Origin of the sequence: Mesorhizobium sp. M0678 (assembly GCF_040320505.1) — a bacterium.
In the GTDB taxonomy this organism is placed as follows: Bacteria; Pseudomonadota; Alphaproteobacteria; order Rhizobiales; family Rhizobiaceae; genus Mesorhizobium.
In genome coordinates this window covers 55789-113459 of the sequence record NZ_JAMYPT010000016.1, presented here as the reverse complement: position 1 = coordinate 113459, position 57671 = coordinate 55789, and the positions used below count along the sequence as shown (strand labels likewise).

Sequence of the window (57671 nt, the reverse complement as noted above, 5' to 3'; positions counted from 1 at the left end):
GCCTGCCAATATCACTCAAGTTCGACCTCATGGATGCCAAGTTTCCTGCTATGCCGTTGCATCCTGGTCATCCTGGAGTTTGCGGACCTGGATCATCTCGATATCCTCCGGCTCGTGGATCCAGCTCGGACATGGTTGAGCAGCGCGGCGTTTGGCTTGATCGGAGAGGCGGTCGGCGGAAGAAGACCGTGATTCGCTGCAGCGGCCTTGTGCAAAATAGTGTGTCTCCTGCCAAGCCGGCTTCGTCCAAGGTGGCCGGCGGCCTCAAATGCTGTTCGGCGACCGGCAGGTCGCCGGTTGCGGTGAACGTCCGGGCTAACATTTCTCAGTTACTGCAACTCCTCCATCTTGAGCGTGTCACTATGCTTGTCCATTGCGCCGTCGGACTCCGTCAAGGACGTGCGGTTATCTGCCGATGGGACTGTGCATGATCCACCCTTTGGCGGCGGCGGCCGAACAGCTGAACGAGGCTCGCACCAGGATGGGCTGCGCCGCCACGTCTTCCCAGTTGACCCTCGCCGCCGCGGATTTGCGCCTTCGAGCCAGCTTCACGGACGAGCTCGCGTCTCAAGCAATGATCTGAGTGTGCAGGGCCGCGCATGGCTGCTCTTTAAGGACCGGCAGCATACCGGCAAAGTTGGGCCGCTTTATCGCCTTAGTCGATTCCCCACGGTGATCCCGAGCCTGAACAAGCCCGCCAAGCTCCCCATTTTGTCCTTGGCTTGGCGCTGACAGAAGTACCATCCATGACGCCAAAGTCGCGGCCCACACTCCAGGAGCAACGGACGGCCGGGACGAGCAATCCTGTACAGGAGTCATTGTACCAAGATGCTCCGGATGTCGCTGGCTGATCGGGCCCGCGCCACCCACGCATGCGCAAGATGCTCACCCACGCTGATACGAACACGGTCTTTGCTTCAATTGAAACCGAAAAGCTGAACTTGAACATCACACAGTAACAAACCTCCCCGATAAGCGCGTGCCGGACAGGGCCAGAACCCGTCCGGCGGCTTGGAAAGGTAGGTGATAGGGAATGTTTATTGCAGCTTGGCCGCTGGCCATCGTCCTGATGACATCCATGTCACTCCCAGCCGAGCCCGCGCCACTTTCTCCGCGTGAGTTCCGCAGCCTGTCGCGCAAATGCGCCCCCTGGGTTGCGCCGTCCACCCTCGCCGCGATTGCCAAGATTGAAAGTGGCTTTGAAACGCTGGTGGCTCATGACAACACCACAGGTGAGCAGCTTCGCTGGATAGACCACCTGGAAGCCACGCGGGGCATCAAGGAACGCCTCGAAGCACAACATTCTGTCGATGTTGGATTGATGCAGATAAACAGCAAGAACTTTGCCATGCTCAATCTCACGCCGGAAAGGGCTTTCGAGCCCTGCGCCTCGCTTTCGGCTGCCGCCCACTTGCTTGAAAGCCGGTATGCCGGCGGCACCACTGCTGTGGCACAGCAACTGGCGCTTCGCCGTGCCATCTCGGCCTATAACACGGGCGACGTCACGCATGGCTTCGCCAACGGTTATGTACGCAAGGTCGAGTCGGCCGCAAAGGACATCTCAAGTCTCCTTGAGAGAACGCTGGAGCCGACTGCTCGAGATGTGCCGCACCTTGAGGCACCCGGTCGGAAAGCCGTGCCGCCTCTGCTCCAGCAGAGCCAACAGGCCAATAGAAAGAAGCAGCCCAACCAAGATTCTTGGGACATCTGGGGCTCGTATCAGCCAGACCGCTCCGGGGCCGATCCCTCCGATCCGACAGGTAGCCAGGCTGCGAAAGCACGGGAACCCTCGAACCCGAACAAACTCGTATTCGATTGAAACATGGAGATGCAATGATGACGCCACTCAAGATACTTCGTGCGCTTAAAACGCGTGTTCCTTCGCCTTTTTCCATGCTGCGCATAGCGGCTGAATATGTACCGGCCGCTGCTGCAGGCGCGGCGTGGACGGTCTTCTACAGCGGGCCAGCCGCGGCTCAGGTGACCGGAGGGACGGATCCTGCCAAGATGGTCCAGAATATCTGCACGTTCATACTTGGCCCCTTTGGACAATCACTGGCCGTGCTCGGGCTCGTAGCCATCGGTATCTCTTGGATGTTCGGTCGTGCTTCACTTGGCCTGGTTGCGGGTGTCGTTGGAGGGATCGTCATCATGTTCGGGGCCAGCTTCCTGGGCAAGGCGCTCATAGGCGGTGGCTGATGAGCGACCGGTTGGAAGTGAGCACCCTCTATGTGGCGGCGACGCGCCCCGCACTGTTTCTGGGGGTGCCGCTGACGCTGGCCGGATTGCTCATGATGTTGGCTGGGCTTGTTATCATTATCCTTCAGAACCCGCTTTACGAAATCGTTCTCGCGCCACTCTGGTTCGGAGCACGGCTGGTTGTTGAGCGTGACTATAACGCGGCAAGCGTCGTGCTGCTCTATTTGCAGACGGCCGGCAGAAGCGTGGACGGGCCGGTCTGGGGAGGCGCAAGCGTCAGCGCCAATCCGATCAGAGTGCCGAAACGCGGAAGAGGAATGGTGTAATGTTCGGCGCCAGCGGCCGGACCGAGAGGTCTGGCGAGATCTACCTTCCGTATGTTGGTCACGTAAGCGATCAGGTTGTCATTCTGGAAGACGGATCGATCATGGCCATGGCACATGTGAACGGTCTGCCCTTTGATTTGGAAGACACTGAGATGCGCAACTCGCGCTGCCGCGCGTTCAACACTCTCTTGCGCAACATCGCCGACGACAATGTCTCGATATACGCTCATCTTGTGAGACACAACGATGTGCCGGCGCCGGCGCCGCGCCAGTTTCAAAGTGCATTCGCTGGCAGTCTGAGCGAGGCCTACGAGCGTCGTGTGCTGTCGGGAAAGCTCTTTCGCAACGATCACTTCCTCACTTTGATCGTGTCCCCCCGCACCGCAATCGGCAAGATCGGCTTGCGGATTGCCAAGTCCCGCAGACGGAATGAGCACGATCTAGCCACCCAAATGCGGAGCCTGGAAGACCTCTGGCACATCATTGCTGGCGCACTCGGCGGTTACGGTCTGCGCCGGTTGGGCATTCGAGAGAAAGGCAACGTGCTCTTCACGGAAATCGGCGAGGCGCTTCGGCTCATGATGACTTGCCGGTTTCTTCCGGTTCCGATGGTTACCGGCTCACTTGGCGCCTCGATCTACACTGACCAGGTCATCTGCGGGAAGCGGGCGCTTGAGATTCGAAGGCCCGGGGATAGCTCCGTCGGATCATTGTTTTCGTTCCGTGAATATCCGGCGACGACGCGGCCGGGCATGCTAAATTCCTTGCTGTCCGCCAACTTCCCGCTTGTCCTGAGCCAGAGCTTTTCCTTCCTCACTCGCCCACAAGCTCATGCCAAACTAAGCCTTAAGTCCAGCCAGATGACGAGTGCCGGCGACAAGGCCCTCACCCAGATCAATGAACTTGCCGAGGCAGAGGACGCACTGGCAAGCAACGAATTCGTGATGGGTTCGCATCATCTGAGCCTGTGCGTCTATGCCGACAGCCTCAATACCCTTGCAGATCGCGCAGCAAGTGCCCGCGCACGGCTGGCCGACGCGGGCGCCGTTATCGTCCAAGAGGGCATCGGCATGGAGGCCGCATATTGGTCCCAACTTCCGGGGAACAACAGGTGGCGCACGCGCCCGGGGGCGATCACCTCACACAATTTTGCCGGGCTCGTCTCATTTGAGAACTTCCCAAGCGGTTCCAGTTCCGGCCACTGGGGCAATGCTGTTGCGCGCTTTCGCACAAACGGTGGAACTTCTTTCGACTACATCCCCCATGAGAATGACGTCGGCATGACGGCAATATTCGGGCCCGTTGGCAAAGGCAAGACGACGCTGATGACCTTTGTCCTCGCGATGCTTGAGCAAAGCCTGGTCGATCGCAATGGTGCGATCGTCTTCTTCGACAAGGATCGGGGTGGTGAACTGCTGGTGCGAGCCACGGGAGGGACATATCTTGCGTTGCGCAGAGGCGCTCCGAGCGGCTTGGCCCCTCTGCGTGGACTGGACAACACCTCCGCCTCGCGAGACTTTCTACGCGAGTGGTTGATGGCCCTGATCGAGAGTGACGGCCGTGGTCCGATCTCGCCGGAGGAAAGCCGTCGGCTGGAACGCGGCATTGTTCGTCAGCTTTCGTTCGAACCCCCTATGCGCTCACTTGCGGGCCTGCGCGAATTCCTATTGCACAGCCCCTCCGAGGGCGCAGGAGCACGGCTGCAGCGGTGGTGTAGAGGGGGGGCGCTTGGATGGGCTTTTGACGGCGACGTGGACGAAGTAAGGCTGGATGCCTCCATTACGGGCTTCGACATGACGCAGCTCCTGGAATATGAGGAGGTCTGTGCACCGGCCGCCGCATACCTTCTGCATCGAGTGGGCGCTATCGTCGATGGTCGTCGGTTCGTCATGAGCTGCGACGAATTTCGATTCTATCTACTAAACCCCCAATTCTCGGCCGTTATCGACAAGTTCTTGCTCACGGTCCGCAAAAACAACGGCATGTTGATACTCGCAACGCAGCAGCCTGAACACGTTCTGGAATCGCCTCTCGGAGCTAGTCTCGTTGCGCAATGTATGACGAAAATTTTCTACCCATCACCGACGGCGGACCGCTCTGCGTATGTCGATGGCTTGAAGTGCACTGCGCAGGAGTTCGAGGCAATCCGCCAGGGAATGGCAATCGGCAGCCGCAAGTTTTTGCTCAAGCGCGATAGCGGGAGTATTGTTTGCGAATTCGATCTTGGGCAGATGCGCGAGTACGTAGCCGTACTCTCGGGGCGGGCCAACACAGTGCGCTTTGCCGACCAGCTTCGTAACCAGCACGGAGACGCCCCAAGTGGGTGGCTCGACAAGTTCATGGCCCGGTACCACGAAGTTCAAGACTGACGGAGGAATATTCATGAAATTTGCCAAACTTGCAGTAACGACCCTTGCTGCTTCCCTTCTGCTTCACGGACAGGCCCGTTCGCAATTTATCGTCAGCGACCCTGTAACAGAAACACAAGCGACCTTAACAGCGCTTTCCAATGCGGCGATCCTTGAGAGGTCAATCGAGACGCTCGCTACCACGATTGAAATGGTGACAATTCTAACGTCGTCATTCGCTGTCACGGGACTGCTAAGCTCACTGAACCAAGGAAATCACTACCCGTCGAGCAATAAGCTGGAGGAGCAGATGTTTGATGCTCGGGCGCCAGCTTCGATTATGGCCCGTAACATTGCGAAGGACCCAAATCGGATAGTCAACGGCACCGATTCAGAAGCGAAACTGTTACAGGGACAAATCGCCGGGGCCGCCAATGCCGCAGCTATTGCAGCCGACACTTTGGGCATGATGGACAAGCGCCTTAAGGATAACGCCGGCACGCTTGGTCAGCTTTCCCGCTCGGGAAATATTATGCAGGCCACCGTGACCAACGGTCTGGTCCTCAAGCAGATTCACGATGCGATGATCCAAAATGTCCAGGCCACGAGTCTGCTGACAATGGCCACTGCACAAGGGAGCCTTCACGCCGTGGAGGAGGCCGCCACGCAGCGTCGCGAACATCAGGACACCGCTAATATGTTTAGCATCCTCCCGTAAACCACACAGAGTTCATCCTGCTAAGCTGCGCTGATCAGGGACACATCAGGCTCACGCCATGAATTTCAAAATTCCCGCGCCATTCACGACTATACACACGATCTTTCATGGGGCCTTCACGTCCGGGCTGCACAAAGTGCTTGAAAACATCCAAGAGGCGGTCAGTGCGCCTCTGGTTGCGTGTGTCACGCTCTGGATAATAATCCAAGGCTGTCTGGTCATGCGTGGTCAAGTCGATGCGCGCGGGGGTATCTCGCGCGTAATCATGGTGTCGATTGTCGTTGCCCTTATCTTAGGGCAGGCCAACTATCAGCAGTACATTGAAGCGCTCTTCGACGACACGATTCCGAGGTTGGCTCACGACATCAGTGGCAGCGACTTGCCCTTCATCGGAATCCCCCAGAAGCTCGATCTCATGTTTGCTTCAAGCCAGTATGTCTTTCAGCTGATTGCTTCCGAAATTGGGCCTATGAACGGCCAGGACATACTTGCTTTCGAGGGAGCGCAATGGATTTTCTACGGCGCGCTGTGGACAGCGTTCGAGATCTACGATGCCGTTGGAATTCTGACGAAGGTGCTCTTGACGATCGGCCCCCTGGTCCTTGTAGGCTACCTTTTTGATCACACTCGAGACATAGCCACCAGATGGATCGGCCAACTGCTCTCGTACGGGCTGCTGCTTCTCCTCCTCAACATCGTTGCAACGATAGTAATCGCTGCCGAAGCAGTCTCGCTGGCAGCCATGCTTTTGATGATCAAATTCTCGGGCACGACAGCAGCCAAGATCATCGGGCTTTACGAGCTCGACATGCTTTTCCTAGCTGGTGACGCTCTGATCGTCGCGCTTCCGACGATCGCCAGCAGCATCGCCGGCGGCTCTTGGGGAGGTGCGAACCGACCTCTTAACAGCCTCAATCGCCACTTTGCCAAAACGGCGGGTGGTTAATCAATCGACAAGCTCGGTGCCAAAAACATGAAATATTGCCTACTTCTGTCAATCCTCGCTTTGGCCGCCTGCAAGACGAGCCATGGGCTTGCGACATGCGCGGGTGCCCCATTCCAACTGAACGTGGGACAATGGGAAACCACCCCTGAGGATCTTCAGGTCGAATGCGCGGAAGAGCCAAAGTGAAAGTTCCTGAACATGCCCTTCTGGTGGAGAGAGAAACGCTAGCCGCCCACTATAAGAAGGTGGAAGCGTTTCAAACTTCACGAGCGAAGTCTGCGCGGCGCCTGTCAAAGGCCCTGATAGCCTTTGCCGCAGCGGCGGTCCTAGGAAATGTTGCCCAGGCATTTACCATTGCTGCCATGGTCCCGTTGGCCAAGCTCGTACCTGTGTTCCTCTGGGTCCGGCCGGATGGGACCGTCGACAGCGAAGTGTCAGTCTCTCGACTGCCGGCAACCCAAGACCGAGCCGTCATAAATGCTTCGCTGTGGGAATATGTACGCCTGCGCGAGGGGTACACAGCAGATACAGCCCAATACGCCTATGACCTCGTATCCAGTTTCAGCGCGCCGGCTGTGCGACAGCAATATCAAGATTTCTTCAACTATCCGAATCCCACCTCGCCGCAAGTCACGGTCGGCAAACGCGGCAAGCTCGAGGTCGGGCATATTTCTTCAAACGACATCAGTCCGGACGTTCAACAGATCCGTTACAAACGTACGCTTGTTGTCGATGGGCAGATGCCGATAGTGACCACCTGGACAGCTACCATCCGCTACGAGCGCTTGACGGGTCTGCCTGGGCAATCGAGGCTCACCAATCCGGGAGGTCTACTCGTCACTTCCTATCAAAGCTCGGAAGATAGCGTATCGAACCTGGGCTATGTGCAGCCATGACAAAAAGAGCGTTTCTCGCGCTGGTCTGTTCACTCTTCTTAACGATGGAAGCGTCCGCGGAAGACACACCACTTGCCGGCAAGCATGATGCGCGCATGCGCTACCTGGCTTACCGTCCTGACGAAGTGGTGCGCCTGTCTACCGCAGTGGGGGCAACGCTGGTTGTCACATTCGCGGCCAACGAGACAGTCGCAGCCGTGGCCGTTTCCAATAGCAAAGACCTGGCTGCGCTCCCGCGCGCCAACTATCTCTTTTTTAAGGCTAGCCGGATGCTCCCGCCGCAGCCGGTCATCGTGCTGGCCGAGAGTGAGTCCGGTACACGGAGATACGTCTTCAGTATTTCAACGAGAGCGATGCCAAAACTCGATGAGCAGCAACCTGACCTATACTACAGTGTGCAGTTCACCTATCCTGCTGATCAGGCTGCTGCTCAGAGAAAGGACGCAGAAAGGCGCTCGATTCTTGGTCAGGCCCGGGCGAAAGTGCTGCGCGACGAGAGAGTTCAGGATTTGTTGAATCGGCCCGCCGCAACTACCAGTCCGGACGAAAGCAATTTTCACTACGTCGCAAAGGGCGATCGATCGCTGGCGCCGCTGGAAGTTTTCGATAATGGCTTTACCACCGTATTTGGCTTCGCAAGCAATTCCCGCATACCCTCCCTCTACATTATCAATCCCGACGGCAAGGAAGCCGCTGCCAATTACACGGTCAAAGGAGACTATGTTGAAGTATCCGCAGTCGCCCGGGAATGGCGTCTGAGAGATGGCAATACGGTCTTGTCCATTTTCAACAGGGCTTATGACCCTGTGGGACGAGCGCCAGGGACCGGTACAGTGACACCCGACGTGTGGCGCGTTTTGAAAGGCCCGGCCGATGAATGAAACCGGCCCACAGTCGGGACATGATGTCCATGCCTCAGGATCGATGGTCTCGGAGCCGGCCCGCCGGCATGTTTCGGGATTGCAGAAGTTGGCCGTCGCTGCTCTTGTTCTCATCTCATCTCTATCGCTCATCTGGCTCGGCGGTCGTCCCAGCACACAAGACGAGCCAACTCAGCCAAAACCTCCAATTGTCGCCGACGCCGAGCCATTCCGCCCCGTGCCGATTGAGATTGCTCCCGAAGCTCCAGCACCCGTACAGGCGGCGCAGGCAGGAGATCCTGCGCCATCCACGCCGCCTCCGGCGCCAGCTGATCCGCCGCCGGAGGAAACACCAATTTTCGCCTACAGTGGCAGCGGTCAAATGCCCAACGACGGTCAGCGGAGCGAAGACAACCATAGGGATGCTCCCGCGACCTCGCATGAGATTTCAGACGCTGGCGATCTGACGGGGCGATTGAAGCCAGATATACAGGAGCCAAGCCGGGCCACACTTTTGCCGCACCCTGATCTCGTGATTACCCAAGGAACGATAATTCCCTGCATTTTGCAAACGGCAGTCGACACAAATTTACCGGGTTATGTGAAGTGCGTCTTACCTAAAGACGTCCGCGGCGCCACCAACAACGTGGTGCTTTTGGATCGCGGGACGACCGTGATTGGCGAGATCCAGCGTGGTCTCCAACAGGGGGATGCGCGTGTCTTCGTGCTGTGGACGCGCATCGAAACGCCTGACCATGCCCTCGTTTCGCTAGCGTCGCCGGGCGCTGACGAGCTCGGCCGCTCCGGAATGCCTGGCACGGTGGATAATCACTTCTGGCAGCGCTTTGGCGGAGCAATGCTCATGAGCGTCATTCAAGGCGCGTTTCAGGCCGCCGGTCAATACGCTGGCAGCTCAGGTGGAGGAAGCGGCATCAACAGCTTCCAGAGCAACGCCGGACAAGCCGTTGACACGACCCTTAGAGCAACGATCAACGTTCCGCCAACTCTGAAGAAAAACCAGGGAGATGCTGTATCGATCTTTGTGGCTCGGGACCTCGATTTCTCAGATGTATACGATCTTAGACCGATCGCCGTGGCGCCAGCCCCCCAACATCGCCAACGCCGGAGAGACAACAATGCGACCGGAGGCTGACCCTCAATTGCGTTTGCTTCTCAACCCTGTTTTGAAATGGCTTGAGGAGCCAAGGACCGAAGAGGTCGCTATCAACCGGCCTGGGGAAGCCTTTGTCCGACAGGCCGGCGTTTTCACGAAACATCCGCTACCGCTATCTTATGACGATCTGGAGGACATCGCGATCCTCGCTGGAGCGCTGCGCAAGCAAGATGTCGGACCGCAAAGCCCCCTCTGTGCGACTGAGCTGCCGAACGGAGAGCGGCTGCAGATCTGTTTGCCGCCCGCTGTTCCCTCAGGAACAATAAGCCTGACGATACGGCGTCCCTCAAGTCGTGTGACCGAACTCAAGGAAGTTTCTTCTCGCTACGAATACTCGCGTTGGAATCAATGGCGGTCACGAAAGGAGCGCCAAGAGCGGCAGGACGAAACGATTCTTCAGCACTACGACCATGGTGACTTGGAGCAATTTTTGCGAGCATGCGTTTGCGGGCGGCTCACGATGCTGCTTTGCGGACCTACTGGAAGCGGCAAAACGACAATGAGCAAGACTTTGATCAACGCTATACCCCCGCAAGAGAGGCTGATAAGTATCGAGGACACGCTCGAACTTGCAATCCCGCACGAGAACCATGTCCGGTTACTCTATCCGAAGGACCGAGCAAGCGTAGGTGCGGTGACAGCCGAGCAACTGTTGCAAGCCAGCTTGCGCATGCGCCCTGATCGAATATTGCTTGGCGAGATGCGCGATGATGCTGCTTGGGCCTACCTTAGCGAAGTCGTCTCCGGCCATGCGGGATCAATATCAACGATTCATGGGGCGGATCCGGTCCAAGGCTTTAAAAAGCTCTTTTCACTCGTCAAGAGCAGCCCGCAAGGAGCTGCTGTGGAAGACCACACGCTTCTTGACCTGCTGTCGGCTGCCATTGACGTCATTGTGCCGTTCAGTACCCACGGCGACGTGTATGAGGTGGGGGAGGTGTGGCTCGCCGCCGATGCCCGGCGACGCGGAGAGACAGTAGCCGACCTTCTTAACAAGCACTAAGGCTAGAGCACGTCGGGGATCGGTAAGTCGTTTGTGATACGATGGCGTAATTTGTTCAGATTGAACGTCCACTTTGATTTGAGGGAGGTGGATAATGGGAGGAGGACTGGGCGTAGACCTTCGGTCACAAGTCTGAAGTCTTCGGGCGCCCTGTCGGCGCGGCAAGTTGCGGCACGATTCGACTGGTGTATCGAGCGCGTCCGCTGAATTGCGCGGGCGACGCTCACCGAGCTGGTGCCGATGCCTGCTTCAAAAGCGGCATCGACACCCGGCAGGTCGTACCCTTGATTTACCTAGCCGCGCTCAATGAGTGTCTTCAAAGCCGCCGAACGTGGTTCGGAATGACCGGTGGTAAATCGGGAAGTGCCATATAGGGAATCCTCCTGGTATTGCCTCCAGGGGGTCCTCTCAATGAACAAAGCCGCAACCTGCCTTGCGACCTCAGCTGGAGTTTGCGACGCAACTCATAGGAGGATCGATGCGCAGAGAAATCGCAGGCAGAGTCGGTGGCATTGTGGGCTGGCCGACCGACGGTTTCAGCCCGTCAACAGGTCTTCACGTGTTCCATCCCCGACTATTGCAGGCGTGCGGCTTGCATGCTCCCGCGATCACCCATCGGAAAGAGCGTTACGAACACTACGAAGAGTTGCGCGACTTCCGCTGTCGCCCCGGTCTTACAGCGGACGGTGACCTGTCCGACCTTGATAGGACGTGAAATGCGAACGCTGCTCATTGATCATCATGTGGATCTTACGCGCGCTGTGCGAGTTGCGCTCGGGGATAGCGGTTTTGCCGTTGATGTAGTTGGCAACCTGGAACAGGCGTCGAGGGCATTTTGTTGCGCAACCTATGAAATTCTCCTGCTGGAGTTGGCTCTGCCAGATGGCGATGGCTTGGGCTGGCTGAGACAGCTAAGGAGCAACGGGCATTCAGTTCCAACCCTCATTATGAGTAGCATCAACGATCTCGAGAAGCGGATTGCAATTTTCAACGGTGGCGCGGACGACTTTCTGCTCAAGCCCGTCTCTTTCGATGAGCTCATCGCCAGAATGAGAGCCATTCTGCGCCGGTCGACACAGGTGACCGACCCCATCGTTGTATTTGGCAATCTCAATTTCGATCCGATCGGCCGACAGGTTTCCGTCTCGGGTCATCCTCTGAAGATCGCACGCCGCGAACTATGTATTTTAGAGCATCTGCTTATCCGTGCAGGCCGCATCGTGCCTCGTGCGCAGTTGGAAGATCACCTCTATTCGTTCAACGACGAGGTATCTGCCAACGCGCTTGAAGTCGGAATCTATCGCTTACGTGGACACCTGAGTAGGTCAGGTGCAACGCCACGTATCACGACCATGCGCGGCATTGGTTACATTCTTGAATTGACTGAGGCGGCATCCGCATAGTTGGTCTAAATTGAAAGAACAGACTGCCTGCCCGTCGTCAGGTTGAGCTTGTGGCCATAATGGACATCGCGGCCGCCCTTGACGATGGTGTCGGCATGCGGTTCGAACGGCTCTGTCGCAAACCTTTTTGTAAGCGAGCATGGCAAGAAAAACGCCTCAGCTGTGGAGGAGCATGTGATGTTCAAGGGCCGCCATTTCGACCAGTCGGTGATCCTGCTGTGCGTGCGCTGGTACCTGGCCTACACTCTGAGCCTGCGCGATCTGGAAGAGATGATGGCCGAACGCGTTGAAGGTCGACCACTCCACTGTGCATCGCTGGGTCGCCCACTTCTCGCCGCAGCTGCTGGAGCGCTTCAACCGGCGCAAGCGTGTGGTCGGCAGCAAGTGGCATTGGACGAGACGTACATCAAGGTCCGCGGCATGGATGTATCTCTACCGCGCTATCGACATCCTCGGCGATACGGTCGAGTTCTTCTTTAGCGAAAACCGTAACCTGGTGGCGGCCCAACGCTTCCTCCGCAAGGCGCTGACGCGCCATGGCCGGCCGGAGCGCATCGTCATCGACGGCAGCCAGACCAATTACGAAGCAATCCTTTCCTGCGACGCTGAAAGCCGGCTGCGGCAGCGATCGCGGCGACCGCTGAAGCCGATCCGCTCCGCAATAGCCGGCATCTCAACAATCGGATCGAACAGGATCACCGGCGTATCAAGCCGCATTCGATCCATGCTCGGCTTCAAGTCGCATGCGAACGACGTGTTATCCTCTCCGGCATCGAGATGATCCACATGATGGGCAAGCGACAGGCGAGGTATGCCTACAAGTCTGTCGATCGCTGTTTCGATCTCCTCGCTGCCTGACGGACAGGCCGAAATGGCCGTTCACAACCCCATTTCCAGGTTTGCGACAGAGCCTTTTGTCGGCGTTGCCGGCTTCGAAGGGCCGGTGCGCGCCGAGCGGATCAAGATCACCCCCGGCCACCTTGCTGCGGCCACTCGCCGAGTACGAAGCGGTGGCCGGAGGGAGCTGGTGATGACGACCCTAGATCATGACCTGCTGATCGCAATCCTGGATCGGCTGAAGTTGACGGCGATCCGCGACCAGCTCGACACGCTCATGTCGAGCAAGATCGCGCAGTTCCCGTTTGTCCGCGAACTCGACGGCTTCGGCTTCGACGCGCAGCCATCGGTCTGCTTCAGCCAAACGTATTCATAGGTATGGGACAGGCTGCTATGTCCGCCACCCACGCCTGCTCCGAGGCCCTCCAGGGCAATGGTCTGAGACCTGGGCTCAAGCCCTTCGGCGAGGAGGATGAGACGCCGCTGGAGCTCGGGTGCAAGCGCTGCCACGCCCGCTCCGAGGCCCCACAAGGCCGAAGCGCAGTCGTCGGGGTCACGAGGCCCCTCGGCCACGACGACGAGACGCTGCTGGAGCCCGGTTGCAAGGGCTGCCACAGATGGCCTGAACCTGAATCCGCCTTTCTTGAGGCGTTGCGACTATCATCGCGGCGACACGCAGCTCTTGATTTGTGTGCGAAATCCTCAGCAGATCCATCGGGCTGAGCCGCTCAGCAATATCAACGAGAATGTCCAGCGGCAGATCAAGGATACTCAGAGGAGGAAACGCTTGATCTTGAGGCTCAGAGCGCGTCTGCTCCACTATAGAACAGGATGATTCACCGGGTCCTTCAACGCCAGCCGCCGGTTCCGATGAGAGAATTGTCCCTGATATCACGCTCGATGGAGTTAAATGCCGAGATGGGCGCCTTGCCACGCTCCTCAATGCCCCTCATGATTCACCGCCTATAGCTACCAACTGAATGAATCATCGTGATTGTCGCGCAGCGGAATCCTCAAGGATCGGGCAGTTCGTAGGGGGCGCCGGTTTGACCAGGTTGAGCCCGCGAATTGCTCGATCGGACAAGATCCTAATTCTCGACCATGCGGTGAGGCTCGAACGAGATCCTCGGGACGCACTCCAAGGTTTCGATCATGTTCGGCACACAAGGAAAGGGCGGCATTGCTGCCGCCCTGTCCGCTGTAAGTTGATAGGGGCTGGATTAAAAATCCATACCGCCCATGCCGCCCATACCGCCGCCGCCCATGCCGCCAGGCATGCCGCCGCCAGCTGACTCCTTCTTCGGAGCCTCCGCGATCATGGCTTCGGTGGTGACGAGCAGGCCGGCGACCGAGGCCGCGTCCTGGAGGGCAGTGCGCACGACCTTGACCGGATCGACGATACCCATGGCGATCATGTCGCCATATTCGCCGGTCTGGGCGTTGTAGCCGTAGGTCGCGCCCTTGTTGTCGAGGATCTTGCCGGCAACGATCGAAGCTTCCGCACCTGCGTTCGAAGCGATCTGACGGGCCGGAGCCTGCAGCGCGCGACGCACGATGGCGATGCCCGCGGTCTGGTCGGAGTTGGCACCGGTTGCCTTGATGGTCAGCGAAGCGCGCAGCAGTGCGACGCCGCCGCCGGGAACGATGCCTTCTTCGACGGCCGCGCGGGTCGCGTTGAGGGCGTCATCGACGCGATCCTTCTTTTCCTTGACTTCCACTTCGGTCGCACCGCCGACGCGGATGACGGCAACGCCGCCCGTGAGCTTCGCCAGACGTTCCTGCAGCTTCTCCTTGTCGTAGTCCGAGGTGGTCTCTTCGATCTGCTGCTTGATCTGGGCAACGCGGCCCTGGATCTCGTCCTTCTTGCCGGCGCCGTCGACAATGGTGGTGTTCTCCTTGGAGATCGACACCTTCTTGGCGCGGCCGAGCATGTTGAGGCCGACATTCTCGAGCTTGATGCCGAGGTCTTCCGAAATGACCTGGCCACCGGTGAGGATGGCGATGTCTTCCAGCATGGCCTTGCGGCGATCACCGAAGCCCGGCGCCTTGACGGCGGCGATCTTCAGGCCACCGCGCAGCTTGTTGACGACCAGCGTGGCCAGAGCCTCGCCTTCGACGTCTTCCGAGATGATGAGCAGCGGCTTGGAGGTCTGCACGACGGCTTCGAGAACCGGCAGCATCGCCTGGAGGTTGGACAGCTTCTTCTCGTGCAGGAGGATGTAGACGTCCTCGAGCTCGGCAACCATCTTGTCGGCGTTGGTGACGAAGTAGGGCGAGAGATAGCCGCGGTCGAACTGCATGCCTTCGACGACTTCCAGCTCGGTCTCGGCGGTCTTGGCTTCCTCAACCGTGATGACGCCTTCATTGCCGACCTTCTGCATCGCTTCGGCGATCATCTTGCCGACCGACTCGTCGCCATTGCCGGCGATCGTGCCGACCTGGGCAACTTCCTCGGAGGTCTTGATCTTCTTGGCAGCGTTGCCGAGAGCCGCGACGACTTCGGTCACGGCCAGGTCGATGCCGCGCTTCAGGTCCATCGGGTTCATGCCGGCGGCAACCGCCTTGTTACCTTCCTGGACGATCGACTGCGCCAGAACGGTCGCGGTCGTGGTGCCATCACCGGCGATGTCGTTGGTCTTCGAAGCAACTTCGCGGATCATCTGCGCGCCCATGTTTTCGAACTTGTCGGAAAGTTCGATTTCCTTGGCGACGGTGACGCCGTCCTTGGTGATGCGCGGTGCGCCGAACGACTTGTCGATGACGACGTTGCGGCCCTTGGGACCGAGGGTCACCTTCACCGCGTCGGCGAGGATGTTGATGCCGTGAAGCATGCGCTCGCGGGCGTCGCGGGAGAATTTTACGTCTTTGGCAGCCATTTTTTAGCTCCTGGCAGGGGCTTGCGATCAAGCCCGAAATTCAGTTGACGGTGAGGCCGATAATCAGCCGATGATGCCCATAATGTCGGATTCCTTCATGATCAGAAGGTCTTCGCCATTGAGCTTGACTTCGGTGCCCGACCACTTGCCGAACAGGATGCGGTCGCCGGCCTTGACGTCCAGCGGGACCAGCTTGCCGGCTTCGTCGCGAGCGCCGGAGCCGACGGCGATGATCTCGCCTTCCTGCGGCTTTTCCTTCGCCGTATCCGGGATGATGATCCCGCCGGCGGTCTTGGATTCGGATTCGACCCGGCGTACGACCACGCGGTCATGCAGCGGCCGGAAATTCGACTTTGCCATTTTTGGATTTCCTTGGTGCGGATGTTGAACGGTGCTCCGTTGCCGGAGCATGCCTAGCACTCAGCCGAAGCGAGTGCTAACGCGGCAATGAGATAAGCCGCAGGCTCCTGCTAGTCAAGACGGAAGAGCAAAGAGCAAAGAGAAAAGAGAAGACAGCAAAGAGCAGCCAGCAAAGAGCGTGTAAGCATCGAGCCTTTTATGTGAACAATGTCGGGTATCCGACATATATGGGGCGGCTCACCCTTTGTAATTGAGCTTTATTCAGATGGTACGATTGGTGCAACGGGTGTTGCATTTGAACTCATCCAGAGGCTCGCACGGGTCGTGCTGCGTCAGCTTGGTCATGTCGAGCTTCAGAAGGCCATTTTGGCATTGGTTCTGTTGCTCCTATTGCCATTCATGACCGATCCTGCGCGCGTGAGCCGGCCGGCTAGATTCCAACCACGAGAGCGCCGCCGCTGAGACCCGCACCCGCCGCCGCCAGAAGGATTTTCTCTCCTGGCTGGAATGGCTTCATCTGGTTGGCGAGCGAGAGCGACAGCGGGACCGTCGCGGCCGAAGAGTTGCCGTATTCGGCAATCGTCTTGACAATTGCTTGATCCGCTATGCCGAGGTTACTCCCGACAGCATCGAAAATGCGAGCATTGGCCTGATGCGGCACGAACCGGTCGACATCCTGTGGTCGCACTCCGGCAGCGGCTAGCGCGCTTATCGAGCAATCGGTCATCATCTCGACGGCCTTGGCGAACACTTCGCGGCCGTCGGTCATCGTCATTCGGGTTTGCGCGAGGTCGAGGTCACCGTGGAACGGCTTGTTGCTTCCTCCTGCGGGAATCTGGATCAGCCCGTATCGCGAGCCGTCCGAGTCCACGGAGGCACCGAGAATCCCCGGATCAGTATCCTCGCATGGACCGATCACGAGGGCGCCGGCGGCATCGGCAAACAGCACGGCGCTGGCGCGCTCAGAGGGATTGATGCGGCGGCTGAGGATATTGGCGGCGATAACAAGGCTCGCTTTGCCGTGCAGGCGGGTAAATCCGTCCGCAAACATCAGCGCATAGATGAAGCCGGCGCAGGCGCCGGTCAGATCGACAGCGCCGGCGCGGCCGAGCCCCAGCCGATGTGCGACCAGGGGCGCGCTGGGCGGCAGGAGGTGATCGGGCGTCGAGGTGGCAAGCAGCAGCAGACCGATGTCGTGGCGCGCAATGCCGGCGCTGTCCAGCGCCATGGCGCCGGCCTGCGCAGCAAGACCAGACAGCGTGTCTTCGTCCGTTGCCCAGAAGCGCGACCGGATTCCAGTACGCCGCTCGATCCAGCCCGGTTCGAGGCCGAGATTGTTCTCGATTTCGGCATTCGCCACCTTTCGCCCAGGCGCATGATGGCCAAACCCGAGAATGCGCGACGACCTGCTCATGGCCTCGAACCGAAGCGTTCGCCGGCCTCCTCGATGGCGTCATGGAGCCGATCGAGCTCGTCGCCGGTGATGCAATAGGGCGGCAGGAGATAAAGGACATTGCCGAGCGGGCGCACAAGCAGGCCGAGCTCCAGGAAAAATGCCCGCAGCTTAGGTCCGATCTCGGCCAGATAGCCGGCAGAGCCGGCGCGCAGGTCGAGAGCCAGGATCGTGCCGGTCGCCCGGCTGTCGGTGAAGTTGGCATTGTCGCGAAAGCGCCGAAGCCCGGCGGCCTGCCTCGCGCTCAGGGCCGCGATCCGCTCGGCCACCGGCTCGTCACGCCAGATCTCGACATTGGCGAGTGCCGCCGCGCAGGCAATCGGATTGGCGGTGTAGGAACTCGAGTGGAAAAAGGTCTTCTTCCTGTCCGTCGAATAGTGAGCCTGGAAGATGGCACCGGTGGCGAGTGTGGCCGCCAGCGGGATGGTGCCACCGGTCAGGCCTTTCGAGGTGCACAGGATGTCCGGAGAAATGGAGGCCTGCTCACAGGCGAACATGGTTCCGGTGCGCCCCCAGCCGGTCATCACCTCGTCGGTGATCAGCAGCGTGCCGGAGGCCTCAGTGATCCTCTTCAATCCGGTCAGAACCGAAGCCGGATACATCAGCATGCCGCCGGCGCCAAGCACGAGCGGTTCGACGATCAGCGCGGCGGCGCGCCGGTCGCGGCTGACGGCCTCGAACCGATCCAGCGTTTCCTGTTCGCGGCCGGCGGCCGGGAAGGGAATGGTGTCGACCTCGAACAGCAAGGGTTCGTAGGCGGCGTTGAACACGCCACGCGCACCGACGCTCATCGTGCCGATCGTGTCGCCATGATAGCTGTGCTCCATGACGACGATGCGCGAGCGCGGCGCGCCGATGTTGCGGAAATAGCCGAGCGCCATCTTCAGCGCGACTTCGACACTGGTCGAGCCGCTGTCGGAATAGAACACCCAGTCGAGTCCGGCGGGAGCGAGTCCGACAAGCGCCTTGGCCAAGCATTCGGCAGGCTCGTGCGTGAAACCTGCGAAGATGATCTGGTCGAGGCTCGAGGCGGTCGTCTCGATTGCCTTCATAATGCGGGGATGGCGGTGGCCATGGGTGACGACCCACCAGGAGGAAATGGCGTCCAGGATGCGGGAGCCGTCGGCCGTGTGGACATAGGCGCCTTCCGTCAGGACGATTTCAGGGATCGCCAGCTCGAGCGCGTGCTGGGTGAAGGGATGCCACACACGGGATTGCGTCATCATTCGCCTCCGGCAATCAAAGCGAGGTCGAAGCCGGCAATCATCGCTTGTCTCAGCGTTTTGTCCGTCAGCGGATCGAGGTGCGGCAGCCTGCCGAGTTGCGGCACGTCGCCGAATTCCACGATCGTCCGTTGCGTATCGGTCATCTCATCGCCGATGAAGGCGATGCCAGCCAGCGGGATAGCGCGCGCCCGCAGGGCTTCGATCGACAGCAGGGTGTGATTGATTGTTCCGAGCGCGGTGCGGGCGCACAGAATGACCGGCAACTGCCATTGCTCGAATATGTCGATGAACCTTGTCCGGCGGTTCAGCGGCACCATCAGCCCGCCGGCGCCTTCGATGACGAGCGGTGTCGGCAGGACCGGAAACGAAAGATCGGCAGCCTCGATCGAAACGTCGTCGATTTCGGCCGAACGATGCGGCGAAAGCGGGCTCTTCAAGCGGTAGGCTTCCGGCAGCACGCGCCCCGACGGCAGCCCGGCAAGTCGCGCAACCGCCTCGCTGTCGGTCTCGCCGTCGAGGCCCGATTGCACCGGCTTCCAGTAGAAACCGTCAAGCAGGCCGGCAAGCCCGGCCGAAAACACCGTCTTGCCAATTCCGGTGTCTGTTCCGGTGATGACGATGCGCTTGGTCATGTCGCCTCCGGTCATGTCTGGGCCAACACCTCGACGAGCGCCTCGAGCATGGCGGAAATGTCGGCTTCGCCGATATTGAGCGTCAGTGAGATGCGCAGCCGCGACGTGCCCTCGGGCACGGTCGGCGGACGAATGCCGCGTATGTCGAAGCCGCGGGCCTGCAGGCGCGCCGCCACTGCCATGGTGCGCCTGACATCGCCGATCACCAAGGGCTGGATCTGAGAGCCACTTGGTATCACGCCGCAGCCATCGACCAATTGGCGGCCTGCGAGGGCAACGCGTTCACGCAGTTGAACACGCCGCATAGGCTCGTCGGCGAGCATTGCGAGCGCTTCGCGCGCCGCGACCGCCATCAGCGGCGATGGCGCGGTGGCGTAGATGAATGGCCGGCAACGGTTGATCAGATACTCGCACAGTGTCCTCGGCCCGGTCACGAGCCCACCAGATGCGCCGAGCGCCTTGCTGCAGGTGTGGAGCGCGACGATGTTGTCGCGGCCCTCGAAAGCGGCGGCCAGCCCCCGGCCGTCCGGTCCCCAGACGCCGGTGGCATGCGCCTCGTCAATGACGATGAATGCGTCGTGCCGATCGGCAAGCGCGACCAGGCTCTCCAAAGGCGCGCAATCGCCATCCATGCTGTAAAGGCTTTCCACCGCGATCCAGACGCATCCCATGCCGCCTTCGGCGCGCCAACGTGTGATCGCATCCTCGACAGCATCGACGTCGTGGTGCGCGGCCAGCACCAACTGTGCGCGCCCGGCCAGCGCACCCTCATGCATGCTGGCATGGGCGAGCTCATCGAGGATCAAAAGGTCGCCCTTCTGCGGCAGCGCAGTCAGCAGAGCGAAGTTGGCGATGTAGCCGCTGCCGAAGAACAGCGCGCGGTCGGCTCCAAAGAATGCCGCCGCGTCTGCCTCGAGCTGCTCGTGTTCCGGTGCATTGCCGCGCAACAGCCGCGACCCGGTGGCGCCAACCGGCGTGCCCCGCGCAATCGCCGCCGCAACCGCTTCGCCAAGTCTTTTGGAGGCGGCAAGCCCGAGATAGTCGTTCGACGAGAAGTCGAGCCCGGCGCGCGGCTTCAGCGTCCGCAGCCGGTCCTTGCGCGCCAGTCCCTGCAAGGTCGCCTCATAGCGGGCAAGCGGTGCCCCGTTCATTGCGCCTCGAGTTCCATCGGCTCGATGCCAAGGCGCCGGAACAGCAGGGTATCCTTGTCCTCACCGGGATTGTCCGCCGTCAGCAGCGTGTCGCCGACGAAGATCGAGTTGGCGCCGGCAAAAAAGCACAGCGCCTGCATCTCGTCGGTCATGGCGGTGCGGCCGGCGGAAAGACGGATATGCGATTTCGGCATCATGATGCGCGCCAGCGCGATCACGCGCACGAATTCGATCGGCTCGATCGGCTTGGCGTCGGCAAGCGGGGTGCCGGGGATCGGGATCAGCATGTTGATCGGAACGCTTTGCGGATGTTCCGGCAGGTTGGCCAGCGTCACCAGCATGTCGATCCGGTCCACCGGCTCCTCGCCCATGCCGACAATACCGCCGCAGCAGACCTTGATGCCGGATTGGCGAACGTGCTCGAGCGTCTCGAGCCGGTCGGCAAAGCTCCGCGTGCTGATGACCTCGCTATAGTAGCGTTCCGACGTATCGATGTTGTGGTTGTAATAGTCGAGGCCAGCCTGTTTCAGACGAGCCGCCTGCTCAAGATCGAGCATGCCGAGCGTCATGCAGGTTTCCATGCCCAGCGCCTTGACGCCTTCGACCATCGCCACGACCGCATCCATGTCGCGCGCCTTGGGGTTTCGCCAGGCCGCGCCCATGCAATAGCGGGTTGCGCCGGCGTCACGCGCTTTCTTCGCCTTGACGATGACGCGCCTGACCTCCATCAGCTTCGACGCCTTCAGGCCGGTCTCGTGATGCGCCGACTGGCTACAATAGCCGCAATCCTCCGGGCATCCGCCCGTCTTGATGCTGAGCAGCCGGCTGAGCTGGACCTTGTTGGGATCGAAATTCTGGCGGTGCACGGTTTGCGCGAGGAAGAGGAGATTGTTGAAGGGGGCATCGTGAAGTGCCTGAGCCTTCTCCAGGGTCCACGCTCCAGGGTCAGGGGATTGAGCCTGTGGCGATGTCTGCGTTGGACTGGCTGTTTGCATGTCCATGCTGTTCTCCGGTTCTGCCTTGCTTTGCTGTCTGATTGACGACGATCGGAAAGGACAGTTGATTCGATCCTGTTCGTTCCTCAGGCAATCATGAGCCCCAATAGTCGAGGCCGATATCCAGGATCGGCGCGCTGTGGGTCAGTCGGCCGACTGAAATCAAATCAACGCCGGTCGCGGCAATCGCTCGCGCTGTATCGGATGCGATCCCGCCAGAAGCCTCGGTGATAGCACGGCCGCCAACGATTGCGACGGCGCGGCGAAGATCGGCGAGGGACATGTTGTCGAGCAGAACCGCATCGGGAGCGAAGCCAAGTACCTCCTCCAACTGGGCCAGCGTATCGACCTCGACTTCGATCTTGACGAGATGACCGGCCCGTCTTCGTGCTCGCTCGAGCGCCGGGCGAACGCCGCCTGCGATGGCGATGTGGTTGTCCTTGATCAGAATTGCGTCGTCGAGGCCGAAGCGGTGATTGGATCCGCCACCTGCGCGCACGGCATATTTTTCGACTGCCCGCAATCCGGGCGTCGTCTTGCGCGTGCAGACGATCTTCGCGCCATATCCACGAACCGCAGCGACGATCGATGCCGTTGCTGTAGCGATGCCGCTCAGATGGCACAAAAAATTGAGTGCCGTCCGTTCGGCTGTGAGAATGGCCCGGGCAGGGCCAACCACTGATGCAATGACCTCTCCATCCATGACATTGCAGCCGTCTGCCCGCTCCACCGAGATTTCGATATCAGGATCAATCAAGCGGAAAGCGAGCATCGCCAGATCGAGGCCGGCGACAACTCCGGACTGGCGCGCCGCGAGCACGGTTCCCGCTTGGTGTTCCTTCGGGACGATGGCCTCCGTGGTCAAGTCGCCGGCTCTGCCAAGGTCTTCAAGAAGAGCTGCCCTTACAAGCGGCTCAAGCATGACCGTGGGAAGCGGTGAGAGCGTCATCATTTTGCCCCTTCGAGGCTTGGCGAGTGTCCGAGTTCCCGCGCAGCGGCCAAGGCGGCTTCGAGCGTGATTTCGGACCGTCGGGCGACAGTCGCATGATGAGGAAAGTCTGTCCGGTAATGAGCGCCGCGGCTTTCTTCGCGCAACAAGGCGGCAACCGCGATCATCAGCCCGACAGCCGCCGGATCCGAGGCCGCGTCCTTGCTTTGGGCGAGCGGCAACAAGGCACGTGCGGCTGCTTTCAAAGCTTCACCATCCCGGACGATGCCGAGTGCGCGCGACAGGAAAACACGCACGGGTGTCGGAGCGGGCGATGGGTAAACGTCCGCAAACGCAGGCTTTGTTCTGCGAGCAGGCGTTCCGGCGACACTTTCAGCGACCCAGCGGGCGCACACGACGGCCTCGGTCAAGGAATTGCTGGCGAGCCTGTTGGCGCCATGCAGTCCTGTCGAAGCGACTTCGCCGCAGGCCCACAGCCCCTTGACGGACGTCCTACCGGAGCCGTCCACGGCAACGCCACCCATGTGGTAGTGTTGGGCCGGACGAATGGGGATGAGATCGCGCGCGGGATTGATGCCGGCTCCACGACAGGCTGATGCGATTGTCGGGAAGTGTCGAGCAAATTCCGGGCCAGGCCGTTGCCGCGCGTCGAGAAAAACACGGTGGCCGTTGGCAAGATGGTTCCAGACGGCGCGCGCCAAGACATCACGAGGCGCAAGTTCCGCCCCTGGCACGCTCTGGAGAAAAGCCTGGCCGGTTTCGTCGATCAGGGCAGCACCTTCGCCGCGGACGGCCTCGCTGACCAGCACCATAGGGCGTTCCGGGCCGTCAAGCGCGGTCGGGTGGAACTGGATGAACTCGAGGTCGGCAAGAACAGCTCCAGCGCGGGCCGCAAGCGCCAGGCCCTGTCCGCAACTGCCCCAAGGATTGGTGGTGTCGAGAAACAGTCCCCCGATCCCACCGGTGGCGAGGACGACCCGCCGTGAGCCGAAGAAGACAGGTCCTATCGAACCGCTCGCCCAGACGCCTCGGATCGCATTCTCTCGCACCGCCAGCCGGCGCGCTTCCATGCCCTCCACGACAACAATCGACGGAGTGGAACGCACAGCCGCGATCAGGGCACGCATGATTTCACGCCCGGTGCCGTCACCATGCGCATGAACGATGCGACGTCGGCTGTGTGCGGCCTCCAATCCGAGGCACAGTGATCCTTTCGACGTACGGTCGAAGGGAACCCCAAAGCCCGCAAGCCCCTCTATCGCCTTGGGCGCGGCTTGGAGGATGCGGCTCGCCACGTCTGTGTCGCAGAGACCATCCCCGGCGGCAAGCGTATCGGCCAGGTGCAGTGCCGGATCGTCGTCTTCGCCGAAACTTGCAGCCAGACCACCCTGTGCCCAGGTGCTCGAATTGTCAGCTCCCAGCAGCGTCCTGGACAGAAGCAGCACCGGCTCCGGCGCCAGTTGAAGCGCGGTCATCAGTCCGGCGATGCCGCCGCCGATGATGATGGGCCGCCCGAAGAAGCTGCGGATATCGGCGCTCAAATTGCCAGCATCCGTTCGACCGCAAGCCGCGCGCGCCCGGCGATCCCGGGTTCGATGGTTACGACATGGTGGTTCTGCTCGAGCGCCGTGCGGATGTTGGCAAGCGTGATCCGCTTCATGTGCGGGCACAAATTGCAGGGCCGGATGAACTCGACCTCTGGGTGCGCTAACGCGACGTTGTCGCTCATCGAACATTCCGTCATCAGCACGACACGTGGCGGCCTTTGCCTTTCGACATAGTCGGACATGGCAGCGGTGGAGCCGGAAAAATCTGCTTCAGCCACGACGTCGGGCGGGCATTCGGGATGCGCAAGCACGATCACGCCGGGATGGCTTTCGCGCAACTCGTGGATGTCGGCCGGTGTAAAGCGCTCATGCACCTCGCAATGCCCTTTCCAGGCGATGATCTGCACATCGGTCTGGGCGGCGATATTCTGGGCCAGATATTCGTCCGGCAACATGATCACCTGGGGAACGCCAAGGGATTGGACGACCGCCTTGGCGTTGCCGGATGTACAGCAGATATCCGACTCGGCTTTCACTTCGGCCGACGTGTTGACATAAGTGATGATCGGCACGCCGGGATAACGCTGGCGCATCAAGCGCACGTCTTCTGCCGTGATCGATTCCGCCAACGAACAGCCTGCCCGCAGATCGGGAATGAGCACCGTCTTTTGCGGATTGAGCAGCTTGGCCGTTTCGGCCATGAAATGTACGCCGGCCAGCACGATGACTTGCGCCTCGATCGTCGCAGCCTTGCGGGCCAGTGCCAAGCTGTCGCCGACGATGTCGGCCACGCAATGGAAGATCTCGGGCGTCTGATAGTTGTGCGCCAGGATGATGGCGTTGCGCTCGCGCTTCAGTGCAAGGATCGCCTCGATATCCTCGACGAAAGCCGGCCATTCGATCGGCGGGATCACTCGTCGGACGCGCTCGTAGAGAAACGCGGCCGTCGGCAGCATGGCGCTCATCGACCCCCTCCAGCTTATACTCTAGTTGAAAATAACCAGCATATACTTGCTGTGAGTATAAGGGATGTCAACCCCGCGCCAGCGGCAATTTTGTCCCGGCGATGACCCTCTCGTCGAGAGCGGCGTGGCGGAACCGGTAAAGCTTCGCTGGCCGGCCGCCGGTCTCCGTGGTGGCCTCTCCGGTCTCTTCGACCAGCTCCTGCTGCTCGATCAGGCGGCGAAAGTTCGGCTTGTGGATGAGCCTGCCGGCGAGCGCCTCCACGGTTCGCTGCAGCTGCAAAAGCGTGAAGACCGGCGGCATCAGCTCAAAGACGACCGGCCGGTATTTGATCTTGGAGCGCAGCCGCGCAATGCCGGTCGCCACGATGCGGCGATGATCGGCGACCATAGACTTGCTGGGCACCAGCGGAGGCGGCGTCGCGTCCCGTCCGCTTCCGGCCTCTTGGACCAGGCCTGCTTCGTAGACCAACTCATAGCGTTGAAGCGTGAGTTCCTCGTTCCAAAGGCGGTCGTCGAAGCCGAAGGCTATCGTCGCCCGCTGCCAGCGTTCACGTCGCGCGGCCGCGTCGCTGACGCCGTCTGCCCATTCAATCAGGCGCGGTCGCAGAACGTCCAGCACGACCGGAGGCGTGCCGGAGCGGTGGTCCTCCCATGGAAAATATTCATACCAACTCTGCCAGCCGCACTTGGGCGAGCCAGCTGCCTGTTCCTTGCGGGTCAATGCGAGATAGCTGATGGAGATGACGCGCTGCTGGCGCTCGGCGCCGATGCGATCCCGATCGGCGAAGGTGTAGAGTTGCTCAATATACCCCAGCGGATGGCCGGTCTGCTGCTCGACCCACCCCCTCAAGCCGGATTGCAGCGATCGGTGCTCAAGCGCAAATGGTCCGGAGGGCAGGGTGTCCGCCTGGCCGATGGTGAGGACACAGGGTTCACCGTCGTTTACGGCGACGACAAAGGCGATCAGGTCCACTTTGACTTCGTCGGCCTTGACGGCGGCTCTGTCTTTCCTGGGTCCTTTTGCCTGATCGTCCATGTTCGCGAAAGTGGTTGGCCAGCTCGGGGGCGCCTGAATCGATTTAACTGTAAGCGCGCCTGTCAGCACGTCAACACCGCAAAGCTGCACGGCCATTTTTAGCTCTTCGCACTTGCACAAAAATGTGGCAAACGCGACACCCGCGGTTGGTAACGTTGGGGAAGGAGGTTCCATTGAGTGCGTTTGGTGACACCAAGGCGATCACACCGCCGGATATTCGTTCGCGTAAAGGTGGGACGCCGCTCGTCTGCCTTACCGCCTACACGACGCCAGTCGCCCGGCTCGTCGATCCCCATTGCGATGTGGTGCTGGTCGGCGACAGCGTCGGCATGGTTCTCCACGGCCTGCCCTCCACGCTCGGTGTGACGCTGGAGATGATGATCACGCACGGCCAGGCCGTGCGCCGTGGCCTCGAGCAGGCGCTGATGGTCGTCGACTTGCCGTTCGGTTCCTTCGAGGAAAGCCCCGAGCAGGCTTTCCGCAATGCCGCGCGCGTCATGGCCGAGACCGGCTGCGGGGCCGTCAAGCTCGAAGGCGGCGAAACGATGGCAGAGACGATCGGCTTCCTCGCCGCGCGCGGCGTGCCGGTCATGGCCCATGTCGGCTTGACGCCGCAGGCGATCAACACCATCGGTGGCTACCGCGTGCAGGGCAGAGGCGGGGATGCCGAGCGCATCAGGCGCGACGCGCTTGCGGTGAGCGAAGCGGGCGCCTTTGCGGTCGTGCTGGAGAAGGTTCCCGAGGCGCTCGCCCGCCGGATCACCGGGGAGGTGGCGACCCCGACCATTGGCATCGGTGCCTCGGCAGCCTGTGACGGCCAGATTCTCGTCGTCGACGACATGCTGGGCCTCTTCGGCGACTTCCGGCCCAAATTCGTGAAGCGCTACGCTGAACTGGGGGAGGCCGCTGCGGCTGCGATCGCGGCCTATGCGCGGGAAGTGAAGGAGCGCCAGTTTCCGGCCGCCGAGCACGTGTTTGCCGATGCGCCCAAGCCCGCCGATGCGGACGCCACCAAGAGCGGAGAAGCAGCGTGAGCGTGCCGATTGTCAGGAGCGTTGCCCAGCTTCGCCAAATCGTCGCCGCATGGCGCCGCGACGGCGTGGGGATTGCCGTGGTGCCAACGATGGGCGTCCTGCATGAGGGCCATCTCAGCCTGGTGCGCGCGGCACTCGAGAAGGCCGACCGGGTGATCGTGACGCTCTTTGTCAACCCGAAGCAATTCAACAGCCAGGCCGATCTCGCCGCGTATCCGAGCACCGAGGACGAGGATGCCGCCAAGCTGGCACCGCTTGGCGCGCACCTGCTTTATGCGCCGGACGCAGAGGAGATGTATCCGGCGGCCTTCGCCACGACCGTTTCGGTGTCCGGTGTCAGCGAGGGCCTGTGCGGTGCCTTCCGGCCGGGACATTTCGATGGCGTGGCGACCGTCGTCGCCAAGCTCTTCCTGCAGACCAGCGCTGACTTCGGCTTCTTTGGCGAAAAGGACTTTCAGCAGCTTCAGCTAGTCAGGCGCATGGCCCGGGACCTGGATATTCCAATCACCATTGTTCCCTGTCCGACAGTCCGCGAAGCCGACGGTCTTGCACTATCATCGCGCAATGTCCGGCTCTCGCCAGCGGAGCGTGCTATTGCCCCTAAGCTACCATCGGTCTTGCTCGAGACGGCTGAGCGGCTTGCCCGCGGCTCGCCCGTCCTGCCTACGCTTGCCGAAGCGGGCGCAGCAATTCTGGCTGCAGGCTATCGCGAGGTCGAATACCTGGAACTTCGCAATGATGCAGATCTGCGACCGATGACAAGCCTTGACCGACCGGCACGCTTGCTTGTCGCGGCCTGGCTCGGCGGCACACGGCTCATCGACAACGTCAGAATATCACGGATTGGTTCAACAGATTAACGGGGTTCTCGGCACGCATTGTATCGGTCCGGGATCGTTTAAAACAAGGTCTCTGCCTCGCATCGAGCGATTTACGGAGGTTACGCAAAGCGCAAATGCATCGCGTGTTTGAGAACTTCGTCGAGCAACTGTCTGCAAGTTTTGATGCTGTCGATCTCCGTGAGGCAATGGCATCCGCTGCAGCCGGCTTCGACTTTCCGCTATTCGCCTATTTCACTTACCCGTCGGCCTCCGGCGACGCCCCGCAATTGATCTCAAACTATCCTTCATCCTGGACATCACGTTATCTGCAACAGCGGTACCACAGTCTTGATCCGGTCATCCTGCGCGGGCTGCAGGGCTGGGATATCTTTGATTGGGGTGTTGATCGCGGTCGGCACTGTCTGCCGAATTCGCAGCAACAAATTCTGGAGAGTGCGGCTGAGTTTGGCATTCGCGGCGGGCTGACGATGTCCATGCATGATCATCGCGGCCGGTTTGCTGCCCTGACCTTTGCTTCCGACGAGTCCCATCCGCCTCTTTTGCGGTCACTGGCACGTTACGAAAAAGCATTGCAGCTGGTGGCCATCAACTTTCATATCCATGTCCGGCGCAGGCTCGCCGACGATCGCGTGGTGGATGGTGTAACGCTCACCCCGCGGGAGTTCGAGTGCCTGAAATGGGCGGCGCGCGGCAAGTCGGCTTGGGTTATCAGCCAGCTTCTCGGCGTCTCAAAGCGCACCGTGACCTTTCATCTGGAAAACGCCAAGGCAAAGCTTGGCGTTCGAACGATCAACCAGGCCGTTGCACGACTGGTTGCCTCCGGCCAGGCGAGATCCTGATTCTTCTGCCACGATAGCTGTAAACCTCTACAGGCTGCATCGTTGCCAGCTTTGCCCTTCGATGGCGGGAACACATCCCGCACGGAGGCGACCATGATGCAGCTGATAACACCAGACCTTTACAACGAGTTCGCAAGCGAGCTCAAAGAGATGCACGGGCTCAGGTTTCGGGTGTTCAAGGAAAGGCTCGATTGGGAAGTTGATACCGAAGACCAGATGGAAACAGACCCGTTTGATGGTCTGAAGCCCGTCTATCTGCTCCTCAGGGGATCCGACTGGCGAATTCGCGGTTGCGTGCGTCTTTTGCCCAGCACCGGACCCACAATGTTGCGCGACACGTTCCCGGTGCTGCTGGGTGCTGACGTCATGCCCTCGACTGCCGACATATAGGAGAGCAGTCGTTTCGCGCTCGATCTCCCTCCGTCGGCGCCCAAGGCAGCGGGCGGGCTGGCCCAGGCAACCTACGAGCTCTTCGCGGGCATGATCGAGTTCGGCTTGGCCAAGGATCTGACCCGGATAGTAACGGTGACGGATACGCGCATGGAACGGATCCTTCGCCTCGCGACGTGGCCATTGTCGCGCATCGGACAACCCAAGTCCGTCGGCAAAACGGAGGCGGTGGCCGGGTTTCTCGAGATTTCCCGCGCGAGCCTTTTGCGCATCCGCAGCAGGGGACGTCTGAGCGGACCGGTACTGTGGCAACCGGTTCTAGGCCCGTCGGCATTGTGGACACCTGAGCCGTGAAGGATGCTGGTCTGCCCAAGGAAGCGACGGTCGGTCTTGAATGCTGGCCGGACTGGCGTCGTCACGAAGCTTACCACTACGCCAGACGATTGCCGCGCACTGCCTGGGCCTGGGAGTTTCTTCGGCGCAATCCACAATTCCAGCGCGACCACGCCAAAATGGCACCGTCCGCCTGCATTGTCGGAGCCCAGGCCGACATGAAGATAATCGAGTTGACGACAGGATCATCTTTCCTAAGACAATGGAGCCTCCTTTTTCGCGGACGCGCCACAGTCGGACGCTACGTCGGCAAGGGTCTTTTGGGATCCGCGCGACTGCGCCCGTATCCTACGAGCGGCCGCGGAGCCGGTTGGGCTCGACCGCGATTTTGAACCGCTTGATCTTTCTTCCCTCTCATGCTGCAAGGACATCCTGCTGACACCTGCCGGCGTGCAGCACGTGCTGCTGAGGGAGGACTGCCGGAGTCTGCAGATCGCCCTTTCCGGTGCATCCGTTCTCCGCCCGTTGCGGCTATATGTCGACGCGATCGTGCAGCCGCAGCACCTGAAGTTCCATGTCGCTGCCCTTCAGTTCCTGAACGACATCAATGGTTGCGGCCGCCTGGCAGCTGCTTGCTTTCCGCCGGAGCCCCGCGGAGCGCGTCTGCGTCTCGTGCTCCAGGCTTTGGATGGCTCGCTTGCGGGAGCATCTCATCAGGAGATCGCCATTGCCCTGTTCGGGAGACGCCGTGTCGAAGAAGATTGGTCTCATCCAGGTAGCCATCTTCGCGATCAGGTGCGTCGCGCCATCCAACGTGGCCGCTACCTGATGGGCGGCGGCTATAGACAATTCCTGATGTAATTCCGGTGACAGCTTAGTGATTGTCTTATTCGAAAACGCGCAGGCATCAATCTCCATTTCTCACTGCTATTGTGCCTTATACAAAACGTGACACGCGCCTAGCTAGCTGAACCCTTCTAACCCTATCGGAGAGGGCGCCGCGCGGACTGGCTCGGCCACATAACCACCGACGGGAGTTCCCCACCGTGGCTCCGCCCCCGGCGCTGTGCCGCACGTTGGTTCGAGACCGCTATGATGGTGAAACCTCTCGCCCGATGGTCCACAAGAAGGGGCCATCTCATGCACGATCTCGGCCATGACCACCGGTGGCTTCTTGCCGGCAGCACTCAGGCGACTATAACGGGCGCAGAGCCGACCCTGCGGCTTCCAGACATTCGTGTACAGCTTCAGACCCTCAAGCCGAGCCCGCAGGGCCTCGCTTACCTTTTACGGGGCGGCGGTACGTCCAAGCCGCTTCAACAGTTAAGAATTTCGCAAAGACGATACCCCCGGATCGTCGAGCTTCCGCTGCCACTTCCCGCATTCGCCGAGGCGGTCAATGACCCGCCCTTCACAATAGTTATCCGGCAAGCATCTGGATGCGAGAGATAATGTTGCCGGAGGCATCTCTCATGGCTTCTACACCTGCCTGAACGCCAGAACCGCGTTCGTGCCGCCAAAGGCGAAGGAGTTGCTCAGTGCCACGCGCACCTTGCGCTCGCGTGCCACATTGGGCGTGACGTCGAGATCGCAATCGGGGTCCAGCTCACGATAATTGGCAGTCGGCGGCACGACGCTCTCGCGGATAGCCATCACGCAGGCGATCAACTCGAGCGCGCCGGACGCGCCGAGGCAATGCGCGTGCATGGACTTGGTAGAAGAAATGGACATTGAGAAGGCGTGCTGACCGAAGACGCGCTTGATCGCCGCCGTCTCGATCTGGTCGTTGGCCTTGGTGCCGGTGCCGTGCGCGTTGAGATAGTCGACATCCTCGGCGTCCAGCCTGGCATCGGCAAGGCAGGCCCGCATTGCTGCCTCCGGCCCCTCGACAGTCGGCGCGACGATGTCGGACGCATCGGCGGAAAGGCCGGCACCGGCAATTTCGGCAAGGATGGTGGCGCCCCGAGCCAGGGCATGCTCGTAGCTTTCCAGCACCGCCATGCCGGCGCCTTCACCAAGCGACAGGCCCTGGCGATCGGCCGAGAATGGCCGGCAAGTATCGGGCGAAAGCACGCGGATCGCTTCCCATGCCTTCAGCACACCCCATATGAGCGGCGCTTCGCTGCCGCCGGCAAGCATCACGTCGGCCCGGCCGAGCCTGATCTGGTCCACCGCGCAGGCAATCGCATGGTTTGCCGAGGAACAGGCGGACGTGACGCCGAAGACCGGCCCGCGCAGGCCGAGACTCATGCTGACCTGGCCGGCAGCGGCACCCGGCATCGCCTTGGGTACAGTCAAGAGAGCGGCACGCTTACCGCCCAGAAGGATGGCGCGGTAGGTTTGCTCGATCGCATCCCACCCGCAGCCGCCAACGCCCACCGTCGCACCGAAGCGATAGCTATTTCCCTCTTTGGAGGAAAGTCCGGCCTGACGCATGGCTTCGCGCGCCGCAAGCACAGCGAGCAGGCTGAAGCGGTCCATGGAGATGAGTTGCTTGCCGTCGATGTCATGCTCCGGCAGCGCCTTGATCTCGGCACCGATCCTGACCCTCAATTCATGGAGCTCGGAGTTGACGATTGGGCCGATGGCGGAGCAGCCTTCTCGCATCTCTCTCCAAATGGCGGCGGCGTTGGTCCCAAGCCCGCAAATCCCGCCAATCCCAGTAATCACGACGCGCCTGTCCATTCACACCCCCTTAGCGAGCAAGCTGCGCACGGCTTCCACCATGTCCCCAACATTCTGGAGATCCGACCATGCCTCGGCCGTATTCATCTCGATCTCGATGCCGTAGGCCTGCTCCAGGTCCCAGAGAACGTCCGCCAATCCCAGTGAATCGATACCGAGCGAAGTCAGTCCCGTGGCAGCCGTTATCTCGCCGCCCGTGGCAGGCGCTATGCCGCCCTCCGACGCGGCGCGCTTCTTGATCATGGCGATTATTTCGTTGGCGAGTTGATCTGCCATCTTGTTCCTTTCCAGCTTGCGTTTTCGGCGTCGTTCAAAACCCGAGTCGCGTCGCGTTGCCAAAATTGCCCCTCATAGAGCCTGTGCGACCGACCAAGCCCAATGCCCATAGGAACCGGACGAGTTCCGGCTTCTGCGGCGTCAGCCCGATGAGGAAGAAAAGTCGCCGGCCTCCCGCTTTTGCGCCAGCACATCAAGAATCTGCGTGTAAATGGATAGGAACCGTCGTCAAACGTCAGCTAAACGCTGCGACGGTGGGTGCTGTCAGCGTATTCACTCGGCACCTCATATGTAATCGAGATGTTTCATAGCTCCGGACCATTGCGATCAACTATTGTACCGGTCCACCATTCGTCGGAGAGTTCGACATGATCGGAGCGCTGCCTCTCATTCCCAGTACAATCTCCACCGCACGCGACAGATTTCCTCTTTCGGGCTCTTCTCAAGGGACTCGCCACGCGATAGAGGCAGTGATCGGCGCACGTTAGGTCCTGCCAAGTCCATGCGACATTCCGGAAAATTGGTAAAATCGTTTGTTCCAATCAAATGCATCCACGCTATGGATAGCTAAGACATGCGTTTCAAGGGCTCGATCTGAATCTTCTCGTCGTTCTCGACGCGCTGCTGAGCGAGCGCGGCCTCACGGCGGCGGCACGCCGCATCAACCTAACCAAATTCATGGGGGTTGGTGGATGTGGCGCAAGCCGTTGAAATGACGTAGGATTTGGTTGCTTAAGCCGATCCGAACCATTTCCCGGAGACCACACCTACCATGAACGATCTTGCGCTGCCGCTGAGCGGTTTGTCATCAGTCGGCGGCAAGTCCGTCGTCGCCCGTTTCGAAGGCGGCATGCTGTCGTCCAACAGCGGCGTTCTGGCCTTGGCCGAGCTGGAAAAGCGGTTGCGGGTGGCCGAGCGTCTGGCGCGTTGCATCGACGATCCGCGCTGCCCGGACCAGGTCGTCTACAGCCTGGCGGACATGATCGGCTTTCGCATGAAGATGATCGCCGCCGGCTACGAGGACGGCAACGACGCCAACCGGCTGCGCCGCGATCCGGTCTTCAAGATGGCCCAGGATGCGCTGCCGTCGGGTCGGGATCTGGCGTCGCAATCGACGCTGTGCCGGCTGGAGAACCTACCCGGCGTGCGGGAGCTGGTCGCGATGGGACGGGCGATGGTCGATCTCTATTGCGCCTCGTTCCGGCAGGTGCCGAAGCGGATCGTACTCGACATTGACGATACCTTCGACGCTGTGCACGGAGGCCAACAGCTTCGCCTGTTCAATGCCCACCATGACGAGTACGGCTTCCAGCCGATCGTCGTGTTCGATGGTGCGGGACGGTTCGTCAGCGCGATCCTGCGACCGGCCAAGCGGCCGAGTGGGGCTGAGATCCGCCCCCACCTGCGCCGTCTGGTGCGGGCGATCCGGATCAACTGGCCGAACATTCGAATCCTGCTCCGCGGCGATAGCCATTATTGCAACCCGCAGGTCATCGACTGGTGCCGCGCCAACGACGTCGACTTCATCTTTGGCCTCGCGCCCACCACGACCCTGCGCAAGCATGTCGCGGATCTGGAGGCCAGCACGACGGCGCGCTTCGAAGCGTCGGCCAAGACAGGCAAGGTCCGCAGGTTCAAGGAGTTCGTTGACGGCGCCGCTAGTTGGAGCCGCGTCGGGCGCATCATCGCGCGGGTCGAGGTCGGCGCCCAAGGTGGCGATATCCGCTTCGTCGTCACCAACCTTGCCGGTGGGAAGGCCAAGGCGCTCTACGAGGATGTCTACTGCCGGCGCGGCGCGGCCGAGAACCACATCAAGTCGTGGAAGACGCATCTTGCCGCCGACCGCACATCCTGCACCAGAGCGACGGCCAACCAGTTCCGGCTATTCCTGCATGCCGGTGCTTACTGGTTGATGTGGGGCTTGGGTGCCGCGATGCCGAGGCGCTCGAGCTTTGCCGTCGCCCAATTCGACACGCTGCGATTGCGCCTCATCAAAATCGCTGCGCGGGTGGTCGAGATGAAATCGCAAATCCGCCTGCACCTGCCGACATCGTGCCCCGACCAGCGCATCCTGCGCATCGTCCTCGATCGCATCCCCCAACTCGCGACATAACGATGGGGGCAGACGCCCCGAAACGAACCCGTCGACCGCAACCTGCAAACCCCCGCCTGCCATCACGACGGAGCAATCCCGGCGCCTGACGAGGCGCGTGGAAAAGCACCGCAACGGCGACCACAACGTCGCTTCAGGCCGTCAAAAGCTTATCGCCGTGCATCAAGGCGGCTAGTTCTTCCGCTGCGGGAATCGGGTTTGAGTAAGACGGACGAAGCACTGAGAACCAACGCTTTCGTGATAGTGCATTCATGCCCCGAGAATCCTGTTGACCGTTACGAACCCCAAGAAAGCCGGCGCTGAGTGAAACGGTCGCTGAACGTGCTCTGTGGCGTGCGCCGCCTGACTCTCGGTTTCGGCCATGCCGACTAACAGCGTATTGATAGGCCATCGCGGGCTAAGCTCTACCGGCGAAAGCCGCGTCAACAGCGGCAGGCAATCAGAAACTGGATCGGCGGCGACGATGATTATGATCAACGTGACGAACACGTGAATCATGCCGACGGCGCCGACGCTGCCGATGATGATGATGCCGATCATGCGTCGCTGATGCTGCCTAACTACAGTGCTTGTGATCATGCCGATCACCGCGTGATCACGAGCGGCGGCGCTTCGTGTCAGGTGCGTAGCCGGGATGGTCGCGCATGGCCGATTGTTCCTTCGTGCCGCGGGGTGTGGGCTTGCGTTCGGTCATGAGGGCGTCAGGCGCAACGAGAAGTTTAGATCAGGGGCTCATCCATGGGCTGGATGATAGTTATCCCTACAATCAATTGTACCAATATTACCGAATACTACTACAAGATCCCCAATGAAAGCGGCCGGATGGGTATCCGTCTCGCGTGGGCTGAAGCTGCCGGCAACAATGGGAAGACGAACATGTGCGGGATTGTTGGCATCGTTGGGCAACAGCCGGTGTCGGATCGGTTGGTCGACGCATTGAAGCGTTTGGAATATCGCGGCTATGATTCCGCCGGCGTTGCGACGATCACCGAAGGTGCCTTGCACCGCCGGCGCGCCGAGGGCAAGCTCGTCAATCTCGAGAGGAGACTGAAGGAAGAGCCGCTGAGCGGCAACATCGGCATCGGCCATACGCGTTGGGCAACCCATGGGGCCTCGACGGAACGCAATGCGCACCCGCACTTTACCGACGGTGTCGCCGTCGTCCATAACGGGATCATCGAGAATTTCACCGAGCTGAAGGACGAATTGGCGGCGGCTGGCGCCGAGTTCCAGACCGACACCGACACCGAGGTCGTCGCGCATCTCTTGGCAAGACACCGCCGGGAGGGCATGAGGCGGCAAGAGGCGATGCGTGCCATGCTGAAACGCGTCAGGGGCGCCTATGCGCTTGCCGTCCTCTTCGAAGATGATCCGTCGACCATCATGGCGGCGCGCAACGGACCACCGCTGGCGATCGGTCACGGCGACGGCGAGATGTTCCTGGGCTCCGACGCGATCGCGCTCGCTCCCTTCACCAATGAAATTACCTATCTCATCGAGGGCGACTGGGCCGTTGTCGGCAATTCGGGCGCCCATATCTTCGATTTCGACGGCCACCCCGTCGAGCGTCCGCGCCATACCTCCACGGCCGCGGCCGATCTGGCCAGCAAGGGCAATCATCGCCACTTCATGGAGAAGGAAATCTGCGAGCAGCCCGAAGTCATCGCCCATGCTCTCCGTCACTATAGCAACATCATAGAGAATCGCGCCGACATGGTTTCTGGCATCGATTTCGCCAGGATCCCGAGCTTGGCGATCTCGGCCTGCGGGACCGCCTATCTCGCCGGACTGATCGGAAAATACTGGTTCGAGCGCTACGCGCGCCTGACGGTTGAAATCGACGTTGCGTCCGAATTCCGTTACCGCGAGATCCCGTTGTCGCCGCAGTCGGCGGCTCTTTTCATTTCGCAGTCCGGCGAAACCGCCGATACGCTCGCATCGTTGAGGTACTGCAAGGAGCGTGGGCTGAAAATTGGCGCTATCGTCAATGCCTGCGAATCGACCATCGCTCGGGAGGCCGATGCGGTCTTCCCGATCCTTGCCGGACCGGAGATCGGCGTCGCCTCCACCAAGGCGTTTACCTGCCAGCTTGCCGTTCTAGCCGCACTCGCCATCGGCGCCGCCAGAGCCCGCGGGACCGTAACCGAAGACGAGCTGCAGGCGCTCGTCAGGAGCCTCGCCGAAGTGCCGCGCGTCATGGGCCAGGTACTCAACAGCATCCAGCCGGAGATCGAGTTCCTGTCGCGCGAACTGTCAAAGTGTCGTGACGTCCTGTATCTCGGCCGTGGCACCAGTTTCCCGCTAGCGATGGAAGGTGCGCTGAAGCTCAAGGAGATTTCCTACATCCATGCCGAGGGCTATGCGGCGGGTGAATTGAAGCACGGTCCGATCGCATTGATAGACGACAACATGCCAGTGATCGTCATCGCGCCCCATGATCGCTTTTTCGACAAGACCGTCTCCAACATGCAGGAAGTGGCTGCCCGTGGAGGGCGGATTATCCTCATCACCGATGAAAAAGGGGCAGCCGCATCGAAACTCGACACTATGCACACGCTCGTGCTGCCGGCTGTCGACGAGATTATCGCGCCGATGATCTTCTCGCTGCCGATACAGCTTCTTGCCTACCACACGGCGCTCTTCATGGGCACAGATGTAGACCAGCCGCGCAATCTCGCAAAATCGGTCACGGTCGAATGATCGAACCTTTATAGGTGGCGATGCTCGTCCATCGAAAGCGCTACCCCCTGTCTGGATCCGAAGCCCGGATGAACCAGATGACCATTGTTTGCTGCAATTTCGGGAAACTCGCCGTCGCCGCATCATGACAATCGCCATCCTTTTTTCGGCCGGTCGGGCGATTGCACAGGGCAGCCGGATCGAGCTTGCTCAAGCCGACGTCAGCACAAAAGCGCGCGGCCCTTTCGGCTGTTTCCTCGGGCGCCCCATCCTTTCGGTCTCCGAACAAGCATCGGCGGCTTAAAAAATTTCGTTAACAGCGGTGATCGATGTGTGATTCAAGCACAAGCGCGTCTTTCGCTGCATCGGCGGTGGAAATTGGTCGAAGGTATCAGCGTCCGCGAGGCTGGGTGGACGGTGCCGCGAATAGCCACTGGAGGCGTCAGGGGGAGTTCGAGTTGCTGTTCAAGAAAGCCATCGGCGAGAGTGAGTCGTGTAGGATCGCAGGTCGAATGCGCTACAGCCGATCAGGCCATCTCAGGGTGGGCAGGTTCTTAGAACTTGATCAGAAGCAGGTGAGCCGCCATATTCCGACCCGGCTGCCAATTTCAAGTGGCCCATTCCATGGATGAGGCCGGTCCGGCCGAATGGACGTCCATTTTTTTGATTTGCTGGGTGTGCGCCAGGCTCGGGGAGGAAATCTCCCGATTTGTCAGGCGCTCCCATCTTCTTGGAGATGTTTATGAAGGATTCGCGCATTCCCGAGCCAGTCTTGACGGCTATGTCGCAGGGGACCCACATCATCCGCGCTTATCGTGAGCACCTTGGGTATTCAATCGAGGACCTCGCGGTGGCGTGCGGGCTTGCCGCTGAGGAAATCCAAAACATCGAGCGGGGTGTGAGGTACAACAAGGGCTATCGGGATCGGATAGCAAGATCGCTGTCCATACCTGTGGGAATTCTTGAGGCAGAGGCGGACATATCGGACGCCGCCTGATCAGTCGGATAATCTGCAATGGGTGGAAGACCGCTCTTGTGATGTGAAGTTTGCGGCTGATAGTCGTCGCTTGATTCCGTTGGACGCGAATGCCTTCTGGCGCAGTACCGCCAAGAGAATTCTCGTCCACTGTCCGATGGAACTGCACACGGGCTCGCCGAACAGGAAGTTGGAACGCTTCGTCATGCTGTCTTAGGCGATATAGCCGCCCGGAGTGCTGCGACACGTGCACGATAGCATCGGCTCGCGACGATGGATTGCTAACAGCGAACTCATGCTGGTCGGCAAGGCGATACTGGCTGGAGCATCAACTCGGCCGACGAGAGTGGCCCCCCATCCTAGACTAGGCAGGATCGGCCAGACATGGCCGGCATCGCGCGCCGCTCTGAAAAGAGCACAGCGGGCATCCAGACGCTGCCGGGTTGACTATGGGTGTCGGAACAGCAAAAAGGGGCCGCTCTTCATGAGTGGCGTGCGCCGGCAGTCTAACCCCAAGCCCCCCGCCAGGCTGCCGGCGCGCTTCTAGGAACATCGAGGTAGGGCACTACGCTTCCTTGTCCGACTACGCCTCGATCAGATCCCGAGCAGCCAGCCAGTGTCCGACCGTCGCTTGCGCCTCTGCCCGCTGAGCCTTGTGCTTCCTCCAGCGAGTCAAGCCGATCACCATGGGTGTCGCCAGTTCTGGTGCTCACCCATGTGCCATTTGCGATCTCGTGTCGGTGAGAGCACCGCAAGCACCTCCCCTGCTACGGCAAGGCGGCTTGCGTCGCCCGTGTTGTTACTATTCTTCGCTGTGATCGGAGTTTTTTCGTGGCTTCGGAATCGGGACATTCGGCTTTGCAAAAAAATAGGCCGTCGTGGTCGATCGTCACGCCCCCGAGTTCGGCGGCACGATGGAATGACAACGGCAGCGCAAGCTCCATTTGCGCGAGGGGCTCGTCCCTTCAAATACTTGATGCATTTGCGCTTTGCGTCCTCCGTGCATTGTTGCTCGATGCCAGGCGGAGACCTCTGTCTAAACGATCGCGCATCGATGCAACGCCCGCGCGTTGATCGCCATCATCGCGGCGATCGCTTTGCCGCGACCGCCGCGGCAGCGATGCGCATGCAAAAATTCACAGATGCATTCTAGCCAAATGCTAGCTGCCCAGCAAATGTCCGGCATTTCGCAAGGCCCCTAGGAAGAGACTGGCATGGCCGTTGGCATCGATCTTGGCCTGCATCGACAGGGGCATGCTGTGCCAGTTCTCCAAGGGCGTAGTGAAATGTGAGAACGTACCGTTGACGATGCACTGGTGGGTAACAAGACCCTGTCTGTCCAACGCCAGCACGCCGATCTGGTCGCCCTGATATCGGATGGCTGCGACCCGCTGGACCTCCGCGTCACCGTCGACCCGCACGTCGAAAAGCAGGATGCCGCGGCTCCTGGTGGCTACCTCGGCGGCCTTTTCAGCGAAGCTTAAGGAGAGCGAGCGGACGCTTTCGACCGCCAGCCGTAAAACCATCAAATCCAGTTCATCCACTGCCATAAGGTACCTGCGCGCAACACATGGGTGATAGCAATCGACCACACCGCTTGTTCACAGATGTCGGCTCACGACCGATCATTCAGGGTTTGCCGGTCAGTCCATTGACCGAGGGCGTGCTCCGGTTCGAACCGATCCTGAAGCGGAATGCGCTGGATCTACGGAACCCGAGGAGCAGGCCAGCCAAAGTTGCCGCGACAATTGATGTCGTGATCATTCCAGACATCTGCATCGGCGTCGCTGAACATCCCACTGGTAAGTCCGTTCTCTTGCGGCAAGCCCATCCTCGGGCCGTCTTGTACCTGAAACCCTCGCGGTGGCGTCCCTCGAAGCTCGGGACCGCCGGGCGCTTGATCGTCGAGAACTTTGTTTACGAAGGTCCGGACCTCCTGCAGAGCATATTCCGGTGCGCTCGCCTTTGAGCATTCCGCTGAAGCGTGACGTTTCGCTAGTCCGTGTTCCTTGCAGGCTCACCGCGAGGGCGCCTTGCACACAGCGGCACGTCAGCGCATGAAACTCGTCCCCCGTTCACTTCACAAAATGGATTTCCTGAAGTACTGGGAGCGCAGAGAAATCTCCGGTCGCAGCCTACCCGGTTAAAACAAGGACCCAACAATGAAGACTCTCGTCGTCTGCTCCGGCGGATTGGACTCCGTCACCCTTGCTCACAAGGTGGCAGCGGAGCACGAACTCGCCGGCCTCTTATCTTTCGATTACGGCCAACGGCATAGGAAGGAATTGGGCTTCGCCGCCCTTTGTGCGGAGCGACTGAGCGTCCCGCACCGCATCATCGACATCCACGAGATCGGCGGCGGCCTTTCCGGCTCCGCGCTGACCGATAATGTGGACGTGCCCGACGGGCACTACGCCGAAGACACGATGAAGGTCACGGTGGTGCCGAACCGGAACGCCATCATGTTGGCCATTGCCTTCGGCTTCGCCGCAGCGCATGACGCTGACGCGGTGGCGACGGCCGTGCATGGTGGGGATCATTTCATTTATCCCGACTGCCGTCCGGCCTTCATCGACGCTTTCCAGATGATGCAGGACCACGCGCTCGACGGCTACGCGAAGATTCGCATTTATGCACCCTATGTGAATCTCACGAAGGCGGACATTGTTAGGAATGGAGCAGCATACGGCACGCCATTTGCGCAGACCTGGTCCTGCTACAAGGGCGCCGAGCGTCACTGCGGGAGGTGCGGGACCTGTGTCGAGCGGCGCGAGGCGTTTCATCTCTCTGGGCAGCCGGACCCCACCGACTACGAGGACTCCGACTTCTGGCTCGATGCGCTGCGAAGGAGGACCGCGTAATGTTCCGCATCACCAAGGAATTCCACTTCTCAGCCTCGCATCAGCTCACCTCGTTGCCACCCGATCACCAATGTGCGCGCCTGCACGGGCATAACTACATCGTTGAAGTGGAGCTTTCAGCGAATGGACTGAACGAGAACGGCTTCGTGCGCGACTATCACGATTTGGCGCCATTCAAACGGTACATCGACGAGAGCTTCGACCACCGACATCTCAACGACGTGCTGGGACATGAGCAAGTCACGGCGGAATATCTGGCCAGACATTTTTATGAATGGTGCAAGGCACGCCTGCCCGAAACCTCGGCCGTGCGGGTGAGCGAAACGCCGAAAACCTGGGCGGAATACCGGCCATGACCGATACGCATCCCGCAATCCGCGTGAGTGAGATTTTCGGGCCGACGATCCAGGGCGAGGGCGTGCTCATCGGTTTGCCGACGGTCTTCGTCAGAACCGGCGGGTGTGACTATCGCTGTTCCTGGTGCGACAGCCTGCATGCGGTGGACAATCAATTCCGCCATGAATGGGAGATGATGTCCATTGCCGCGGTGTGGCAAAACGTGCTTGCGCTTTCCGGTGGCCGCCCGCTGATGGTATCGCTGTCAGGCGGCAATCCGGCCATCCAGCCGCTCGGCGCGCTCATCGAGCGAGGCCATGGTGAAGGTTACCGTTTTGCGCTGGAAACCCAAGGTTCGGTGGCCAGGGACTGGTTTGCCGACCTTGACGTGCTAGTCCTCAGCCCAAAGCCGCCGTCAAGCCAAATGACGACCGATTGGGCCGCTTTCGAGGCGTGCCTCCAGGCGGCACAAGGCAGGCCGCAAGTCGTGCTCAAGCTCATTGTTTTCGACGAAAGGGACTACGCCTACGCGAAAGACGCCGCTGCGAGATTTCCGCGACTTCCGATCTATCTGCAACCCGGCAATCACACGCCGCCACGCCCCGCAAATGAAGACGCTCCTGTCGACCTTGACGGAATATTGAAGCGCATGGAGTGGCTGGTTGATGCCGTGACCCGCGACAGGTGGTTCGAAGCCCGTGTGCTGCCGCAGCTGCACGTTATGCTCTGGGGTAACAAGAGAGCCGTCTAGCCTAGGCCCGCTTTTCACTGAAACTGCGCCGGCGGATATTCGGGTGGACGGGTTGTCCCACGCTTGACGGCGCTGCCGGGGTGCTTGCGGACTTTCTGCCACCGGCACCAAGAGCGTGGCCAGCCGCTTACGACTCGGAATGTTGCCGAGGCTCGGTTTCGACGGGCGTCGGCCTGGCGCGAACCAATCAAAGGTTAGCGCGAGCCACGGGTGGATAGTGTGGTGGTGCGATGCGGCGGCGCCTGCTGCAGCTGGCACGGTCCTTGCGGATTCTTGTTGCAAGGCCGAAGGGAGCTGTCGGCCGACAACCATGATCTGGCCAGGACGATTGTCGACTGCTTCCGATACAGAAAAGAGGCCGGACTCGACGTGGCGCTTCAGGGACTGCGAAATGGAATACGGCGCCGGAAGGCACGACCGGACGATATCGTCGCTATACCAAGACGCGTCTGGTCCGCTCCGAATCCTGTCTCGACACGACGGTCGCCGATCAACAGTGAAAAATGTAGCGCAATCGGTTCACGATCGACTGAGAACCATGACCGTTCCTCTGCGGTGCTCAGACTGCCGCTGAGTGCCTGGCCGTTCCACTTTCGAAATATTTGTCGAACTTTGCCGCGATGCTCCTGACAAAGGGCCGGCTTTCCGCAGGCACGACGAAGCGGTCACCATCAAGTTCAAGCAACCGCGCAGGATCTTGGAGGGCCGTGGAACTCGCCTTGAGGAGAAGTCTTTGGCCGGCTTCGCCAAAGCGCTCCACCAGCTCAATCGCCGAGAAGGCGAAGTCACACATCAATCGCTCGATGATCCAGCCGCGAACACGGTCGTCGTCGGAAAGCGCAATGCCGCGGACCGCAGCCAGCCCGCCGTTCTCGACCATGCGCCCATACTCGGCGGTCGAAGGCATGTTCTGTGCATAGCCTTGCCGAAACTGGCTGATGGACGATGGGCCGAGGCCGATCAATGTCTCGTAGCGGTCCTCGGTGTAGCCTTGGAAGTTCCGGTGCAAAGTCCCGGCGCGTGCCGCAAGCGCCAGCGCATCGCCCGGCTTGGCGAAATGATCGAGCCCGATTGCTTCGTATCCCTGGTCCATGATCGCCCGCGCTGCCAATTGCGATTGGGCAAACCGCTCCGCCGGACCCGGCAACCAGGCCTTGTCGATCATCGTCTGATGTTTCTTGAACCACGGCACATGGGCGTAGCCAAAAAGCGCGATCCGATCCGGTTCCAGGGTCAGGGCCTGTGCAACCGTGGAGGCGACGCTCTCCCTGGTCTGATGCGGCAGGCCGTAGAGCAGATCGAGATTGACGGATTCGACGCCGCGCGAACGAACGCCATCAACAACTGTCTTGGTCTGCAGAAAGCTCTGCTCGCGGTTGATCGCTTTCTGCACCTTCGGGTCGAAATCCTGGACGCCGAGGCTCGCCCTTGTCATGCCGATTTCGGCAAGTGCATCGAGGCGGGCATCGTCCATATCGTTGGGTTCGATCTCAACGCTGATCATTGCACCGGGGAGAAAGGTGAAGCTGTTGCGCAGGACGGTTCCCAGCGCCACCAGATCCTCCGGTTTGAGCATCGTTGGCGAACCGCCGCCGAAATGGACGGCACGCACGCGGCCCTTGCCTGCGACAAGACTGGAGACGGTTGCGATCTCGGCATGCAGTGAGCGCAGATATGTGGTCACTGGTTCGTAGTGGCGTGTCTGCTTGGTATGGCAAGCGCAGAACCAGCAAAGCTTGTCGCAATACGGGATGTGCAGATAGAGCGAGATCTCATCGCCATCGTTGAGCGCCTGCAGCCAGCCACGACAAATTGCAGCATCAATGCCGGTATGAAAATGCGGCGCTGTCGGATAACTGGTATAGCGCGGGACGTTCTCGCCAAGTCTGGCAGCTAGCTCCAGTCGCATGTCGTGGTCCACCGTGTTTGCGTCGCCGGAACTGTGGATGCTTGGATGAGCCTAAGCCCTGATTTCGATCAACGTTCAGCACGGACAAACTGCCGCAAGGATTTTTCTACCGTCGATTGCTATCCTGCCCGCACTGGACCGGTAGAGCGATCGAATGACATTACGGCAGGACATTCACAGTTCCGGCATTCCCGTTCTTTGCCTGTCTTGCGAGGCACGGCACCGCGGTGTCTGTGGTGCGCTCGAACCAGACCATTTGGCTCAGCTCGCCAAGACGTCGTCGCGGCACAATATCGAGCCGGGGGTCGAACTGATCGGCGACGCCGAGGCGGTCGACTGTTATTCAAACGTGCTTTCAGGCGTGGTGAAGCTCACGAAGAGCCTTTCGGACGGCCGCCAGCAGATCGTCGGTCTCCAGTTCGCGCCGGATTTTCTGGGACGGCCCTTCAAGATGAGAAGCGCGATCAATGCGGAAGCGGCAACAGCTGTCTCGCTATGCTCGTTTCCGAGAGCGGCCATCGAACGGTTGATGAAGGAATCACCGGAATTTGTGCATCGCCTGTTCAAGCAGGCGCTGAACGAACTCGACGAGGCACGCGAATGGATGGTGACTCTGGGGCGCAAGACCGCACCGGAGAAGGTGGCGAGCTTTCTCCTCATGATCGCCCGGAACATCGGTTCCAGTGTTGACCCGGCGGCCAGGTCGGCGTGCTTCGAGCTGCCGATGACGCGTGCCGACATCTCTGATTTCCTTGGAATTACAAACGAGACCGTGAGCCGTCAGCTGACCAGCCTGAGAATGGACGGCGTGATTCGGATCGAGAACAACCGCCGTATCACCGTGGACAGCATGAGCCGGCTGGAACGGCGCTGCGGCGGCCGAGGCGCAACCGCCGTTTGAATGACACCGAAGCTGCATGGCCTACGTCACTTACTTCGTTCGGGGCAGGGCATGCTCGCGTTGGGCGTTAGAAGAAGTCGCATAGCGACAGCCCGCTCTCCATCCGATCGCATGAGCCAGGTGCGTTTCGGCCAACTCGTCGGAGAAGCATCCATCCTCGACGTGCTCGACGTGCAACCGGCTGTTCCAGGCAGGATCGCACTCGGCCGAAGTCAATACGCCTCATACGCAGGGGAAAATCGCCGTCTCCCCGAACCATGAATGTCACGAAGGCAGCGTAACGCTGGCGCTGGCTGTCCCAAGGCATTGAAACGATCGACGTTCGGCAAGGCATCGGCCTACTTTCCAGCGTCACAGAAGGCGCGCTTCCCCACACGCCCGCGATCGCCTCCATACCCGACCCGACCGGGGACGCCGGGCCTGTCCATAAGCGTGGCGGCCGATGCTGCGCTTCCACATTCGATCGCCGCAGTCTGATCGCACCGAACTCGATGCTGCTCGAAGCAAAATCGTGCGGCTCTGACATGGATCAGGGCGAGCAGGCCACGGCTGCGCAATAAGGCACTGCGGTTTGGCGCCCGCCGGAATTGGAAATCGGGGCTTGCGATGAAATTCGGCACAGAGATCGTCCTTCTAAGCCTGTTTGCGTTTGCGGCCCTGCTGGCTGCCGGCTTCGGCGTAGATGAACCTTTTCGCCGCCATATGTGGGTTTTGTTCTTCGCCGTGGCTGGCTTCACTGCGATTCTATTGCGCAACACGGAGTTCAAGCCGGCAGTTCCGATCGACCCCGCCGCTTACATGGATGGGCCGATCCGCTACGGCGCCATCGCCACCGTATTCTGGGGCGTCGTCGGCATGCTGGTCGGCGTGGTCATCGCCCTGCAGCTCGCCTACCCCGATCTCAACATCCAGCCCTGGTTCAATTTCGGCCGACTGCGGCCTTTGCATACTTCCGGCGTGGTTTTTGCCTTCGGCGGCAATGCACTCATCTGCACGTCACTTTATGTCGTGCAGCGGACCTGTCGTGCCAGGCTGTTCGGCGGCGATCTCGCCTGGTTCGTGTTCTGGGGCTATCAGTTGTTCATCGTCATGGCGGCAACCGGCTACCTGCTCGGTATCACCGAGAGCCGCGAATACGCCGAGCCCGAATGGTATGTGGACCTGTGGCTGACCATTGTCTGGGTCGCCTATCTCATCCTGTTCCTCGGCACGATTCTAAAGCGCAAGGAACCGCACATCTATGTCGCCAACTGGTTCTACCTTGCCTTCATCGTGACCATTGCGATGCTGCATGTGATCAACAACCTGTCGATGCCGGTCTCCTTCCTGGGCTCCAAGAGCTATTCAGCCTTCTCCGGCGTACAGGACGCCCTGACGCAATGGTGGTACGGCCACAATGCCGTCGGCTTCTTCCTCACCGCCGGCTTCCTCGGGATGATGTATTATTTCGTGCCCAAGCAGGCCAACCGACCGGTCTATTCCTACCGGCTGTCGATCATCCACTTCTGGGCTTTGATCTTTCTCTACATCTGGGCCGGTCCGCACCACCTCCACTACACCGCCCTGCCGGACTGGGCCCAGACGCTCGGCATGGTGTTCTCGATCATGCTGTGGATGCCGTCATGGGGCGGCATGATAAACGGCGTGATGACGCTCTCGGGCGCCTGGGACAAGCTGCGCACCGACCCGATCATCCGTATGATGGTCATGGCCATCGCCTTCTACGGAATGTCGACTTTCGAAGGCCCGATGATGTCAATCAAGGCCGTCAACTCGCTCTCGCACTACACCGACTGGACCATCGGTCACGTCCATTCGGGCGCGCTCGGATGGGTTGGCATGATCTCGTTCGGCCCGATTTATTTCATGGTCCCGACGTTATGGAACCGCGACCGGCTTTATTCGCTGCGGCTCGTCAACTGGCACTTCTGGCTGGCGACGCTTGGGATCGTCGTTTACGCCGCGGTGATGTGGGTCTCCGGCGTCATGCAGGGCCTGATGTGGCGCGAATACAACGAGCAGGGCTTCCTGGTCTACTCCTTCGCCGAAACCGTCGCCGCCATGCATCCCTACTACATCATGCGTGCCATCGGCGGCGCGATGTATCTGTCGGGCGCCCTCATCATGGCCTGGAACATCGCCATGACCATCCTCGGCTACCAGCGCGAGGAGGATCCGATGCCGCGCTCCATCCCCGCCCTCCAGCCTGTGCGATCAGGAGCCAGAAAATGGGCCTGATGGACAGACACGCGGTCATCGAGAAGAACGCCACGCTTCTGCTCATTGGATCACTTCTCGTGGTCACAGTGGGTGGCATCGTCGAGATCGCACCGCTCTTCTACCTCGACAACACGATCGAGAAGGTTGAAGGCATGCGCCCTTACTCGCCACTCGAACTGGTGGGGCGCAACATCTATGTGCGCGAGGGCTGCTACCTCTGCCATAGCCAGATGATCCGGCCGTTCCGTGACGAGGTCGAGCGCTATGGGCATTACAGCCTGGCGGCCGAGTCGATGTACGACCACCCGTTCCAGTGGGGCTCGAAGCGCACCGGGCCGGATCTCGCCCGGGTCGGCGACCGCTACTCGAACGGATGGCACGTCCAGCATCTCACCGAGCCGCGTTCGGTGGTGCCGGAATCGATCATGCCGAGCTACGCGTTCCTGAAGGACATGCCCATCGAGGTGAAGGATTTCTCGACGCATCTGATCGCCAACAGCCGTGTCGGTGTGCCCTATTCAGACGACATGATCGCTCATGCCAATGCCGATCTCATGGCGCAGGCCGATGCGAATGCCGACACATCGGGCCTGGAGAGACGCTATCCGAAAGTCAAGGTTGGGGACTTCGACGGCGATCCGCAGCAGGTCACCGAAATGGATGCGCTGCTCGCCTATCTCCAGATGCTCGGCACGCTGGTCGATTTCAGGACCTATGACGAAGCCGCCGGTTACCGCTGAGGAGAATGGCGATGACCTACAATTTCATGCGGGAGTTTGCCGACAGCTGGGGCCTGCTTGCCATGGCACTTTTCTTCCTCGGATGCGTTGCCTTTGCATTTCGTCCCGGCAGCCGCAGGCAAGCCGAGAGAGCCGCTCACATTCCTCTCAAGGACGACTGATCATGGGCAGCGAGCATATCGACGAGGTTTCGGGCATCTCGACGACCGGCCATGAGTGGGACGGCATCAAGGAACTCAACAACCCGCTTCCGCGCTGGTGGGTCATCACCTTCTACATCACCATTGCCTGGGCGATCGGCTACACCGTCGTCTATCCGGCATGGCCGATGCTGACTTCCGCGACCAGGGGTGTGCTGGGGTATTCGAGCCGCAAAGACGTCAAGAATGAACTGGCGGCGGCCGAAGTGGCCAAGGGCAAATATGTCGCTGCCATTCAGGCGAAGACCGTCTCCGAGATTACTGCCGACGATACACTACGCGAATTCGCGGTCGCCGCAGGTGGCGCCGCGTTCAAGGTCAATTGCGTGCAGTGCCATGGCTCGGGCGCTCAAGGGTCCAAGGGTTTTCCCAACCTAAACGACGACGATTGGCTGTGGGGTGGCAACGCCGAACAGATCCAGCAGACGATTGCGGACGGCATCCGCTTCGCATCAGACCCGGATACGCGCCTGTCGGAAATGCCTGCTTTTGGCGACATCATCACGACGGATCAGATCAAGCAGGTCGGCGCCTATGTCGCAAGCCTCTCCGATCCTGTTCAGGACACAAGCCTGATCGAACTCGGCGCCAATGTTTTCGCCGAGAATTGTGCGGCCTGTCATGGTGAGAATGCAAAGGGCAACAGGGAGCTCGGCGCACCCGACCTGACCGACGCGATCTGGCTTTACGGGTCTGGCGAAACAGCCATCGCCGCGCAGGTCCGCGCCCCGAGGCATGGCGTCATGCCGGCCTGGATCGGGCGTCTCGGCGAGATCAAGGTCAAGGAACTCGCGGTCTATGTCCATTCGCTTGGCGGCGGAGAATAGGAACGCAAGCCTATTCTCGTCCTCCCCCCAACCGCCAAGCGACGAGGCCCGGCGCGAGCCGGGCCTCGGCATCATCCAGAAACCGATGGGTCGGGCTTCCGGCGAAATCGTCGCTGGTGACTGGAGCTTCTCGTGCTCGATAACACGCAAATAGAACGGCTCGAAGCCGATGCGGTCAACTCCGCCAAGACCCGTCAGCCGCTCTATGCCGCACGCAAGAAGATCTTCCCGAACCGGGCCTCCGGCAGTTTCCGCCGCTTAAAGTGGTCGGTGATGGCAATCACGCTGGGGATCTACTACCTGACGCCCTGGCTGCGGTGGGATCGCGGGCCATTTGCCCCTGACCAGGCCGTGCTGGTCGATCTTGCCAACCGCCGCTTCTATTTCTTCTTCATCGAGATATGGCCGCAGGAATTCTACTACGTCGCCGGCCTGCTGGTCATGGCCGGTATCGGCCTTTTCCTGATCACATCCACCGTCGGTCGGGCCTGGTGCGGCTATACGTGCCCCCAGACCGTGTGGGTCGATCTGTTTCTGGTCGTCGAGCGAGCCATCGAGGGCGACCGCAACGCGCGCATCAAGCTCGACGCCGGTCCCTGGACTGCGCGCAAACTCGTGCTGCGAACATCGAAACACGCCATTTGGCTGGTCATAGGGGTGCTGACCGGCGGCGCCTGGATCTTCTATTTCGCCGATGCGCCGACGCTGCTTTGGGAACTCTTCACCGGCACCGCCGCCCCCGTCGCCTACATCACCGTGCCCGTGCTGACGGCGACGACCTATACGTTCGGCGGGCTGATGCGCGAGCAGGTCTGCACCTACATGTGCCCATGGCCGCGCATCCAGGCGGTCATGCTCGACGAGAATTCCCTCACCGTCACCTATAATGACTGGCGCGGCGAACCGCGCTCGCGTCACGCCAAGAGGGTCCTTGCCGCCGGGCAGCCCGTCGGCGACTGCGTCGACTGCAATGCCTGTGTCGCGGTGTGCCCGATGGGGATAGACATTCGTGATGGCCAGCAGCTTGAATGCATCACCTGCGCGCTCTGCATCGATACCTGTGACGGTATCATGGACAAGCTCGGCAGGGAGCGCGGACTGATTTCCTATGCGACGCTGGCCGACTACAACGCCAACATGATGCTGGCGACCCCGGGCGGCTCCGGTTCAGTCAACCCGTCACTGGTCAGGAGCGCTGACGGCCTGTTCTCCGACAAGGTGGCCCGTTTCCATATCCGCAAGATCTTTCGCCCGCGCACCTTCATCTACATGGGCGCCTGGTCGGCAGTCGGTCTCGCGCTGTTCTATTCGCTGCTGACCCGCGAACGGCTCGAATTGAATGTCCTGCACGATCGCAACCCGCAGTTCGTGACGCTGTCCGACGGTTCGATCCGCAACGGCTACACCGTCAAGCTGCTCAACATGATCCCCGAACCAAGAACGATCATTGTCACGATGCAGGGCCTGCATGGAGCCGAAATGAGCGTTGTCGGCATCGACCTGCCGGCGGATCGCTCCTTCGCCATCCCGGTCGAACCCGACCGGCTGAAGATGCTCAAGGTTTTCGTGCGTCAGCCGGCAGATCAGGTTCGGGGTGCAGCGCAAAGCTTCAAGTTCCGGGTCGAAAACAAGGCAACGTTCGAGTCGGACGAATACACGGCCACTTTCAACGCACCGGAGAGCGCCAGATGAGCGACACCTCGCGACAATCCTGCGAATTCACCGGCAGGCATATGCTGTTCACCATCCTTGGCTTCTTCGGCGTGGTCATAGCGGTCAATTTGACGATGGCGACGCTCGCCAACACGAGCTGGACCGGCCTTGTCGTCGAAAACACCTATGTGGCGAGCCAGCAATTCAACAAAAAGGCCGAGCAAGGGCGAGCTCAGGCAGCCCTCGGCTGGACTGGCAAACTGACCATCGCAGGCGGTGAGGTCCGCTACAGCCTCACCGATGCTGGCGGCAAGCCGGTTGCCGTGCATGGCGTCAAGGTGCTGTTTCGTCATCCCGCCTACGAGGCAGAGGACAAATCCGTCACTCTTGCCGCTGCCTCCGGTCAGATATTCGCCGCGCACCACATGCCCAAGGACGGCGTCTGGATCTTCGAAATCGACGCCGATGCGAGCCTTGCGGAACCCTATCGCGACGTTCGCCGGATCGTGATTTCCCGCGGGGCGCTGCAATGAGCTGCTGCGCGCCAGGCGCCGAAATGGCATTGGACCTGGAAAAGGTCACACTGGTCCTGCCTTCTGGCCAGGAAATCAGCCTGGCGAGCCGCTCGATTGGCGAAAATCTTCGCCAGACCGACCTCTCGGTGCCGGCTGTGCATTGTGCCGCCTGCATCCAGACGATCGAGACGGCGATCGGCAAGCTGGATCGCGTCGAAGGCGCTCGTGTCAATCTTTCGACGAAACGTGTTTCGGTCCGGTGGCGCGGCGAGGAGGTTCCGCCATTCGTCGCCACACTTGGACGGCTGGGCTATGGCGCGCACCTGTTCGATCCCGAGGCTGACGGGAAGGACAAGACGCTCTCGGAACTGATCCGCGCCGTCGCGGTCGCCGGCTTTGCGGCGGGCAACATCATGCTGCTATCAGTCTCCGTCTGGTCCGGCGCGCAAGGCGCGATCCGCGACCTGTTCCATTGGGTCTCGGCCTTGATTGCCATTCCTGTGCTCGCTTTCGCCGGCGGCATCTATTTTCGCTCGGCCTGGAATGCGCTGCGCCACAGCCGCATGAACATGGATGTGCCGATCGCGGTCGGGGTATCGCTCGCTTACGCCATGAGCCTCTACGAAACGATCAACCATGGCGACCATGCTTATTTCGACGCGTCGGTGTCGCTGCTGTTCTTTCTGCTGATCGGCCGCACGCTGGATCACGTGATGCGGGAACGGGCTCGGACGGCCGTAAACGGACTGGCTCGGCTGGCGGCGCGCGGCGCCATGGTGCTGCGCGAGGATGGTTCGCGCGACTACTTGCCGGTTGGCGAGATCGAACCAGGAATGGAGCTCTTGATCGCGGCCGGCGAGAGGATGCCCATCGACGGCAGGATCATTGGCGGGGCGTCGGATCTCGACTGTTCCCTGGTTTCCGGCGAAAGCACGCCCAGAACGGTGGGCCCGGGGGCGCAGGTCCAGGCCGGTACACTCAATCTCACCGTCCACTGACCATCGAGGCGACGGCCGCCGCGAAGGATTCCTTCCTGGCCGAAATGGTTCGGCTGATGGAAGCGGCAGAGGGCGGCCGCGCCCGCCATCGCAGGATCGCCGATCGCGTTTCCGCGCTCTACGCCCCCGTGGTCCACCTCACCGCCTTTGTGACGTTCCTCGGCTGGATGGCGGCGACCGGCGACTGGCACCGGGCAATAATAATCGCGATCGCCGTTTTGATCATTACATGCCCGTGTGCGCTCGGTCTCGCCGTGCCGATCGTGCAGGTGGTCGCTGCGCGGCGGCTGTTTGAAAGCGGCGTCATGGTCAGGGACGGCTCCGCCATGGAGCGCCTGGCCGGGATCGACACGGCATTGTTCGACAAAACCGGCACGCTTACGCTGGGACTGCCCAGGCTGATCAATGCGCCGTCCATCGATCCGACGATGCTCGCCATGGCGGCCGAGATGGCAGCGCATTCCCGCCATCCCTTTTCGAAGGCAATCGCTTGCAATGCAGCCTTTGCCGGCCAGCCGAAACTCGCGTCCGTCAGCGAGCATCCGGGCTTCGGCATCGAAGCCATCGCCGAGGGCAGTATCTGGCGGCTGGGTCGCCGCGGATGGGGTGAGTTGAAAGGCCGGACCGGCGGCGAAGGCAAACAAGGCTATGGCGGAACCGTTCTGACGAAGGACGGGGTCATTGTCGCGACTTTCGATTTCGAAGATGAGCTGCGTGCCGATGCCAAGGCGGCCATCGAGCAACTGAACGGCGCCGGCGTGTCGGTGGAGATGCTGTCGGGCGACACAGAAGCTGCCTGCGGCGAGGTGGCGGAAGCACTGGGCGTCGAGCGCTTCGTTCCCGCGTTGCTTCCCTCCGGGAAGGTCGAACAGATCGAAGCATTGACCCGAACTGGCCACAAGGTGCTGATGGTCGGCGATGGGCTCAACGACACGCCTGCATTGGGCGCCGCACACGTTTCGATCGCTCCGGCCACGGCGGCGGATATCGGGCGCAACGCCGCGGATTTCGTGTTCCTGCGTAAAAGTCTTCTGGCGGTCCCACTTGCTTTAGACATTTCGCGGAAGGCCGGACGGCTGATCCGGCAGAACATCGCCATCGCGATCGTTTACAATGGGATCGCCGTGCCGGTCGCCATTCTGGGGCACGTTACGCCACTGATCGCGGCGGTCGCGATGTCCGCCTCGTCCCTCCTGGTCATCGGCAATGCGCTACGCCTGCAAGGTTTCGTGTCAAATGCATCGGTGCAAGATGCCCGACATGACAGGCGCTCCGACATTGGCGCACTGGCACAATCCTCATGACGACGCTCGCCTACCTCATACCTGTGGCCCTGTTCCTCGGAGCGCTTGGGCTGGCGGGGTTCCTGTGGGCCTTGAGGAGCGGCCAATATGAAGATCTCGATGGCGCCGCCGAGCGGATCCTGATCGACCGCGACGAGCCACGCAGTTGACCCAGCCTGCCATGCGAGGACTCGCTCGAATATTTTCCGCGGTTGCTTCGCGTCATGCCGATTTTCGGCGCGCGACGGGTGCGAACGGATCAGCCAGAATACGTTGCCGAACTTTCGGCCAGGAAAGGGCCGCACCGAACGGGAAGCCGGCCATTCGATGATGACCTGACCAGACCATGGCGTGGCGATCGACCAGTCGACCGTGAACCCGCCGTTGCCGCGTTTATCGAGCCTGGTTGATCCACATCAGGGTTATCTCTTCATAGGCATGGTTTATTGAGCATTTTTGAACGGAGAACGGATGTCTAACGGACGGTTAGGTCGCGTGGAGACGCTTGGGGAGATGAGCCGCAAACCGTGGATCGATTGCGATGCGTTCCAGTGCCCTTCGTCGCAGATAGCCGACGCAATGGCCGCACGCTGATGGCCGGCTCTGTCGATAGATTCGACGTTATTGTCGTCGGAGCCGGGCCGGTCGGACTTTCCTTCGCCGCATCGCTTGCCCAGAGCCGACTCAAGGTGGCAGTGGTTGAACGGCAGTCGCTCGAAAGCCTGGCGAATCCGGCTTTCGACGGTCGCGAGATCGCGCTGACCCACGCATCGGTTGGAATCCTTCGCGAGCTCGGCGCCTGGGATGCCATCCCCGCTTCGGACAAATCACCGCTACAAGGCGCGCGCGTGCTCAACGGATCGAGCCCTTTCGCCCTGAGCTTCGATTCTCCCAGCGGATCTGGGGAACCACTCGGAATTCTGGTCCCAAATTGTCGGATCCGCGACGCCCTGTTCAAGATTGTCCGCTTCCAGGATCATGCCCGGCTGCTGTGCGGCCACTCGGTCGTCAATGCAACAACCAGCCACAAAGAAGCAGTCATAACGCTCTGTGATGGCAGGCAATTGGCCGCTCGGCTGCTCGTTGCAGCGGATTCGCGTTTGTCCGCGACGCGCGACCTGCTCGGCATTGGCGCCGACATCAATCGGCTTGGCAACTCCATGCTGATTTGCCGGGTGAGGCACGAGCGCGCCCATCACCAGATCGCGGTCGAATGGTTCGATCACCATCAGACGATAGCGATGTTGCCGCTCATGGAAGGCGTGTCGTCGCTGCTTCTCACTTTGCGCTCAAGCGAGGCCGACAGACTGCTTGCTCTCGACGACGATTTGTTCCTCATGGAATCGACGAGCCGGTGTCGAGGACGCCTCGGAGAGATGACCTTGGCAAGCACCCGCCATGCCTATCCGCTGGTCACGACCTGGGCGCACAAGTTCTGGGCTCCGAGTGCGGCACTGATCGGCGATGCTGCCCTCGGCATGCACCCGGTGACCGCGCATGGCTTCAACATCGGCCTCAGTGGCCAGAAGCAACTCGCCGATAGAATCCTGGCGGCATGTCGCGAGCGCCGCGACATTGCTGATCCCGACATACTCGGCAGATACGAAAGCCGGCTGCGTCTGTCGGCGGCACCGCTCTATCATGCTACGAATGCACTTGTCGCTCTCTACTCAGGCGAGCACCCGGCGGCACGGCTTGCAAGACATGCAGGGCTTCGCTTTGCCCAATATCTTCCCTTTATCCGCCATGGCATTTCGGCCATGCTCAGGCGGTGAATCGCAGGCAGCGCTGCCGCTCTGGAACGCTATCTCGGCCCGGCTTTCTTTTGTCTCGCCGGGCGCGTTGATGCCGTTGGTAGGGCTGCTTCCATGGTGACGTTGCCGATCCTGGGATGATTCGGATCAAGGCACGCGTGCGGGCAAGAGCTCGATGGTCAGACGGCAAGGCCAAGAGCAGACGTGCGCCCCGAAGACATGGTGAGCGCACTGGTTACCCCCGCTGGATAGTTAACCCGTCCTTCAGTGGGCCTGCGTAAGCTTGTCCTCGCGAACAACGATGGGAGCAAGCTGGTCCGTCCATGGCCCCGAAGAAAGTAGACACGCTGGAGGCCAAAATCCGTCAGGATCAGCTTGCTGACCTGAGGACCGGCCTCTTCGTGTCGATGCCGATAAGCGGTATCCTGTCAGGCCTGATTTGGGCGGTGCACGCCCTTTCTGGCAGCGGCTTTGCCGCTGCAATCTGGTTCCTGGTCGTCAATGCGATAAATGCCGCCCGCCTTGCACTCGCGCGTTATCAGCTAAAGGAAACGGGGCGCCATGACGGTTTAGTGGGGGTTTTGCCGCGGCTTCGCTGGTTTGGCATCCTTGCTCTTCTGGCAGGGTTTGCCTGGTCCTTCCTGGCCGTCCTGACTGTTGGGTACACGACACCTCAAGCACCGCTGCATCTGGTCATTCTGGCGGGCATTTCCGCTGGTGCGGTTACATACGGCAGTTCGTATGCCGCGGCGGCGACCAACTTCATCACACCTCCGCTCCTCATCACGGTGGGTTGCCTTTTGGCGAAAGGCAATTTTGAAGACTACATTCTGGCTTTTACCGTTCTGCTCTTCATGGGCGGCTTGGTTCGAGCTTCGTTTGTTGGGCAAGCACGGTTCCGCGAAGCGAGCCGCCTGAGGCATGAGGCCGAGCGGCTTGCGGCGGAGATGAAGGCCAGTTCCAGGCAGGACCACCTGACGGCCCTTCTCAACAGGCGTGGCCTCGAACACGCTATCGGACGGTTCGAGACCGCGGATAGCCCCTTCGTGGCAATGCTGATTGATCTGGACGGGTTCAAATCCGTCAACGATACCTACGGTCACAGGACCGGTGATGAACTGCTTGTCAGGATCGCCCGCCGCATAGAGGAGGAAGCACCGGAAGGCTCAACGCTCGCTCGTATCGGCGGCGATGAATTCGTGCTGTTTTTTCCCTCAACGAGGGTTTCGCTTTCTGCCAGTGATCTCGCCTCCAATATCATAGCCAAAATTGCCCGCCCCTATATCGAGGTCGCGTCCGTCCGGGTCGGGGCATCAATAGGAATATATCTGGCGGAAAGCCCGGGCCTGACCGAAATGTTGTTGCGGGCGGATATCGCCCTTTATACGGCCAAGCGTCGTGGCAGGAACGAATTTTGCCTGTTCGATGCCGAACTCGACAGGGAACTGCAACGCCGCCAGTCCGTCGAACGGGACCTTCATTCGGCGATAAAGACGAGAAGCTTGCAACCTTGGTTCCAGCCGATCGTGAAACTCGACACCGAGGCCGTGGTCGGTTTTGAAGCCTTGCTGAGGTGGTCCCATCCGACTCATGGTGCCATCTCTCCACCCGAAATCATCACAGCTGCACGCGAAACCGGTATGCTTCAGCTGCTGACGCAAACCGTATTCGCCGACTGTTGTGCTTTTATCGACGGCTTGGTGAAAGCTGACTGTCGTGATCTCCGTGTGGCGATGAATGTTTCACCGCGCGAACTGGAAGCCGGCGATATCGACGACATGGTTCTGGATGGTCTGGCGGCAAGAGCTCTGCCTGCAACAATGTTCGAGATCGAGATTACCGAAGAATCCCCGGTGGACCCGGACAGAGTGGATGAAAAGCTCGGACGGCTTTCACATGCCGGCATTTCCATCGCGCTCGATGACTTCGGCACCGGCTTTTCCACGTTGGCATCGCTCAAGGACAGTCGGATACGCAAGGTGAAAATAGACCAGGGCTTCATTCGCGGCTTGGCCAAATCCCGAGAGGACCGACTGCTTGTCAAATCGGTCATCGATCTCGGTAACATGCTCGGGATCGAGGTCATGGCCGAGGGCGTCGAAACACAGGCGGATCGGCAAACCCTGCACAAGCTTGGCTGCAGGACCGCTCAGGGCTTCCTGTTCTCGAAGGCGGTGCCTCTGAGCCAAGCACTAGAAATGGCAGTCAAACAGCACGCGAACCAGTTGTGACCGCTCCAGCCGCGCTGTCTCTCGCGGCCGTGCGCTCATGAATGGCGGGTATCTGAACTTCCTTGTTTGAAGAGCATGACAATCCGTGCTGTGCGTCAGCCGGCGAACAGTTCCTTGTAGCCAGTCGTCACCATCCAGTTCGCCCGGTCGATATGGCTGCGAAGAGCCTTGCGGGCGCGGACCGGTTCAAGGGCCGGGTCGATGCCGAGAATGAGATCAGCCATCTCCTCTTCGCTGGCATTGTCGGCGCAGGCATCCAGGATCCTCAGGTAGATCGTGAAATGCTCCCTGTCGTAGCTCGTGAGGTTCTCCGACCAGGGGACTTCGTCGCACAGAGTTGAGTTTCGAGTCTCATCTGTTCCCATTGATCGATTCATGCCTGCGAACCTCGCCTGTTGAGCGCCCGCAGCATATCCCAAAATGGG

Annotated in this window: 50 protein-coding genes and 5 pseudogenes; 38 read left to right on the top strand and 17 right to left on the bottom strand. The window is 60.5% G+C overall.

The features are described from left to right. The first annotated feature begins 1033 nt into the window (after positions 1-1033). From NKI29_RS24555 to NKI29_RS24490, 14 genes and pseudogenes are all read left to right on the top strand, one after another. Positions 1034-1819, top strand: a complete 786-nt coding sequence (locus NKI29_RS24555; protein ID WP_023673708.1) for a type IV secretion system lytic transglycosylase VirB1 — start codon at positions 1034-1036, stop codon at positions 1817-1819. Between the two features lie 74 nt (positions 1820-1893). Continuing rightward, positions 1894-2199, top strand: a complete 306-nt coding sequence (gene virB2 / locus NKI29_RS24550; protein WP_245274807.1) for a pilin major subunit VirB2 — start codon at positions 1894-1896, stop codon at positions 2197-2199. Then, a complete protein-coding gene (locus NKI29_RS24545) occupies positions 2199-2525 on the top strand; it encodes a type IV secretion system protein VirB3 (RefSeq protein WP_023679584.1) in 327 nt (108 codons plus the stop codon). The genes virB2 and NKI29_RS24545 overlap by 1 nt, the downstream gene beginning before the upstream one ends. Continuing rightward, a complete protein-coding gene (virB4, locus tag NKI29_RS24540; protein WP_023679585.1) occupies positions 2525-4894 on the top strand; it encodes a type IV secretion/conjugal transfer ATPase VirB4 in 2370 nt (789 codons plus the stop codon). Before NKI29_RS24545 ends, virB4 begins: the two co-directional genes overlap by 1 nt. Positions 4895-4907: 13 nt before the next feature. Then, a complete protein-coding gene (locus NKI29_RS24535) occupies positions 4908-5591 on the top strand; it encodes a TrbJ/VirB5 family protein (protein WP_023673704.1) in 684 nt (227 codons plus the stop codon). A 58-nt stretch (positions 5592-5649) separates the two neighbouring features. Continuing rightward, positions 5650-6537: a type IV secretion system protein gene (locus NKI29_RS24530; RefSeq protein WP_023679586.1), complete on the top strand. Its 888-nt coding sequence runs from the start codon at positions 5650-5652 to the stop codon at positions 6535-6537. A 27-nt stretch (positions 6538-6564) separates the two neighbouring features. Beyond that, complete coding sequence (locus NKI29_RS24525; RefSeq protein ID WP_081731114.1) at positions 6565-6723, top strand: type IV secretion system lipoprotein VirB7; 159 nt, start codon at positions 6565-6567, stop codon at positions 6721-6723. Next, on the top strand, positions 6720-7433 hold the full coding sequence (locus NKI29_RS24520; protein WP_023679587.1) for a type IV secretion system protein VirB8: 714 nt from the start codon (positions 6720-6722) through the stop codon (positions 7431-7433). Before NKI29_RS24525 ends, NKI29_RS24520 begins: the two co-directional genes overlap by 4 nt. Then, positions 7430-8314: a TrbG/VirB9 family P-type conjugative transfer protein gene (locus tag NKI29_RS24515; protein WP_352784719.1), complete on the top strand. Its 885-nt coding sequence runs from the start codon at positions 7430-7432 to the stop codon at positions 8312-8314. The genes NKI29_RS24520 and NKI29_RS24515 overlap by 4 nt, the downstream gene beginning before the upstream one ends. Beyond that, a complete protein-coding gene (virB10, locus tag NKI29_RS24510; RefSeq protein ID WP_023679589.1) occupies positions 8307-9446 on the top strand; it encodes a type IV secretion system protein VirB10 in 1140 nt (379 codons plus the stop codon). The genes NKI29_RS24515 and virB10 overlap by 8 nt, the downstream gene beginning before the upstream one ends. Continuing rightward, positions 9430-10470: a P-type DNA transfer ATPase VirB11 gene (virB11, locus tag NKI29_RS24505; protein WP_023673699.1), complete on the top strand. Its 1041-nt coding sequence runs from the start codon at positions 9430-9432 to the stop codon at positions 10468-10470. The genes virB10 and virB11 overlap by 17 nt, the downstream gene beginning before the upstream one ends. Positions 10471-11186: 716 nt before the next feature. Beyond that, complete coding sequence (locus NKI29_RS24500) at positions 11187-11873, top strand: response regulator (protein WP_023679590.1); 687 nt, start codon at positions 11187-11189, stop codon at positions 11871-11873. Positions 11874-12050: 177 nt separating this feature from the next. Then, a pseudogene (locus NKI29_RS24495) lies at positions 12051-12731 on the top strand (IS6 family transposase). A 172-nt stretch (positions 12732-12903) separates the two neighbouring features. Continuing rightward, positions 12904-13062 (top strand): annotated as a pseudogene (locus NKI29_RS24490) (ATP-binding protein); the annotation flags it as partial. A gap of 868 nt (positions 13063-13930) precedes the next feature. On the opposite strand, the gene groL reads toward NKI29_RS24490, so the two are convergent. The 11 genes from groL to NKI29_RS24430 form a co-directional block, all read right to left on the bottom strand. Next, positions 13931-15586, bottom strand: coding sequence for a chaperonin GroEL (gene groL, locus NKI29_RS24480; protein WP_352797437.1), 1656 nt, complete (start codon positions 15584-15586; stop codon positions 13931-13933). Positions 15587-15649: 63 nt separating this feature from the next. Continuing rightward, on the bottom strand, positions 15650-15946 hold the full coding sequence (gene groES / locus NKI29_RS24475) for a co-chaperone GroES (RefSeq protein ID WP_019863563.1): 297 nt from the start codon (positions 15944-15946) through the stop codon (positions 15650-15652). Positions 15947-16376: 430 nt separating this feature from the next. Further along, positions 16377-17360 (bottom strand): 3-oxopimeloyl-[acyl-carrier-protein] synthase BioZ, encoded by a 984-nt coding sequence (gene bioZ / locus NKI29_RS24470; RefSeq protein WP_352797435.1) that lies wholly within the window; start codon positions 17358-17360, stop codon positions 16377-16379. Next, positions 17357-18622 (bottom strand): adenosylmethionine--8-amino-7-oxononanoate transaminase, encoded by a 1266-nt coding sequence (locus NKI29_RS24465; RefSeq protein WP_352797448.1) that lies wholly within the window; start codon positions 18620-18622, stop codon positions 17357-17359. Before NKI29_RS24465 ends, bioZ begins: the two co-directional genes overlap by 4 nt. Next, on the bottom strand, positions 18622-19257 hold the full coding sequence (gene bioD / locus NKI29_RS24460) for a dethiobiotin synthase (RefSeq protein WP_023679599.1): 636 nt from the start codon (positions 19255-19257) through the stop codon (positions 18622-18624). Before bioD ends, NKI29_RS24465 begins: the two co-directional genes overlap by 1 nt. 11 nt (positions 19258-19268) lie before the next feature. After that, complete coding sequence (locus tag NKI29_RS24455) at positions 19269-20408, bottom strand: 8-amino-7-oxononanoate synthase (RefSeq protein WP_352797433.1); 1140 nt, start codon at positions 20406-20408, stop codon at positions 19269-19271. Next, complete coding sequence (bioB, locus tag NKI29_RS24450; RefSeq protein ID WP_352797446.1) at positions 20405-21403, bottom strand: biotin synthase BioB; 999 nt, start codon at positions 21401-21403, stop codon at positions 20405-20407. The genes NKI29_RS24455 and bioB overlap by 4 nt, the downstream gene beginning before the upstream one ends. Before the next feature lie 94 nt (positions 21404-21497). Next, positions 21498-22352 carry a carboxylating nicotinate-nucleotide diphosphorylase gene (nadC, locus tag NKI29_RS24445; RefSeq protein WP_352757240.1) on the bottom strand — a complete coding sequence of 285 codons (855 nt, stop codon included), beginning with the start codon at positions 22350-22352 and terminating at the stop codon, positions 21498-21500. Next, positions 22352-23893, bottom strand: a complete 1542-nt coding sequence (locus NKI29_RS24440; RefSeq protein WP_352797431.1) for an L-aspartate oxidase — start codon at positions 23891-23893, stop codon at positions 22352-22354. Before NKI29_RS24440 ends, nadC begins: the two co-directional genes overlap by 1 nt. Further along, positions 23890-24864 carry a quinolinate synthase NadA gene (gene nadA, locus NKI29_RS24435; RefSeq protein WP_352757211.1) on the bottom strand — a complete coding sequence of 325 codons (975 nt, stop codon included), beginning with the start codon at positions 24862-24864 and terminating at the stop codon, positions 23890-23892. Before nadA ends, NKI29_RS24440 begins: the two co-directional genes overlap by 4 nt. A 67-nt stretch (positions 24865-24931) precedes the next feature. After that, positions 24932-25900, bottom strand: a complete 969-nt coding sequence (locus NKI29_RS24430) for an NUDIX hydrolase (RefSeq protein WP_352784743.1) — start codon at positions 25898-25900, stop codon at positions 24932-24934. A 173-nt stretch (positions 25901-26073) separates the two neighbouring features. On the opposite strand from NKI29_RS24430, the gene panB reads away from it, so the two are divergent. The 7 genes and pseudogenes from panB to NKI29_RS24395 form a co-directional block, all read left to right on the top strand. Beyond that, positions 26074-26934 (top strand): 3-methyl-2-oxobutanoate hydroxymethyltransferase, encoded by an 861-nt coding sequence (gene panB, locus NKI29_RS24425; RefSeq protein ID WP_352480281.1) that lies wholly within the window; start codon positions 26074-26076, stop codon positions 26932-26934. Next, positions 26931-27794, top strand: a complete 864-nt coding sequence (panC, locus tag NKI29_RS24420; RefSeq protein WP_352797429.1) for a pantoate--beta-alanine ligase — start codon at positions 26931-26933, stop codon at positions 27792-27794. Before panB ends, panC begins: the two co-directional genes overlap by 4 nt. Before the next feature lie 95 nt (positions 27795-27889). Then, the gene (locus NKI29_RS24415) at positions 27890-28615 is read left to right on the top strand and encodes a LuxR family transcriptional regulator (protein WP_352784730.1); all 726 of its coding nucleotides are present in this window, start codon (positions 27890-27892) and stop codon (positions 28613-28615) included. A 93-nt stretch (positions 28616-28708) separates the two neighbouring features. Next, positions 28709-29359, top strand: a pseudogene (locus tag NKI29_RS24410) (acyl-homoserine-lactone synthase). Further along, positions 29356-29730, top strand: coding sequence for a transcriptional regulator domain-containing protein (locus NKI29_RS24405; protein WP_352572089.1), 375 nt, complete (start codon positions 29356-29358; stop codon positions 29728-29730). Before NKI29_RS24410 ends, NKI29_RS24405 begins: the two are co-directional and overlap by 4 nt. Before the next feature lie 58 nt (positions 29731-29788). Further along, complete coding sequence (locus NKI29_RS24400; RefSeq protein WP_084641649.1) at positions 29789-30199, top strand: DUF2285 domain-containing protein; 411 nt, start codon at positions 29789-29791, stop codon at positions 30197-30199. 467 nt (positions 30200-30666) lie between these two features. Then, a pseudogene (locus NKI29_RS24395) lies at positions 30667-30831 on the top strand (LysR family transcriptional regulator); the annotation flags it as partial. On the opposite strand, the gene NKI29_RS24390 reads toward NKI29_RS24395, so the two are convergent. Then, on the bottom strand, positions 30818-32023 hold the full coding sequence (locus tag NKI29_RS24390) for a beta-ketoacyl-[acyl-carrier-protein] synthase family protein (RefSeq protein ID WP_352480275.1): 1206 nt from the start codon (positions 32021-32023) through the stop codon (positions 30818-30820). The pseudogene NKI29_RS24395 and the gene NKI29_RS24390 sit on opposite strands and share 14 nt — an antisense overlap. Then, a complete protein-coding gene (locus NKI29_RS24385; RefSeq protein ID WP_023679611.1) occupies positions 32024-32299 on the bottom strand; it encodes an acyl carrier protein in 276 nt (91 codons plus the stop codon). It abuts the gene before it with no gap. Between the two features lie 772 nt (positions 32300-33071). Here NKI29_RS24385 and NKI29_RS24380 point away from each other — a divergent pair. Beyond that, the gene (locus NKI29_RS24380; RefSeq protein WP_352797426.1) at positions 33072-34412 is read left to right on the top strand and encodes an IS1380 family transposase; all 1341 of its coding nucleotides are present in this window, start codon (positions 33072-33074) and stop codon (positions 34410-34412) included. A 249-nt stretch (positions 34413-34661) separates the two neighbouring features. On the opposite strand, the gene NKI29_RS24375 is transcribed toward NKI29_RS24380, so the two are convergent. Further along, the gene (locus NKI29_RS24375) at positions 34662-34952 is read right to left on the bottom strand and encodes a hypothetical protein (protein WP_352572085.1); all 291 of its coding nucleotides are present in this window, start codon (positions 34950-34952) and stop codon (positions 34662-34664) included. Positions 34953-35288: 336 nt separating this feature from the next. Between NKI29_RS24375 and glmS the strand changes: the two genes are divergently transcribed. Together glmS and NKI29_RS24365 are read left to right on the top strand one after the other, a co-directional pair. Further along, positions 35289-37112, top strand: coding sequence for a glutamine--fructose-6-phosphate transaminase (isomerizing) (glmS, locus tag NKI29_RS24370; protein WP_023679615.1), 1824 nt, complete (start codon positions 35289-35291; stop codon positions 37110-37112). Between the two features lie 721 nt (positions 37113-37833). Continuing rightward, the gene (locus tag NKI29_RS24365; protein WP_031212627.1) at positions 37834-38088 is read left to right on the top strand and encodes a helix-turn-helix domain-containing protein; all 255 of its coding nucleotides are present in this window, start codon (positions 37834-37836) and stop codon (positions 38086-38088) included. 1139 nt (positions 38089-39227) lie between these two features. Here NKI29_RS24365 and NKI29_RS24360 read toward each other — a convergent pair. Further along, positions 39228-39617 carry a hypothetical protein gene (locus NKI29_RS24360; RefSeq protein ID WP_023679620.1) on the bottom strand — a complete coding sequence of 130 codons (390 nt, stop codon included), beginning with the start codon at positions 39615-39617 and terminating at the stop codon, positions 39228-39230. Positions 39618-40229: 612 nt separating this feature from the next. Here NKI29_RS24360 and queC point away from each other — a divergent pair. Genes queC through queE form a run of 3 tightly spaced genes read left to right on the top strand, consistent with a single transcriptional unit; the run spans position 40230 to position 42015 of the window. After that, on the top strand, positions 40230-40928 hold the full coding sequence (gene queC, locus NKI29_RS24355) for a 7-cyano-7-deazaguanine synthase QueC (protein ID WP_023679622.1): 699 nt from the start codon (positions 40230-40232) through the stop codon (positions 40926-40928). Further along, positions 40928-41284, top strand: coding sequence for a 6-carboxytetrahydropterin synthase QueD (queD, locus tag NKI29_RS24350; RefSeq protein ID WP_023679623.1), 357 nt, complete (start codon positions 40928-40930; stop codon positions 41282-41284). The genes queC and queD overlap by 1 nt, the downstream gene beginning before the upstream one ends. Continuing rightward, on the top strand, positions 41281-42015 hold the full coding sequence (queE, locus tag NKI29_RS24345; protein WP_352468486.1) for a 7-carboxy-7-deazaguanine synthase QueE: 735 nt from the start codon (positions 41281-41283) through the stop codon (positions 42013-42015). The genes queD and queE overlap by 4 nt, the downstream gene beginning before the upstream one ends. A gap of 559 nt (positions 42016-42574) precedes the next feature. Here the strand turns inward: queE and hemN are convergent. Further along, complete coding sequence (gene hemN, locus NKI29_RS24340) at positions 42575-43924, bottom strand: oxygen-independent coproporphyrinogen III oxidase (RefSeq protein WP_352797424.1); 1350 nt, start codon at positions 43922-43924, stop codon at positions 42575-42577. A gap of 154 nt (positions 43925-44078) precedes the next feature. On the opposite strand from hemN, the gene NKI29_RS24335 reads away from it, so the two are divergent. From NKI29_RS24335 to NKI29_RS24285, 11 genes and pseudogenes are all read left to right on the top strand, one after another. Further along, complete coding sequence (locus tag NKI29_RS24335; RefSeq protein WP_352757217.1) at positions 44079-44825, top strand: Crp/Fnr family transcriptional regulator; 747 nt, start codon at positions 44079-44081, stop codon at positions 44823-44825. A gap of 606 nt (positions 44826-45431) precedes the next feature. Then, on the top strand, positions 45432-47063 hold the full coding sequence (ccoN, locus tag NKI29_RS24330) for a cytochrome-c oxidase, cbb3-type subunit I (protein WP_352797421.1): 1632 nt from the start codon (positions 45432-45434) through the stop codon (positions 47061-47063). Further along, a complete protein-coding gene (gene ccoO, locus NKI29_RS24325) occupies positions 47054-47785 on the top strand; it encodes a cytochrome-c oxidase, cbb3-type subunit II (RefSeq protein ID WP_352797419.1) in 732 nt (243 codons plus the stop codon). Before ccoN ends, ccoO begins: the two co-directional genes overlap by 10 nt. 11 nt (positions 47786-47796) lie before the next feature. Next, entirely contained in the window at positions 47797-47946 is a 150-nt protein-coding gene (locus NKI29_RS24320) for a cbb3-type cytochrome c oxidase subunit 3 (RefSeq protein ID WP_352457387.1), read from the top strand. Positions 47947-47948: 2 nt separating this feature from the next. Continuing rightward, positions 47949-48812, top strand: a complete 864-nt coding sequence (gene ccoP / locus NKI29_RS24315) for a cytochrome-c oxidase, cbb3-type subunit III (protein ID WP_352642224.1) — start codon at positions 47949-47951, stop codon at positions 48810-48812. Positions 48813-48944: 132 nt separating this feature from the next. Next, on the top strand, positions 48945-50504 hold the full coding sequence (ccoG, locus tag NKI29_RS24310) for a cytochrome c oxidase accessory protein CcoG (protein WP_352750060.1): 1560 nt from the start codon (positions 48945-48947) through the stop codon (positions 50502-50504). Beyond that, on the top strand, positions 50501-50998 hold the full coding sequence (locus NKI29_RS24305; protein ID WP_352750059.1) for a FixH family protein: 498 nt from the start codon (positions 50501-50503) through the stop codon (positions 50996-50998). Before ccoG ends, NKI29_RS24305 begins: the two co-directional genes overlap by 4 nt. Beyond that, a pseudogene (locus NKI29_RS24300) lies at positions 50995-53282 on the top strand (heavy metal translocating P-type ATPase). The gene NKI29_RS24305 and the pseudogene NKI29_RS24300 overlap by 4 nt, the downstream one beginning before the upstream one ends. Next, the gene (ccoS, locus tag NKI29_RS24295) at positions 53279-53431 is read left to right on the top strand and encodes a cbb3-type cytochrome oxidase assembly protein CcoS (RefSeq protein ID WP_023679633.1); all 153 of its coding nucleotides are present in this window, start codon (positions 53279-53281) and stop codon (positions 53429-53431) included. The pseudogene NKI29_RS24300 and the gene ccoS overlap by 4 nt, the downstream one beginning before the upstream one ends. Positions 53432-53854: 423 nt before the next feature. Then, positions 53855-55036 (top strand): 5-demethoxyubiquinol-8 5-hydroxylase UbiM, encoded by a 1182-nt coding sequence (ubiM, locus tag NKI29_RS24290; protein WP_352610907.1) that lies wholly within the window; start codon positions 53855-53857, stop codon positions 55034-55036. Between the two features lie 302 nt (positions 55037-55338). Beyond that, positions 55339-57246 (top strand): putative bifunctional diguanylate cyclase/phosphodiesterase, encoded by a 1908-nt coding sequence (locus tag NKI29_RS24285; protein ID WP_352750057.1) that lies wholly within the window; start codon positions 55339-55341, stop codon positions 57244-57246. Between the two features lie 95 nt (positions 57247-57341). Here the strand turns inward: NKI29_RS24285 and NKI29_RS24280 are convergent, their stop codons facing one another. Further along, a complete protein-coding gene (locus NKI29_RS24280) occupies positions 57342-57611 on the bottom strand; it encodes a DNA -binding domain-containing protein (RefSeq protein WP_023722036.1) in 270 nt (89 codons plus the stop codon). Between the last annotated feature and the right edge of the window lie 60 nt (positions 57612-57671).

What these genes read in the sequence shown, in the direction of transcription:
- queD (WP_023679623.1), top strand. Translation starts at nt 40,928, where the DNA reads ATGTTCCGCATCACCAAGGAATTCCACTTCTCAGCCTCGCATCAGCTC.
- NKI29_RS24500 (WP_023679590.1), top strand. Translation starts at nt 11,187, where the DNA reads ATGCGAACGCTGCTCATTGATCATCATGTGGATCTTACGCGCGCTGTG.
- NKI29_RS24390 (WP_352480275.1), bottom strand. Translation starts at nt 32,023, where the DNA reads ATGGACAGGCGCGTCGTGATTACTGGGATTGGCGGGATTTGCGGGCTT.
- NKI29_RS24415 (WP_352784730.1), top strand. Translation starts at nt 27,890, where the DNA reads ATGCATCGCGTGTTTGAGAACTTCGTCGAGCAACTGTCTGCAAGTTTT.
- bioZ (WP_352797435.1), bottom strand. Translation starts at nt 17,360, where the DNA reads ATGAGCAGGTCGTCGCGCATTCTCGGGTTTGGCCATCATGCGCCTGGG.
- NKI29_RS24285 (WP_352750057.1), top strand. Translation starts at nt 55,339, where the DNA reads ATGGCCCCGAAGAAAGTAGACACGCTGGAGGCCAAAATCCGTCAGGAT.
- NKI29_RS24380 (WP_352797426.1), top strand. Translation starts at nt 33,072, where the DNA reads ATGAACGATCTTGCGCTGCCGCTGAGCGGTTTGTCATCAGTCGGCGGC.
- virB4 (WP_023679585.1), top strand. Translation starts at nt 2,525, where the DNA reads ATGTTCGGCGCCAGCGGCCGGACCGAGAGGTCTGGCGAGATCTACCTT.
- NKI29_RS24280 (WP_023722036.1), bottom strand. Translation starts at nt 57,611, where the DNA reads ATGGGAACAGATGAGACTCGAAACTCAACTCTGTGCGACGAAGTCCCC.
- bioB (WP_352797446.1), bottom strand. Translation starts at nt 21,403, where the DNA reads ATGCAAACAGCCAGTCCAACGCAGACATCGCCACAGGCTCAATCCCCT.
- queC (WP_023679622.1), top strand. Translation starts at nt 40,230, where the DNA reads ATGAAGACTCTCGTCGTCTGCTCCGGCGGATTGGACTCCGTCACCCTT.
- groES (WP_019863563.1), bottom strand. Translation starts at nt 15,946, where the DNA reads ATGGCAAAGTCGAATTTCCGGCCGCTGCATGACCGCGTGGTCGTACGC.
- nadC (WP_352757240.1), bottom strand. Translation starts at nt 22,352, where the DNA reads ATGACGCTCTCACCGCTTCCCACGGTCATGCTTGAGCCGCTTGTAAGG.
- glmS (WP_023679615.1), top strand. Translation starts at nt 35,289, where the DNA reads ATGTGCGGGATTGTTGGCATCGTTGGGCAACAGCCGGTGTCGGATCGG.
- NKI29_RS24465 (WP_352797448.1), bottom strand. Translation starts at nt 18,622, where the DNA reads ATGACGCAATCCCGTGTGTGGCATCCCTTCACCCAGCACGCGCTCGAG.
- ccoO (WP_352797419.1), top strand. Translation starts at nt 47,054, where the DNA reads ATGGGCCTGATGGACAGACACGCGGTCATCGAGAAGAACGCCACGCTT.
- ubiM (WP_352610907.1), top strand. Translation starts at nt 53,855, where the DNA reads ATGGCCGGCTCTGTCGATAGATTCGACGTTATTGTCGTCGGAGCCGGG.
- NKI29_RS24525 (WP_081731114.1), top strand. Translation starts at nt 6,565, where the DNA reads ATGAAATATTGCCTACTTCTGTCAATCCTCGCTTTGGCCGCCTGCAAG.
- NKI29_RS24365 (WP_031212627.1), top strand. Translation starts at nt 37,834, where the DNA reads ATGAAGGATTCGCGCATTCCCGAGCCAGTCTTGACGGCTATGTCGCAG.
- NKI29_RS24360 (WP_023679620.1), bottom strand. Translation starts at nt 39,617, where the DNA reads ATGGCAGTGGATGAACTGGATTTGATGGTTTTACGGCTGGCGGTCGAA.
- NKI29_RS24530 (WP_023679586.1), top strand. Translation starts at nt 5,650, where the DNA reads ATGAATTTCAAAATTCCCGCGCCATTCACGACTATACACACGATCTTT.
- NKI29_RS24555 (WP_023673708.1), top strand. Translation starts at nt 1,034, where the DNA reads ATGTTTATTGCAGCTTGGCCGCTGGCCATCGTCCTGATGACATCCATG.
- virB2 (WP_245274807.1), top strand. Translation starts at nt 1,894, where the DNA reads ATGCTGCGCATAGCGGCTGAATATGTACCGGCCGCTGCTGCAGGCGCG.
- ccoP (WP_352642224.1), top strand. Translation starts at nt 47,949, where the DNA reads ATGGGCAGCGAGCATATCGACGAGGTTTCGGGCATCTCGACGACCGGC.
- ccoN (WP_352797421.1), top strand. Translation starts at nt 45,432, where the DNA reads ATGAAATTCGGCACAGAGATCGTCCTTCTAAGCCTGTTTGCGTTTGCG.
- queE (WP_352468486.1), top strand. Translation starts at nt 41,281, where the DNA reads ATGACCGATACGCATCCCGCAATCCGCGTGAGTGAGATTTTCGGGCCG.
- NKI29_RS24385 (WP_023679611.1), bottom strand. Translation starts at nt 32,299, where the DNA reads ATGGCAGATCAACTCGCCAACGAAATAATCGCCATGATCAAGAAGCGC.
- NKI29_RS24545 (WP_023679584.1), top strand. Translation starts at nt 2,199, where the DNA reads ATGAGCGACCGGTTGGAAGTGAGCACCCTCTATGTGGCGGCGACGCGC.
- NKI29_RS24430 (WP_352784743.1), bottom strand. Translation starts at nt 25,900, where the DNA reads ATGGACGATCAGGCAAAAGGACCCAGGAAAGACAGAGCCGCCGTCAAG.
- NKI29_RS24305 (WP_352750059.1), top strand. Translation starts at nt 50,501, where the DNA reads ATGAGCGACACCTCGCGACAATCCTGCGAATTCACCGGCAGGCATATG.
- NKI29_RS24535 (WP_023673704.1), top strand. Translation starts at nt 4,908, where the DNA reads ATGAAATTTGCCAAACTTGCAGTAACGACCCTTGCTGCTTCCCTTCTG.
- nadA (WP_352757211.1), bottom strand. Translation starts at nt 24,864, where the DNA reads ATGAGCGCCATGCTGCCGACGGCCGCGTTTCTCTACGAGCGCGTCCGA.
- hemN (WP_352797424.1), bottom strand. Translation starts at nt 43,924, where the DNA reads ATGCGACTGGAGCTAGCTGCCAGACTTGGCGAGAACGTCCCGCGCTAT.
- bioD (WP_023679599.1), bottom strand. Translation starts at nt 19,257, where the DNA reads ATGACCAAGCGCATCGTCATCACCGGAACAGACACCGGAATTGGCAAG.
- NKI29_RS24515 (WP_352784719.1), top strand. Translation starts at nt 7,430, where the DNA reads ATGACAAAAAGAGCGTTTCTCGCGCTGGTCTGTTCACTCTTCTTAACG.
- ccoS (WP_023679633.1), top strand. Translation starts at nt 53,279, where the DNA reads ATGACGACGCTCGCCTACCTCATACCTGTGGCCCTGTTCCTCGGAGCG.
- virB11 (WP_023673699.1), top strand. Translation starts at nt 9,430, where the DNA reads ATGCGACCGGAGGCTGACCCTCAATTGCGTTTGCTTCTCAACCCTGTT.
- virB10 (WP_023679589.1), top strand. Translation starts at nt 8,307, where the DNA reads ATGAATGAAACCGGCCCACAGTCGGGACATGATGTCCATGCCTCAGGA.
- groL (WP_352797437.1), bottom strand. Translation starts at nt 15,586, where the DNA reads ATGGCTGCCAAAGACGTAAAATTCTCCCGCGACGCCCGCGAGCGCATG.
- NKI29_RS24455 (WP_352797433.1), bottom strand. Translation starts at nt 20,408, where the DNA reads ATGAACGGGGCACCGCTTGCCCGCTATGAGGCGACCTTGCAGGGACTG.
- NKI29_RS24335 (WP_352757217.1), top strand. Translation starts at nt 44,079, where the DNA reads ATGACATTACGGCAGGACATTCACAGTTCCGGCATTCCCGTTCTTTGC.
- NKI29_RS24375 (WP_352572085.1), bottom strand. Translation starts at nt 34,952, where the DNA reads ATGATCGGCATCATCATCATCGGCAGCGTCGGCGCCGTCGGCATGATT.
- NKI29_RS24320 (WP_352457387.1), top strand. Translation starts at nt 47,797, where the DNA reads ATGACCTACAATTTCATGCGGGAGTTTGCCGACAGCTGGGGCCTGCTT.